This is a genomic window from Streptomyces sp. Tu6071 (genome assembly GCF_000213055.1).
GTDB lineage: Bacteria > Actinomycetota > Actinomycetes > Streptomycetales > Streptomycetaceae > Streptomyces > Streptomyces evansiae.
In genome coordinates this window covers 5,208,893-5,266,563 of record NZ_CM001165.1, presented here as the reverse complement: position 1 = coordinate 5,266,563, position 57,671 = coordinate 5,208,893, and the positions used below count along the sequence as shown (strand labels likewise).

Genomic DNA, 57,671 nt, shown 5'->3' with positions numbered 1-57,671 from the left:
TGGTCCGCGTGGCCGCCCGTACGATGCCGGGCCAGGCGGTCGCGGTGGAGCGCGAACTGCGCTGGCGCATCAAGCACGCCTTCGACAAGGAGGGCATCAGCATCGTCGGCGGCATGCCCGTCTCGTCCCCGGCGGCGGACGGCTCGGACGCGGCGGCGGGCGTGGCGGCCCCCTCGGCGTACGCCTCGACGACGTCCCCGCAGTCGCTCAACGCGAGCCCGCTGCCGCCGCAGACACCGTTGCAGAAGTGAGGGGGCGCGGGGCCCTCAGGACTGTGCGAGTCCGGTCGCCCCGGCCGCCCAACTCCCGTGTATCACACATGAATTGCCGCACCTCACTTGGCTTGTCATGCACCTGTACGCCCCTCCTCCCCCGAGGTACGTTCTCCGACCGACGCGGCGGTCCGCCGCGCTTTGGGAGCGCTCCCGTAGTACCGCTCCTTCCCCTGGGGACGACAGGAGGAACATGGTGAAACGCCTCATGGCCGTGCTCGCGGCCTGCGCGATGGCGCTCGGGCTCACCGCCCTGACCGGCTCGCCGGCGTCGGCCGCCGCCGGCTGCAAGGTTGAGTACAGCGTCAGCAATCAGTGGCAGGACGGCTACCAGGCCACGGTCAGGGTGACCAACCTCGGCGACCCGGTGACCGGCTGGAAGCTCAGCTTCTCGCTCCCCGGCACGGGCCAGAAGGTGGTGCAGGGCTGGAACGGTACGTGGTCGCAGTCCGGCGCGACGGCCGGCGTCACGAACACCGACTGGAACCGCACGCTCGCGACCGGCGCCTCCGCCGACCTCGGCTACGTCGGCGCCTTCAGCGGCGCGAACCCCGCTCCCACCTCGTTCGCCCTCAACGGCGTGGCCTGCACCGGCTCGACGGGCGGAGGAGGGGAACAGCCAGGCGGCACCGGAACGCCCGTCGCCACGAACGGACAGCTCCATGTCTGCGGCACGCACCTGTGCAACCAGTACGACCGTCCCATCCAGCTGCGCGGCATGAGCACGCACGGCATCCAGTGGTTCAGCAAGTGCTACAACCCCGCCTCGCTCGACGCGCTCGCGAAGGACTGGAAGGCGGATCTGCTCCGCATCGCGATGTACGTGCAGGAGGACGGCTACGAGACCGACCCGGCCGCCTTCACGGCCCGCGTCAACTCGCTCGTGGACGAGGCCGAGGCGCGCGGGATGTACGCCCTGATCGACTTCCACACGCTCACGCCGGGCGACCCCAACTACAACCTGGAGCGGGCGAAGACGTTCTTCGCCTCGGTGGCGGCACGCAACGCGAACAAGAAGAACGTGATCTACGAGATCGCCAACGAGCCGAACGGCGTGAGCTGGCAGGCCATCAAGAACTACGCGGAGCAGGTCATCCCGGTGATCCGCGCCGCCGACCCGGACGCGGTCGTCATCGTCGGCACGCGCGGCTGGTCCTCGCTCGGGGTCTCGGACGGCTCGGACGAGAACGAGATCGTCAACAACCCGGTCAACGCGAGCAACATCATGTACGCCTTCCACTTCTACGCCGCGAGCCACAAGGACAACTACCGCACGACGGTGAACCGGGCGGCGTCCCGGCTGCCGCTCTTCGTCACGGAGTTCGGCACGGTGAGCGCGACGGGCGGCGGCGATCTGGACCGTTCGAGCACGACGGCCTGGCTCGACCTGCTCGACCAGCAGCAGATCAGCTACGCGAACTGGACCTTCTCCGACGCCCCCGAATCAAGCGCGGCTCTGAAACCGGGCACGTGCGACGGCACGGACTACGCGAGCGCGGGAACCCTGACGGAATCGGGAACCTTGCTGAAGGCCCGCATCAGCACCCCGGACAACTTCCCGACGAGCTGAGTCGGCGAAGGGGGCCGCCCCGGACCGGGGACACCGGTTCGGGGCGGGGCCCGTACCACCTCGGACAGCTCCCGGGCCGCACACGCGGAACGGGAGGTGTACGGCGTCGGCCCGGCCCATGCGTTACGCGGCGGACCCTGGCCCCTGCGCCGCGCGCGCCCGCAGGGTCCCGTACCACCGCGCCACCGACCGCTTGTACCCTTCCGGCATCCGCAGCCCCACCACCTCCCCCTCCGCGAAGAGCCCCAACTCCCGGTGCTCGATGCTCAGTACGGGAGCCTGGTCGGGCGTCAGCAGGTGGCAGCCGTACGTCAGGATCAGGACCCGTTGGCCCGGCAGTGGCTCGTAGAGCCAGGAGTCCAGGAGGGCGACCGGCCGCACGCCCCAGCCCGCCTCCTCCCCCAGTTCCCGCACCACCGCCGCTTCGGGGCCCGCGTCGGCCGGGTCGAGGTGGCCGCCGGGGAGTTCCCACTCGTCGCGTTCGTTGCGCAGGAGGAGGACGCGGTCCCTCGCGTCCAGCGTCACGGCCTTTACCGAGACCGGCCAGCGCGCCATTCACACCCCCATGGGCGATTTGCCCGCATTCGCGGACTATTACGCCAATTCCCCACCCTCGCCCCCCTCCTCCCCTCCCTCACGCCTCCCGAAACCCGGCTATTGACTCCCGTCCCCCCGTCCTTTAAGTTCCTGCCACCGATAGGAAACCTTCCTAACAATGCTGTGGGGAAGGTCAGGAACCCCGAAGGGCGGGTCGCAGGCGATGGCTTCCAGCACCACCCCCGGCACCCCGGCCGCGACGCCCGGCACCCCCGCCGTCCTGCGCGCGATGAACGACCGCGCCGCTCTCGACCTGCTCGTCCTGCACGGGCCGCTCACCCGGACCCGGATAGGAGAGCTGACCGGGCTCTCGAAGCCGACGACCTCGCAGTTGCTCGCGCGGCTCGAAACCGCCGGGCTCGTGCGCAGCAGCGGGAGCGAGAGCGGCAGGCCGGGCCCCAAGGCACTGCTGTACGAGGTCGACCCGAGCGCGGCGCACGTCGCCGCGCTGAGCGTCGGGCACACCGGGATCAGCGCCGTCGTGGCCGATGTCACGGGCCGGGTCGTCGGGCGCGGGCGCGTCGAGGCCGACGCGGTCGCCGAGGACGTACGCAACCGGACCGCGCAGCTCGTGCACGAAGCCGTCGAGGCCGCGCTCGCCGAGGCCGGCCTGCGCGCCGACCGCCTCCACCACACCGTGATCGGCACGCCGGGGGCGCTCGACCCGGTCAGCGGCGAGCTGCGCTACGCGCCGCACCTGCCCGGCTGGCACTCCCGCACGCTCCTCGCCGAGCTGACCGAGGAGATCGGCACGCCCGTACGGATCGAGAACGACGTCAATCTCGCGGCGCTCGCCGAGCAGTACCAGGGCGCGGCGCAGGACCACGACGACTTCGTGCTCGCCTGGGTGGACCGCGGCGTCGGCGCCGCGATCGTGCTCGGCGGCACGCTCCTGCGCGGCGCGACGGGCGGCGCGGGCGAGATCGGCTACATGCCGCTGCCCGGTGCCCCGCTCGCGCGCGGCGGCGAGGGCGCGACCGCCGGGGACGACGGGGGCGGCGGCCTCCAGAGCCTCGTATCCGTTCCGGCGGTACGGGCCCTCGCGGGCGACGCGCCGCTCGCCGAGGCGCTCACCGTGCCCGCCGTGCTCGACGAGATCGCGCGGCGGCTCGCCACCGGGATAGCGGCGGTCGTCGCCGTGGTCGATCCCGAACTCGTCGTGCTCTCCGGGCAGGTCGCGGAGGCGGGCGGCGAGGAGCTGCGCACGCGCGTCGAGGCGGAGCTGACCGGGCTCGCGCTGCCCAGGCCGCTGCTGCGCATCAGTGAGCTGGAGGGCGACCCGATCCTCGTCGGGGCCCTGCACATCGCGCTCGAACAGGCCCGCGACGCCGTCTTCGACACCAGTTGACAACTGTTCACCGAGCGGGATGAGAGCGCCGATCTTGCGGTGGACACTTGTTCACCGAAAGCGCCTCCCCCGCCCGCTCACCGACCGCCGGGGCCCGCCCGAGGAGACTCCCCCGTCCAGCCCGGACGGGCCCCGGCCACCAGTCCGCACCCGCACGACCCGTACCCGCACAGCCCGCACGACCGGCAGCACCCCGCAGCACCCGCGAGACCCGCCCCACCCCCACTCCCACCGGGCCGGTCGGACGGACCCCCCGCCTCTCCCCCGTATCCCCGTCCCACGAAGGAAGCCAGCCATGCCGCGTTGGCGCATACCCGTCCCCCGGCCGAAGGCCGCACGGACGGCCTCCGCAGGCCCCCTCGCCCGTACGACCGCCGCGAGGACCCGGCGCCGTGCCGTGATCCCGCTCGCCGGGCTCGCGAGCGCCGCGCTCGTCCTGACCGGCTGCGCGAACCCGAGCACGGGCAGCGCGGACGACGACCCGACCAAGCCCGTCACGATCAAGTTCTGGCACGGCTGGTCGGCGCCCGGCGAGGTCAAGGCGATCAACGACTCGATCGCCCGTTTCGAGAAGCTGCACCCGAACATCCACGTGCAGGCGACCGGCAACGTCAGCGACGAGACGATCAACCAGGCGCTGCGCGCCGGTGGTTCGAAGGCCCCCGACGTCGTGACCTCGTTCACGACCAACAACGTGGGGCAGTACTGCTCCTCGGGCATGTGGGCCGATCTCGATCCGTTCATGAAGAAGAACGGCATCGACAAGAACAAGGTCTTCCCGAAGACGCTGCTCGACTACACGCAGTACGAGGGCACGCAGTGCGCCCTGCCGCTGCTCGCCGACGCGTACGGGATGTACTACAACAAGGACCTCTTCAAGGCCGCCGGGATCTCCCGGCCCCCGCACACGATCTCGGAGATGAAGGCGGACGCCGCCAAGCTCACCGAGAAGAACTCCAACGGGACGCTCAAGCGTGCCGGTTTCATGCCCAACTTCCGTCTGTACCAGAACAGCCCCGACCGGATGTTCGCGCAGTGGGGCCCGGAGTACTTCACCAAGAAGGGCAAGGCCCAGCTCGCCGAGGAGCCGAAGACCTACGCCTTCTTCAAGGCGATGGACGACATCTCCAAGGCGCAGGGCGGCTACGGGAAGCTGGAGCGCCTGCGCGGTTCCTTCGGCGACGAGATGTCCGCGCAGAACGGTTTCCTCACGCAGAAGCTCGCGATGCACCTCGACGGCGAGTGGCGCGGTCTCATGCTCGACGACGCGAAGGCGAAGTTCGACTGGGGTGTCGCCCCGCTCCCCGTACCGGACGACCAGGCCGAGACCTACGGGCGCGGCTACCTGACCGGGACCGTCGCGGGCGTGGCGCACAGCAGCAAGCACCAGAACGCGGCCTTCGAGCTGGTCAGGTACCTGACCACGGACACCGAGCAGGTCGTGGACTTCGCCAACGCGATCCACAACGTGCCCTCGACCTTCGCGGCGCTCAAGTCGCCGAAGCTCGACGCGGACCCGTCCTTCCAGCAGTTCATCAAGATCGCCCAGAACCCCGACAGCCAGGCGATCCCGCCCTCCAACAACGGCGGGCAGTACATCACCTCCCTCCAGGATTTCTCGTACTCGGTCGAGGAGGGCAAGGTCCACAACCTCAAGAAGGGGCTTGAGGACCTGGACCACCAGATCGACGCCGACAACCTCCAGTCCGAGAACTGAGGCAGCGAACCATGGCACTCTCCTTCCCGGCCGGACGCGCCGGCACCAAGGACGGCACGAGCGGCGGCGCGGGCGACGGCTCCGAGGGCGGCACGCTCCGGAAGAACGGCACGCCCCGCGACAGCGCGCCCCTGCGCCGCAAGAAGAACCGCGCGCGACTGCGCACGGTCGGATTCCTCTCCCCGTGGCTCATCGGCTTCTCGGTCTTCTTCGCTTATCCGCTGATAGCGACCGTCTACTTCTCGTTCATGCACTACAACCAGATCAAGTCCCCGACCTTCGTGGGGCTGAAGAACTGGAAGTACGTGTTCACGCAGATGCCGCTCTTCGGCCCCTCGCTGTGGAACACGCTGTGGCTCGTCGTGGTCATGGTGGCGCTGCGGGTGGTCTTCGGACTCGGCATCGGGCTGCTCGTCACGAAGATCAAGTCCGGGGTCGGCATCTTCCGGACCATCTTCTACCTGCCGTACCTCGCCCCGCCCGTCGCGGCCACGGTCGCCTTCGTCTTCCTGCTCAACCCGTCCACGGGTCCGGTCAACGAGCTGCTCGGCCACCTCGGCATCGACGCGCCGACGTGGTTCAACGACCCGCACTGGTCGAAGCCCTCGCTCGTGATGCTCTCGCTGTGGGGCATCGGCGACCTGATGGTCATCTTCATGGCGGCGCTGCTCGACGTGCCGAAGGAGCAGTACGAGGCGGCCGAGCTGGACGGCGCGAACGCGATCAGCAAGTTCCGCTACGTGACGTGGCCCTCGATCACGCCGATCGTGATGTTCGCCGTGGTCACGGGCGTCGTGCAGACGATGCAGTACTACACGCAGGCGCTCGTCGCGGGGAAGCTCGCCTCCGGCGTCAACATCGGCCCCGGTTCGGTCATCCAGCCCGGCTACCCGGACCACTCGACCATCACGGTCCCCCAGCTCGTCTACTCGATGGGCTTCCAGAACTTCAACACCGGCGCCGCGTGCGTGCTCTCGCTCGTGCTCTTCGCCATCGCCATGGCCGTCACCCTGCTGCTCATGCGCAAGAGCACCGGCCTGCTGACGGAGGACTGACCCATGACCTCGACCACTTTGAACCCGCCGCTCCAGGCGACCGCCGGGGACACGGGGACGGCTCGCGCGCCGCGTGCGGGCAAGCGCAAGAAGGCGCTCAACTTCATCGCCGTGCACACCGTCGCGATCGCCGTGGCGCTCCTGTTCATCCTGCCGTTCGTCTTCGTCTTCCTGACCTCGGTGATGAGCGACAGCCAGGCGATGAGCGGCGACCTGTGGCCCAGCTCCTGGCACTGGGACAACTACTCGAAGGTCTTCCACACCGACGGGTTCCTGACCTGGTGGAAGAACTCGATCATCTACGCGGTGGCCGGCACCTTCTTCACGGTGTGCTCCTCCGTGCCCGTCGCCTACGCCCTCGCGAAGTTCCGCTTCCGGGGCCGCAAGACGGCGATGATCATGGTGATCTCGACGATGATGCTGCCCCCGCAGGTCATCGTGATCCCGATGTACCTCGTGTGGGCGCAGCAGTTCCACCTCTCCGGCTCTCTGTGGCCGCTCATCATCCCGATGGCCTTCGGCGACGCGTACTCGATCTTCCTGCTCCGCCAGTTCCTGCTGACGATCCCGAAGGAGTACATGGAGTCGGCGCGGGTGGACGGCTGCGGCGAGTTCAAGACCCTCGTCAAGGTCATCGTCCCGATGGCCAAGCCCGGGATCGCCGCCGTGGCCCTCTTCCAGTTCTTCTACTGCTGGAACGACTACTTCGGCCCGCAGATCTACGCGGCGCAGAACCCCGGCGCCTGGACGCTCAGCTACGGACTCGAATCCTTCAAGAGCGCTCACGCCGTGAACTGGAACATGACGATGGCGGCCACGCTGCTGATCATGGCGCCCGTCGTCATCGTCTTCTTCTTCGCACAGAAAGCCTTCGTCGAAGGCGTCACTCTCACCGGGGTCAAGGGCTGACGCCCGCCCCGAGCAAAGGGCTGAGAACCAATGAAGCTCACCGTGGTCGGCGGCGGATCGACCTATACCCCCGAACTCATCGACGGCTTCGCCCGCCTGCGCGACACCCTGCCCATCGAGGAACTGGTCCTGGTCGACCCGGCGGCCGAGCGGCTGGAACTCGTCGGCGGCCTCGCCCGGCGCATCTTCGCCAAGCAGGGCCACCCCGGCAAGATCGTCACCACCTCCGACCTGGACGCGGGTGTCGAGGGCGCGGACGCCGTGCTCCTCCAGCTCCGCGTCGGCGGCCAGGCGGCCCGCGACCAGGACGAGACGTGGCCGCTGGAGTGCGGCTGCGTCGGCCAGGAGACGACGGGCGCGGGCGGCCTCGCCAAGGCGCTGCGCACCGTGCCGCTCGTCCTCGACATCGCCGAGCGCGTGCGCCGCACCAACCCGAACGCGTGGATCATCGACTTCACCAACCCGGTCGGTATCGTCACGCGCGCCCTGCTCACCGCCGGGCACAAGGCGGTCGGCCTGTGCAACGTGGCGATCGGTTTCCAGCGCAAGTTCGCCAAGTTCCTCGACGTGGCGCCCTCCGAGGTCCACCTCGACCACGTCGGCCTCAACCACCTCACGTGGGAGCTGGGCGCCCGGCTCGGCGGCCCCGAGGGCGAGAACGTGCTGCCGAGGCTGCTCATCGAGCACCTCGACGCGATCGCCGAGGACCTGCACATGCCGAGCGACGTCGTCACGCGGCTCGGCGTCGTCCCCTCGTACTACCTGCGGTACTACTACCAGCACGACGCCGTCGTGCGGGAGCAGCGCACCAAGCCGACCCGCGCCTCCGAGGTCGCGGCGATGGAGAAGCAGCTCCTGGAGCTGTACGGGGACCCGAAGCTCGACGTGAAGCCGGAGCTGCTCGCCAAGCGCGGCGGGGCCTTCTACTCCGAGGCCGCCGTCGACCTCGCCGCCGGCCTGCTGGGCCGCTCGGCGGACGGCATGGCGACGGGCGGCTCGCCGTACCAGGTCGTCAACACCTTCAACAAGGGCACGCTCCCGTTCCTCCCCGACGACGCCGTCATCGAGGTGCAGGCGAGCATCGACGCGACCGGGGCGACCCCGCTGCCCGTGCCCACGCTCGACCCGCTGTACGCCGGGCTCATCGCGCACACCACGGCGTACGAGAACCTGGCGCTCGAAGCGGCGCTGCACGGCAGCCGCGACGCCGTCTTCAAGGCGCTCCTCGCGCACCCACTGGTCGGCCAGATCGAGTACGCGGAAAAGCTCACGGACGAGCTGATCGCGCACAACAGGGAGCACCTGGCGTGGGCCTGAGCACACCCGGCGCGGGTCAGTCCGCCGTCCTGGCGATCGACGCGGGCAACAGCAAGACCGACGTCGCCGTGGTCGCCGAGGACGGGACCGTCCTCGGGGCCGCGCGCGGCGGCGGGTTCCAGCCGCCCGTGATCGGGGTGGAACCGGCGATCGACATCCTCCACGAGATCGTGGAGCGCGCCTTCGCGGACGCCGGGCTGCCCGTCGTCGGCGGGGCGCGGCACACCTCGGCGTGTCTGGCCAACGCCGATCTGCCGGTCGAGGAGGCCGAACTGGCCGCCGCGATAGAGGCGCGCGGCTGGAGCGCGAGCACGAGCGTCTACAACGACACCTTCGCGGTGCTGCGGGCGGGGCTCCTGGAGGACGCCGCCCCGCGCGGTGTCGCGGTCGTGTGCGGCGCGGGCGTCAACTGCGCCGGGATGCACCCCGACGGCCGGACCGCCCGCTTCCCGGCGATCGGCAAGATATCCGGGGACTGGGGCGGCGGCGGGGGCCTCGCCGAGGAGGCGCTGTGGTTCGCCGCGCGCGCCGAGGACGGGCGCGGCGAACCGACCGCGCTCGCGCGGGAGCTGCCCGCGTACTTCGGGCTCGACTCGATGTACGCGCTCATCGAGGCGTTCCACCGCGGGCGGCTCGCCTACGGGCGGCGCCACGAGCTGAACCCGGTGCTGTTCTCGACGGCCGCCGCGGGTGACGCGATCGCCTCGGCGATCGTGGAGCGCATGGCGGAGGAGGTCGTCGTCATGGCGACCGTCTCGCTCGGCAAGCTCGGGCTGCTCGACGAGGAGGTCCCCGTCCTGCTCGGCGGCGGCATCCTCGCCGCGCGCCACCCGCAGCTCAACGGGCGGATCGGGGAACTGCTCGCCGCACGCGCGCCGCGCGCGGTGGCGCGCGTGGTCAAGGAGCGGCCCGTGCTCGGCGCCGCTCTCCTCGGTCTCGACCACCTCGCGGCGCCGACCGCAGCGCACCGCACGGTGCGCGCGCACTACGCGCAGGGGCCGGGGGCGGCGTCAACTCCGGTCGCCTGCTCCTCGTCCGTCGGGGCCTGAACGGCGCCTCGGTTCCCCCTCCTGACACGGCCGTCCCGCTCGCGCGGGGCGGCCGTTCACTTGTTCGGGTGAACCCGGAACGGCGGGGAACCGGGCACGTCGTTCCGTTCGTATGTGAGAGCGAGTGGCGCGCACGGTTGTACGGAGCGGCGCCACGGTACGGGGTCGTGGCGACCCCGGAGCGCGGGGGCGCGTGCGCCGGTCGTTTTCCACGGGTTCGCCCGTGAACGCCGGGGCGGGCGGGACGCGATCCGGGGGAAGGCCGTGCTCCCCGGGGCCGCCGGGGGACATACTGGCGCCCGGCAACCGACAGGACCGACGGGGGAGGTCGACGTGGCACAACGGCGAAAGGGCGGCGCGGCGCCGCCCGGCCGCGCGGGCGCGGTGAGCGCCGTCGAGGCGGAGGGGTACGCCCCCGTACCGCCCCAGGGCGGCCCGCTCCCGCAGGCACCCGCGGCCCCCGGCGCGCCCGCCGCCCCGGCAGCGCCCCGCAGGACAGCGCTCGCCGAGGGTGTCGACCGGCTGCGCCGGGGTGCCCGGACGGAGCCGGGACGGTTGCGCCTCATCGGCGCGGGACTCGCGCTGCTGCTCCTCGCGTTCGGCGCCGCGAGCGCGTGGCAGACCTCCTCGCGGGCGGCGGCGGCCGACCACGTCCTGACGGGCAGCCAGCCGCTCACGACCGAGGCGGCGACGATCTACCGGAGCCTCGCCGACGCGGACACGACCGCGTCCACCGGCTTCCTCTCCGGGCACGGCCAGGTGCCCGAGGACGTCAGGAAGAGTTACGACGAGGACATCGCGCGCGCCTCGAAGATGCTCGCCGAGGCAGCGGGCCGGCGCGGCCTGAGCTCGTCCTCCTCGGAATCGCTCGCCCGGCTCAACTCGCAACTCCCGGTCTACACCGCGCAGATACAGAACGCGCAGACGTACAACCGGCAGCTCGTCCCGCTCGGCGGCGCCTGGTTGCGGCACGCGAGCGACCTCATGCAGAAGACGATGCTCCCGGAGGCCGAGCGGCTCTGGCAGGCGGAGAACGACCGGCTCGCCCACGACTACGACACCGCGACCCCGTACCCCTGGCTCGCGATCGCCCTCGGCGTGCTCGCCCTCGCCGCGCTCGGCGGGGCCCAGTACCGCGACTACCGGCGCACCAACCGGGTGCTCAACAGGGGCCTCGTGGCCGCGGGCGCGGCGGCGCTCGTGCTGCTCGCCTGGATGGTCACCGGGCACACCGTGGCCCTCCAGCACCTCACCACCTCGCGGGCGAGCGGCGTCGACTCGCTCACCGTCCTCAACGAGGCCCGCATCGCCGCCCTCAAGGCGCGCGCGGGCGAGAACCTGACGCTCGTCAACCGGGGCGCGAAGGTCAGGAAGATCCAGCAGGGCGACGAGCAGGTGGAGATCGACGCCTACGAGTACGCGTACCAGCAGGAAGCCGGGCTCCTCGACGGCGCGCGCGACGCGGGCGGCGAGAAGCCCCGGCAGAACCTGCTCGCCGAGGCCGCGCGGCGCGCGGACAGCCCGGCGGGGCGCTCGTCGGTCGACCGGGCCCGCGAGGCGGCGCGCGGCTGGCGCACCGCGCACACCTCGGCGAGGAAGGCCGACGACAGCGGCGACTACGCCAAGGCGCTCGGGATGGTGCTCGGCGGCGACCCGGAGGTGCCGAAGCCGACCTCACGGCTCTTCCAGAACGTGGACGACGCCCTCGCCGGGGCGATCGCGACCGAGCAGCAGGACTTCCGGCAGGCCGCGCGGACGGGGGTGGACGCCTTCACCGGGATCACGCTCGCCGCGGGCGTCCTCGCCGTGCTCGGGGCGCTCGGCGCCCTGCTCGGTGTCGGCAGGCGTCTTTCGGAGTACCGGTGAGGGCCGGCGGGGCCCGGCGCGGAACGCCGCGCGGCGGGAGGAGGAACGACATGCGGGACGACGAGCGACAGCCGCCTGCGACGGACGGGCACGAGGGCGCGGCGGAGCGGCGGGCCGCGCCCGCGCGGCCACGGGTCCGGCTGCGGGGCTGGGGCGGGATCGCGGCGATGGCCGCCCTGTGCGCCCTCGCGGCGATCGGGGCGCTCTGCCTGCCGGGGGCCCGCGCCGGGGCGCCCTCCTCGGGGCACGACGGGGTCACGGCCGCTCCCGCTCCCGGCGCCAGCGCGGCCGGGTACCGGAGCGCGGACGGCTCCTGCCCGTACGCGTACGACCGGAGCGCCTCGGACAAGGACGACGACGCGATCGTCGAGGAGATCAGGACCCGCCGGGAGCACCCCGGGCTCCCGCGGGGCAAGCTCGTCGTGGGCGTCGACCAGAACAGCTACCGGTGGGGCTTCCGCAACCCGCAGCGCGACGGCAACAACGACATCGAGGGCTTCGACATCGACCTCGCGCACGCCATCGCGAAGGACCTCCTCGGCGACCCCGACGCGCTGGTCCTGCGCGCCATCCCGACCAACCGGCGGGTCCAGGCCGTGGCGGACCACGACGTGGACATGGTCGTGCGCACCATGACGATCACGTGCCGGCGCCTCAAGGACGTCAGCTTCTCCACGCCCTACTTCCGCACCACCCAGCGGATCATCGTCCCGCGCGGCTCCTCCGTCGACGGCTTCAACGCCTCCCTCACGGGCAAGCGGCTGTGCAGCGCCGACAGTTCGACGGCCGAGAACGTCCTCACGGAGGGCTTCAAGGACAAGGTCGAGCTGGTCTCGGTGCCGAACCAGCTCGACTGCCTCGTCCGCCTGCAGCTCGGCGAGGTCGACGCGCTCGTCACCGACGGGGCGCTCGGCGAGGGGCAGTTGGCGCAGGACCCCAGCCTCGACATGCAGGGCGGCCCCGACGAGAACAACCCGGCGGACCGGGACAGCCCCGCCTGGGAGTACTACGGCATCGCGATGAACCAGGACTCGCCGCAGCTCGTCGCCCGCGTCAACAAGATCCTGGAGGACTTCCGCGCGGACCAGTGGCAGGCCACGTACACGAAGTGGTTCGGGGCCGGCGAGAAGGTCGAGCCGCCGAAGGCGGACGTGAAGATCAACCTCGGGACGCCGTGAGGGGGGACGCGCATGGCGAGGGGGGTGTGAGGGGCAGGGTGCAGGTGTGATCGCTGTGGCGGGCGTGCGGACCGGGCGGGGGCCGGGCGGCGCGTTCTGGGATGCGGCCCCGGCCGGGGCCGGGCGGAAGGGAGTGCGATGGGCGGCGCGCGAGCGATGTCCGCTGGGGCGGGTGAGCGGGAGCCGGGCCCGGTGATGGACCGCGAGGCGGTCGACCGCGCCCTCGCGCGGCGCGGCGCCGAGCACGAGGCGGTCGAGACCTCGCTGCTCGCGCTCCAGGACCACGCGGGGCGGCGGCTCCTCGAAGGCGCGGAGCTGACCGGCGTGACGCGGCAGCGCTGGGCGGCCACGGAGGCGGCGATCTCGCTCCTGTGGGCCTGCTTCGACACGTACACCCAGGCACTCGCCACCGCCCGCGCGCTGCGCGCCAGGCGCCGCAACCCCAGTCGCGAGGACCTCGCCGAGCTGACCGAGCTGTTGGAGGGCCGCTCGCTCGCCGTGCCGGGGGCCGCCGGGGCGGCGGGGAACGGGCCCGTCGCGAGCCTGACGGGCGAGGTGCCCAGGCTCAGCCACCGCTGCTCCCTGGAGGAGCTGGTGGAGCGGATGAACGAGCTGTACGCGGACTCGCTCGCCGTCGTGATAGCGGCCGACGCGGTGTGGTCGGCGCTGCCCGCGCGGATCGACCTGCTCTCCGCCGAGCTGAACCGCACCCGCACGCTCGCGCACTCGGTCGGCGTGCGCCCCGGCGAGCACCCGGCCGGGGACGACCTGGAACGCATCGCGCGCGTGCTCGGGGCGCTGCGCGAACAAGTCGTCAGCGATCCGCTGGAGTTCTGGCAGCCGCAGGCGGGCGCGGCGGCCCCCGGCGCGGGCCGTCCCGACACGCGGCGCTACGACCGCGAGGCGCGCGGACTCGACGAGGTGCGCCGCGAGATCGAGGCCGTGCTCGCGGTGCGGCAGGACGCGGAGGCGCGGCTGCGCGAGCTGAGCGACCTGCTCTCGCGCGCGGACCGCACGCTCGCCGAGGCGCGCGCGGCGCGCGGCGAGGTGCTCGCGAAGATAGCGGCCTCGGAGGTCCCGGCCGTGAGCGGGCCGCCCGTCGTGCTCCAGGAGGAGCTGTCGCGGGCCGCCGAGTACAGGAGGCGCGGGCACTGGTCGCGGCTCAGCCCGCTGCTCGACTCGCTCGAAGCGCGGGCCGAGGACGAACTTCTCCGCGCCCGCGAGCAGTTGTCCGCGGTCGCGGCGCCGCTCGCGATCCGCGCGGAGCTGCGCGGGCGGCTCGACGCGTACCGCGCGAAGGTCGCGAGGCACGGTCTCGCCGAGGACACTCTCCTCATGGAGCGCTACGACGCGGCCCGCCGCATGCTGTGGAGCGCGCCCTGCGACCTGCGGGCCGCCGAGCAGGCGGTGCTGCGGTACCAGCGGGCGGTGGCGGAGACGCTGGCCGGTGAGCAGGGGTGAGCCGGGCGAGCGGGCGAACGGACGGCGTCCCGACGGGGCGGAACGGGGGAAGCGGATGAACGAGCAGGCGTGTCAGCGGCCGGGCTGCGAGGGCCGGTACGAGGACGTGGGCGGCGGGGAGCTGTACTGCGACACGTGCGGGCTCGCCCCCGTGGTCGCCCCGGACGGCGCGCTCGGCTCGCCCCCGACCGGCATGACGGCGAGCGGCGGGCGCGGCGCCTCGGGCGGCACGGCGGCCACCCACGGCTCGAAGGCGCCGGGGGCACGCGCGGCGGGAGCGGGCTCGGGGGCCGTGTACGGCGCGGGCTCGGGGGCCGTGTACGGCGCGGGCTCGGGGGCCTCGTACGGCGCGGGCGCGGCGTACGGCTCCGGCTCCGGTGCCCCCCATGGCTCCGGCTCGGGTGCCACGTACGGCTCCGGCGCGGTCGCCTCGTACGGCTCGGGCGGGTCCGCCTCGTACGGTTCAGCGCCGTCCGCGCGGGCCTCCGGCTCCTCGCGCTCCTCGCGGCGCTCGGTCTCCGGGCGGCTCTCCGGGAGCAGCACGGCGCGGCAGGTGAGCGCGCGCAGCACGGGCTCCGCGTCCTCGGGCTCGGCGCGCGGGCGGCTCGGGGCCGGGCTCGTGAGCGTGCCGACCGTTCCCCGGCACGACCCGCGCGCGGCGGTCCTGGAGCGGGCCGAGGTGCCCGAGCGCAAGCGGTTCTGCTCGCGCGCCGACTGCGGCGCCCCGGTGGGGCGTGCGCGCGGGGAGCACCCCGGACGCACGGAGGGTTTCTGCACGAAGTGCGGGCACCCGTACTCGTTCGTGCCCAAGCTGGGGGCCGGGACGGTCGTGCACGGTCAGTACGAGGTCGTGGGCTGCCTCGCCCACGGCGGGCTCGGCTGGGTCTACCTCGCGATCGACCGCGCGGTCTCGGACCGCTGGGTCGTGCTCAAGGGCCTCCTCGACACGGGCGACCAGGACGCGATGGAGGCGGCGATCTCGGAGCGGCGCTTCCTCGCCGAGATCGAGCACGCCAACATCGTGCGCATCTACAACTTCGTCGAGCACCTCGACCAGCGCACGGGGTCGCTCGACGGCTACATCGTCATGGAGTACGTGGGCGGCAAGTCGCTCAAGGAGATCGCCAACGCGCGCCGCACCTCCGAGGGCCGCCGTGACCCGCTCCCCGTCGAGCAGGCGTGCGCCTTCGGCATCGAGGCGCTCGACGCGCTCGGCCACCTGCACAGCCGCTCGCTGCTGTACTGCGACTTCAAGGTGGACAACGCGATCCAGACCGAGGACCAGCTCAAGCTCATCGACATGGGCGCGGTGCGCCGCGCCGACGACGAGGAGTCGGCGATCTACGGGACGGTCGGCTACCAGGCGCCGGAGGTCGCCGAGGTGGGTCCCTCGGTCGCCTCCGACCTCTACACCGTGGCGCGCACGCTCGCCGTGCTCGCTTTCGACTTCCAGGGCTACACGACGGTCTACGTGGACAGCCTGCCCGATCCGGCGCAGGTGCCCGTCTTCCAGGAGTTCGAGTCCTTCTACCGGCTCCTCGTGCGCGCGACGGACCCGGACCCGGCGCGCCGCTTCGCCTCGGCGGAGGAGATGGCGGAGCAGCTCACGGGGGTGCTGCGGGAGATCGTGGCCCGCCGCACGGGCCGCCCGCACCCCGCGCTCTCGACCCACTTCGGGCCCGAGCTGCGCGTCCCCGACACGGAGTTGTTCCTCCCGGCGGGCGGGGCGGTCTCGGCGCTCGGGGTGCGGGACACGGGCGGCGGAAGCGGGACAGGCGGCGGAAGCGGTGCGGGCGGGACGGGCTGGGGGCGGCGCCGGGCGCGTACGGCCCTGGCGGGAGAGGCGGCGGGCACCCCGGCGCTCGCTCCGGGCACCGCCCCGAGCGCCGCCACACCCACCGGCTTCGGCGCCCCGCCGAGCCTGCCCGCACAAGCCGGACTGCCCGCGCCCTCCGGACCGCCCGCGCAGGCCGCCCCGCCCGCGCGGGCCGGTCTCCCGCCGCTGCCCGGAGGTGCCCCGCTCCCCGCGCCTCCCGCCGCGCCCCCCTCCTCCCCCGCTCTCGCGCTGCGCCCGATGCGGGTCCCCGAGGCGGCGCTCGCGCTGCCGGTGCCGCGGGTGGACGCGAGCGACCCGAGCGCGGGCTTCCTCGCCGGTCTGCACACGGCGGTGCACAGCGAGTTGATCAGCGCCCTGCGCGACGCCCCCGCCGATTCGCCCGAGGTGCGGCTGCGCGAGGTGCGGGCGCGCCTGGAGATGGGCCAGCCGGACGCGGCGGGCCGCTCGCTCGACGACCTGGAGCGCGGGTACCCCGAGGACTGGCGGGTCGTCTGGTACCGGGGCCTGGCCTCGCTCGTGACGGGCGAACTGGACCGGGCCGCGCTCTCCTTCGACGCGGTCTACGACGCCTTTCCCGGCGAGGCCGCGCCGAAGCTCGCGCTCGCCCTGTGCGCCGAGGCGCTCGGCCAGCTCGACAACGCCGTGGAGTACTACCGGCTCGTGTGGCAGACCGACCCGGGCTACGTGAGCGCCGCCTTCGGCCTGGCGCGGGTGCTCTTCGCGGCGGGCGAACGCGAGTCCTCCGTACGGGCCCTGGAGACGGTGCCCGAGTCCTCGGCGCACCACGCCGCCGCCGGGATCGCGGCCACCCGGGCGCGGTTGCGCGGCCGGACTCCCGGGCAGACGCCCCTCGCCGACCTGCGCGCGGCGGCGGCCCGGGTGGGTGAACTGGGCGACGCGGTCGACGCGGTGCGGGCGCAGACGCTCACGGCCGAGGTACTGGGCGCGGCGCTCGACTGGGTACTCTCGGGTCGCCACGGCGCAGGGCCGCAGGAGGGCGGTCTGCTGGGCTGCCCGCTCGACGAGCGCGGGCTCCGGTTCGGCCTGGAACGCGCCTTCCGGACCTTGGCCAGGCTCGCCGGTGACGGCGGGGAACGGATCGAACTGGTGGAGCGGGCCAACCGACTCCGCCCCCGGACGTGGGTGTGATTGATGGCGCGGACGCATCAGCTGGCGGCTTGTCCCCGGTGCGCGGAACCACTCGACGCGAGTGATCTGTACTGCGGGGGCTGCGGCTACGACCTCTCGGCGGTGCCCGGCCCCCCCGCGGGTCCGCCGCCGCCCGCCCCCGACTGGCCGCAGGCCCGCGAGACGGACGGCACGGGCCGTCCCGCGCCGGTCCTGCGCGCCTCGGACCTCCCCGCGACGGTCTCGGACACGTCCGCGCGCCCGGAACAGCCGACGCTGCCCGAGGGCGTGCGGCTCCCCGAGGAGGCCGGGGCTCCGGCGGAGCCGGGCGTACGGGCGGGCGGCGGTCCCCGGTACGTGAGCGACGACCGCCCCGCGGAGCACCCCGAGCCCCCGGACAGCGACTACGCCCTGGCGGCCCCGCCGCCGGTGCCGCCCACGCCGCCCACGCCCCCGGGCGCCGGGGCGCACGTACCGGCGCAGTCCGCCGCCGCCCCCGTACCACCGCGCCCGGAAGCGGCACCGGAGGGCGCGCAAGGCGCGCCCGGCCCGAACGCCCCCGCGCCGGACGCCCCCGCGCCGGACGCCCCCGCGCAGGGCGCCCCCGCGCAGGGCGCCCCCGTACCGGGAACGCCCCTGCCGAACGCCTCGCCGGGCGCCCCCGCCGCGGGCGCCCCGGCCTCCGCCCCCGAGACCGCGCCCGATCCGCGGCTGAGCCCGCCGCCGCCCGAGCCCGGCCCGGTGTGCGCGCGGTGCGGGGCGGGGCGGGTCGACGCGGACGGGTACTGCGAGCGCTGCGGGCACGCGCAGCCGCGTCCGCGCGACCACATGGAGCGGGAGTTGAGCACCCTCGCGGCCGTGAGCGACCGGGGGCTGCGCCACCACCGCAACGAGGACGCCTTCGCGGTCGCCGCGACGGCGCTGCCCGACGGGGCCACGGCCGCCGTCGCCGTCGTGTGCGACGGCGTGTCCTCGGCGACGCGCCCGGACGCCGCCTCGCTCGCCGCCGCGCAGACCGCCGAGGCCGCGCTGATGGCCTCGCTGCCGCGCGGCACCCGTCCCGAGCAGGCGATGCGCGAGGCGATCGAGCAGGCGGCCGAGGCCGTCAACGCGCTCGCCGACGAGCCGGTCCTGCCCCCCGAGGAACCCGGGCAGAACGCCCCGGCGTGCACGCTCGTCGCCGCGATCGTCACCGAGGAACTCCTCGTCGTCGGCTGGGTCGGCGACAGCCGCGTCTACTGGGTGCCCGCCGACCGCTCAGCGACCCCGTACCGCCTCACCGAGGACGACTCGTGGGCGGCCCAGATGGTCGCCGCGCGCCTGCTGAGCGAGGAGGAGGCGTACGCGGACGAACGCGCGCACGCCATCACGGGCTGGCTCGGCGCCGACGCCTACGAACTGGAGCCGCACACGGCCGCCTTCCGGCCCGAGGCGCCGGGCAGCGTCGTCGTGTGCACGGACGGCCTGTGGAACTACGCGGAGAGCGCGGAGGCGATGGCCGCGCTGCTGCCCGCCGACTCGGGCAGCCGCCCGCTCGACGCGGCGCGCACGCTCGTGCGGTACGCGCTCGACAGCGGCGGCCACGACAACATCACGGTCGCCGTCGTCCCGTACCCGGCCCCGGGGGAACCGGTGCGCCTGGAGGCGCGGTGACACCCCGGCGGCGCCGCCCGCACGCGAGGACGGCGGGGGCACCGCGGAGGCCGGGACACGTCAGAAGTCGTGTCGGTACGTGAGAAGTCGATGAGGGGGAACGACGTCATGGCGAATTTCTCGAAGCCCCAGGGGCCCCGGTTCGAGGTCGAGGTCTACCAGAACCCGTATCTGCCGGAGGGTTCCGGCGAGGTGCACGCCGTCGTCACGGTGACCGCGACGGGTGGCGGCACGGGCGCGCTCACCGCCGCGGGCCCTGGCCAGGACGCCGCCGTGGTGCTCATGGTCGACTGCTCGGGCTCGATGCAGTACCCGCCGAGCAAGCTCCACCACGCCAAGGAGGCCACCGGGGCCGCGCTCGACACGCTCCGCGACGGCACCCGCTTCGCCGTCGTCGAGGGCACGCACGTGGCCAGGGAGGTCTACCCGCGCGGCGGCGCGCTCGCGGTCGCCGACGACCGCACCCGGGCCGAGGCGAAGGAGGCGCTGCGCACGCTCCGGGCCTCCGGCGGCACCGCCGTCGGCAGGTGGCTGCGCCTCGCCGAACGCCTGCTCTCCCAGGCGCCCGTCGCGATCCGGCACGGCATCCTGCTCACCGACGGGCGGAACGAGCACGAGACCCCGGAGGAGCTGCGCGCCGCGCTCGACGACTGCGCGGGCCGCTTCACCTGCGACGCGCGCGGGGTCGGCACCGACTGGAAGGTGGCCGAGGTCACCGGGATCGCCTCCGCGCTCCTCGGCAGCGCCGACATCGTCGCCGAACCCGAGGCGCTCACCGAGGACTTCACGCGCATGATGGAGAACGTCATGGGCAAGGAGGTCGCGGATGTCGCACTGCGCCTGTGGACCCCGCAGGGCGCCGAGCCGGTCTTCGTCAAGCAGGTCGCCCCGAGCGTCGAGGACCTCACCGCGCGCCGCACCGAGCCGGCCCCGCGCACCGGGGACTACCCGACCGGCTCGTGGGGCGACGAATCGCGCGACTACCACTTCTGCGTCCGCGTGCCGCCCGCCGGGCTCGGCCAGGAGATGCTCGCGGGGCGGGTGTCGCTCGTCGTCCCCGAGGCGGACGGCTCCGTGACGCGCCTCGGGCAGGGGCTCGTACGGGCCGTGTGGACGGACGACATCGCGGCGTCCACGCAGCTCAACCCGCAGGTCGCGCACTACACGGGACAGGCCGAACTCGCGGGAGCGGTACGGGAGGGACTCCAGGCGCGCAAGTCCGGTGACCAGGAACGCGCCACGGCCCGGCTCGGTCGCGCGGTGCAGCTCGCGCACGCCTCGGGGAACGAGGCGACGGCCAAGCTGCTCGCCAAGGTGGTGGATGTCGTGGACGCGCCTGCGGGTACTGTGCGACTGAAGGCGAAAGTGACGGAGGCGGACGAGATGACCCTCGAAACACGGTCCACCAAGACCGTGCGGGTCAGGAAGTAGCCCTCGCGCGCCGCCCGCCGCACGACGCATGTGTGGCGGTGGGCCCGCCCTTCCGGACCCGCCGGGCCGGATGCTGTCAGTGACCGGCCGGGAGGCCGGAGAAGAGAAGGAGAGGAGGAAGCGCCGACATGCCGACCTGCCCGAACGGACATCAGTCGAGCTCCGACGACTGGTGCGAGATCTGCGGCCATCGCATGGCCGGGTCGGGCGGACCTGTGCCGCCGCCTTCCCCGCCCCCCGCGCCCAGCCCGTACGGATACCCGCACAGCGGGAACCAGGAGGCCGAGCGCTGCCCCCAGTGCGGTACGCCACGCGAATCCGGTGGCCCGTTCTGCGAGCACTGCCGATGGAACTTCCTGACCGGTACGGCGACGACCTACGTGCCGGCCGCGCCCGGCTCGCCCGCCGGAGGCGGATTCCCCGGCCCCCAGACGCACGAGTACCAGGAGTCGCGGCCCTCCAGGATCAACAGGCCCCCCGAGCCGATCGTCCCGGACATGATCCAGCGGCCCGCGCCCGGCTACCCGGGGCAGGGCGAGCAGGAGTCGTCCTCGTACCCGGGCGGCGGTTCCGGCAACCACGGTGGCAACGGCACGGGCGGTGACCACGGCGCCCGCCCGGCGCAGGGCGGCTTCCCCGACCCGTACCACCAGACGAGCGGCTACGCGCCCGGCCCCGCCACCACGCAGCCACCCCAGCAGCAGCAACAGCCGCAGCAGCACCAGCCACCGCAGCAACAGCAGCAGCAGCAGCCCGGTGTGGACGACTGGCCGATCGCCCCGCCCGCCCCGTACCCGCCGAACGGTCCGGGACCGAACGGCCCCGGCCAAAGCGGTGGGCTGCCGCACACCTCGGCGCCGAACGGCCCCGGTCCCCAGGGCCAGGGACTGAACGGCCCCGGTCCCCACGGTCCGGGCATCCCCGGTCCGGGCGGGCCGCGCCCGGGTGACCCCTTCGCGCAGGGCCCCGCCGGTCCCGTGCCGGGGACGTGGAGCGCCACGTACGGTCCCGATCGCGAGTACTTCCTCGCGATGATGCAGCGCAGCGGCCCCGAGGCTGCCGGGCTCAGCCTGCCCGCGTACTCCCCGGAGCAGCGCGTCGAGCTGACCGGGAGCCAGATCACGATCGGCCGCCGCCGGCACTCCACGGGCAACACCCCCGACATCGACCTGTCGGTGCCCCCGGAGGACCCCGGCGTCTCGCACCAGCACGCCATGCTGACGCGCCAGCAGGACGGCACGTGGGCGGTCGTGGACCAGAACTCCACGAACGGCACGACGGTCAACGGCTCGGAGGAGCCCATTCAGCCCTTCGTGGTCCAGCCGCTCTCGGACGGCGACCGCGTGCACGTCGGCGCGTGGACGACGATCACGATCCACCGCGGCTGAGCGACACCCCGCGAGCAACATCCCGGAGGGGCCGCACGCCACGCGCGTGCGGCCCCCGCTTGCTGTCCGGGGCGGGCCGTCACGGCAGCGCCCACGCGTACGGCCCGTCCGGGTCGTCGAGCCACGCCCACAGGTACTCGCCGCGCAGGGTGACTCCGAAGCGCTCCCTGGCGGGCAGTTGCTCGCGCCGCCACAGCGCCAGCGCCTCGTGCGGGTCGAGGGTGCCCGAGGTGAGCGCGAGCAGGAAGTGGAAGTCCTCGTCCCGCGCGGCCCAGGAGGGCAGCCCGCCGAGATAGGGGGCCGGTTCGGGGGTGCGCTCGGCACCCCGCATCGGGACGAAGTACGCGGGTGTGGCGAGAAATCGCCCCTCGGCGTGCTCGGCGTCCCGCACCCGCAGCGCGAGCAGCCCCGTCGCGAGCGGCGCCACGACGAGCGCGCCCGGGGCGCACTGCCGCAGCAGCGCCCGCGGCACCGTGTTGACCGCCGCCGTGACGAGGACGCGGTCGTACGGGGCTCGCGCGGGCCAGCCGCGCATCCCGTCCCCCGTGCCGACCTCGGGCCGGAACCCGGCCCGCGCGAGGTGCGCGCGCGCCGATTCGGTGATCTCCGTGTCGAGATCGACGGTCGTCACGAGGTCCTCGCCGAGGCGGTGGCACAGCAGCCCGGCGTTCCACCCGGTACCGGCGCCGACCTCCAGGACCCGGTCGCCGGGGCGCACGTCGAGCCCGGTGAGCATGCGGGCCATGAGCGAGGGCTGGCTGCTCGACGAGACGAGTTCGCCGTCCCGCAGCCGGGTCGCGAGCGGGACGTCGGCGTAGGCCCCCGTGAGCCAGCGGGCGCGGCGCTCACGGTCGGGGTCCTCGCCCCACAGCCGCTCGAAGCCGCCGGTGGGGGCGCGGACGTAGTAGTACGGCACGAAGTAGTGGCGCGGGACGGAGGCGAAGGCCGCGTACCAGGGCGAGTCCTCGTCGAGCAGGTCGCACTCGCGGGACAGGCGGCGCAGGAGGCCCTCGCGCGAGCGGGTGGCGAGGTCCTGCCACTCCTCCTCGGTCCGGGGAGCCCTCGCGGGCTGGGCGGGCTGCGGGGTCATGGGTCCACTGTGGGGGGCGTGGGGGCGGGAAGCGAGTACGCGTGCGGGGTGCTTTCGGACGGGTCGGCGGGAGCGGGGGGGGGCGGCGGGCGGATGCGGCGTCGGGCGGGCGCGGGCTCCGGCGGCGGGCGGGCGCGGGATCCGGCGGACGGGTTCGGCGTCCGGCGGCGGGCGGTGTCGGGCGGCGGTCCTACGACCCGGGTCCTCGGCCGGGGCGTCTGAGACGATGGACACGTGAACGAGATCCCGCACGGCACAGTCCAGGAGCAGACCTTCTACGAGCAGGTCGGCGGCGAGGAGACCTTCCGGCGCCTGGTGCACCGCTTCTACGAGGGCGTCGCCGGGGACCCGCTGCTGCGCCCGATGTACCCGGAGGAGGACCTCGGCCCGGCCGAGGAGCGGCTCGCGCTCTTCCTCATGCAGTACTGGGGCGGCCCCCGCACCTACAGCGAGAACCGCGGCCACCCCCGGCTGCGGATGCGCCACGCGCCCTTCGCCGTGGACCGTGCCGCGCACGACGCGTGGCTGACGCACATGCGCGCCGCCGTCGACGACCTCGACCTCACCGAGGAGCAGGACCGCACGCTGTGGACCTACCTCACGTACGCCGCCGCCTCCATGGTCAACCGCGCGGGCTGACCTCCACCTCGGTGTCCACCTCGACGGGTACGGCGAGGCTGTTCGCCACGTAGCAGGCGCGGTGGGCGCGCGCGGCGAGTTCCCGTACGGCCTCCGGGTCGGTGCCGGGCGCCACCCGTACGGTCACCGCGAGGCGGATCGCGTCGAGCCGTCCGCGCTCCGGGTCGAGGCGGGCGCTCGCCTCGTCCTCGTACGCCAGGACCTCCACACCCGCGCGCGCCGCCTCGCCGAGGAACGACAGCAACTGGCAGGAGGAGGCGGCCGTCAGGAGCAGTTGCTCCGGGTTGAGCAGTTCGGGATCGCCGCGGAACGCCGGGTCGGCGCTCAGGGCGAGGCGCTGCGCGGCGGGCGGGGCGAGGGCGGTGTGGGTGCGGGAGTAGCCGCGGATTCCGGTGGCGGTGGAGCCCTGCCACTGGAGGAGGGCGAGGTAGGCGTGGGGTGCGGGCCGCGTCGTCATGGGGCGACCGTAGGGCGGGGTCGTTTCGGTGCGTACCGAAGGATGCCCGGACTATCGTCGGACGTATGTCCAGCTCCGTGACCGTCTCCGCGACGGCCTCCGTGCCCGGCCGCGACCGCGACTTCAGCGTGGTCGCGCAGGCGCTCGCGGCCCCGGCGCGTTCCGTGTTCTGCAATCTGCTCATGGACGGCACCGCGCGCCCGGCCGGTGAGCTGGCGCGCGCCGCCGGGGTCGGCGCGTCGACCGCGAGCGAGCACCTGTCCGTGCTCGTCGCCGCCGGGCTCCTGGAGTGCACGGCGTCGGGGCGGCGCCGCTACTACCGGCTCGCGGGGCCCGAAGTGGCGCGCGCGCTCGAAGCGCTCGGGGCGCTCACAGGGCCGACGCCCGTACGGGGCTACCGCCCGAGCCGCCAGGCCGCACGGCTCGCCGCCGCCCGGTTCTGCTACGACCACCTCGCCGGGCGGCTCGGCGTCGCCCTGAGCGAGGCGTGGCACGCCTCGGGATGGCTGCGCGAGGGGCTGACCCCGGCGGGCGCGGAGGGCTTCGCGGCGCTCGGCGTGGACGTGGGAGCGGCGCGTGCGGCGCGCAGGCCCACGGTCCGTTCGTGCGCGGACTGGACCGAGCGCCGCCCGCACCTCGCGGGGGCGCTGGGCGCGGCGGTCGGCGCGCGCTTCCTCACCGCCGGGTGGGTCGAACGCCACCGCACGGACCGGGGCCTGACGGTGACCCCGGCGGGGCGGGCGCTGCTCGCGGACCGCTGGGGCATCGACACGGCGGAGCCGCGTACGGCCGAAGGAACCGTGGGGTTCAGGAGCGCGGGCTGATCCCGAGCATCCCGAGGCCCCCGCGCCGGACGGCGACGGAGCCGTAGGGGGTGCGCAGGCGCAGCCAGGCGCCGGAGCTGAAGAGCGCGAGCGAGTGCGCGGCGTCGGGGTCGTCGGCGTCCTGCGGCAGGCGCGGGCTCGTGGCGCCCGGGGCCTGCGGGGACACGAGCGGGCGCAGGAAGCCGAGCGCCTGCGCCGCGTGCGCCGCGCGTACGGGCAGCGAGGTGTCGCCGACCGTACGGGACCAGACCTCGCCGCCGATGCGGTCGAGTTCGGCACGCGTCCGCCCGGCCGGGGCGAGGCGTTCCATGCGGGTACGGAACTCCGCCACGGCCTGGGCGACCGCGCCCCGTACCGCTTGCGGCAGGAGCGCGACCGGCTCGCGGTGCCAGCCGCCGCGCGGGGGCAGGAGCCCCGCCCAGGGCGGGCCCGTGACGGGCGCGGGCACGGCGAACCGCGCCGTGGCCTCGTCCACGGACTCCAGGAGGTCGCCCGCCGAGACCGTCACGTCGAAGGTCGGCGCGTCCGGCCGCGGCGCGAGCCGCACCGTACGGATCGCGAGGACCTCGAAGGACGGCGGCCGGCCGAAGACGGCGAGCGCCCCCGCCGCGGCCTGGAGCCGTACCGCGGCGGCCTTGTCGTAGTGGAGCAGCCGCCCGAGGAAGGCCGCGAGGTCCGCGGCCTCCCCCGGGTCGGCGCACCGCACCGACGTGTCACTCATGCAACAGTCCCGTCATGCGCAGTGTCCGATCACGCCAGGTGTCCGATCACGCCCGGTGTCCGTCAAGCCCGGTGTCCGGTCATGCGCGGTGTCCGGTCATGTCCGGTGTCGTCATGCGACCAGCCCGCCGGGCCCGGCGTCGTCGCGGTACTTCTCCAGGTACTCGCGCTCGTACGCGGTGATGCGGCGTGGCCGCCCGGCCTTGAGGTCGTACGGGACGACGACCGTGGAGGCGCGCGCGTACACCACCTCGGGGCTGTCCGCGGTCTCCGGGTCCTTCACCTCGTAGGCGATGGTGAGGGCCGCGGCGCGCAGGTTCGTCACCCACGACTCGATGGTGACCGGCGCGTGCCGGTGCGCCAGCGGTCGCAGGTAGTCGATCTCGTGCCGGGCGACGACGGAGCCGCCCGAGAAGGACGGTCCGTCGCCCTCGGGCTTGAGCCGGAACATGAAGTCGATGCGGGCCTCCTCCAGGTAGCGGAGGAAGACCACGTTGTTGACGTGCCCGAAGGCGTCCATGTCGGCCCAGCGCAGCGGGCAGTGGTAGAGGTGACGCGCCACGATCGCTCAGCCCCGGGTCAGCTTCTTGTAGGTGGCGCGGTGCGGGCGGGCCGCGTCGGCGCCGAGTCGCTCGACCTTGTTCTTCTCGTACGACTCGTAGTTGCCCTCGAACCAGAACCACTTGGACTCGCCCTCGTAGGCGAGGATGTGCGTCGCCACGCGGTCGAGGAACCAGCGGTCGTGCGAGACGACCACGGCGCAGCCGGGGAACTCCAGCAGGGCGTTCTCCAGCGAGGAGAGCGTCTCGACGTCGAGGTCGTTGGTGGGCTCGTCGAGGAGCAGCAGGTTGCCGCCCTGCTTGAGGGTGAGCGCGAGGTTGAGGCGGTTGCGCTCACCACCGGAGAGGACCCCGGCGGGCTTCTGCTGGTCGGGGCCCTTGAAGCCGAACGCGGAGACGTAGGCGCGCGAGGGCATCTCGACCTGGCCGACGTTGATGTAGTCGAGACCGTCCGAGACGACCTCCCACAGCGTCTTCTTCGGGTCGATGTTGGAGCGTCCCTGGTCGACGTAGGAGACCTTGACGGTCTCGCCGACCTTGATGTTGCCCGCGTCGGGCTCCTCGAAGCCCTGGAGCATCTTGAAGAGCGTGGTCTTGCCCGCGCCGTTCGGGCCGATGACGCCGACGATGCCGTTGCGCGGGAGGGTGAAGGAGAGGTCGTCGATGAGGACCTTCTCGCCGAACGCCTTGTTGAGGTGGTCGACCTCGATCACGACGTTGCCCAGACGGGGCCCCGGCGGGATCTGGATCTCCTCGAAGTCCAGCTTCCTGGTCTTCTCGGCCTCGGCGGCCATCTCCTCGTAACGGGCCAGGCGCGCCTTCGACTTGGCCTGCCGCCCCTTGGCGTTGGAGCGGACCCACTCCAGCTCCTCCTTGAGGCGCTTGGCGCGCTTGGCGTCCTTCGCGCCCTCGACCTTGAGACGGGTCTGCTTCGTCTCCAGGTACGTGGAGTAGTTGCCCTCGTAGCCGATGGCCCGGCCGCGGTCCAGCTCCAGGATCCAGCCGGCGACGTTGTCGAGGAAGTACCGGTCGTGGGTGATGGCGACGACGGTGCCCTCGTACTTCGAGAGGTGCTGCTCCAGCCAGTTCACCGACTCGGCGTCGAGGTGGTTGGTGGGCTCGTCGAGGAGCAGCAGGTCGGGCGCTTCGAGCAGCAGCTTGCAGAGCGCGACGCGGCGCTTCTCGCCACCGGAGAGGTTGACCACGGGCCAGTCGCCGGGCGGGCAGCCGAGGGCGTCCATGGCCTGTTCGAGCTGGGCTTCGAGGTCCCAGGCGTTGGCGTGGTCGAGCTGCTCCTGGAGCTTGCCCATCTCTTCGAGGAGCGCGTCGGAGTAGTCGGTCGCCATGAGTTCGGCGATCTCGTTGAAGCGGTTGACCTTCTTCATGGTCTCCGCGACGCCGTCCTGGACGTTCTCCAGGACGGTCTTCGACTCGTCGAGCGGGGGCTCCTGGAGCAGGATGCCGACGCTGTAGCCGGGCGAGAGGAAGGCGTCCCCGTTGGAGGGCTGCTCAAGGCCCGCCATGATCTTCAGGACGGTCGACTTACCGGCGCCGTTGGGCCCGACAACACCGATCTTCGCGCCCGGCAGGAAGCTCAGCGTCACGTCGTCAAGGATCACCTTGTCGCCGTGAGCCTTGCGCGTCTTGCGCATGGTGTAGATGTACTCAGCCAAGAGAAACCGTCCGGCAGTCTGGATTCTGACAGTCGTCCTAAGGGGGACTCCGCCCTCCCCCGAGCCCCGGGGCCCCGCCGGAGGGCAGACACACCCATCTTGCCGCACGCTCCCCCCCGGGCGGAAACCCGTTCCCCCACGGGGTGCGTGAGCTGGGGGTTTCCGGGGGCAGGGGTGAGGGTGGGGTCACTGGGGGTGACGGGAGCGTGGCGGGGAGGACGTGGGCGCGGTTGTAGGTATCGCGCTGAGCTTGGGCGCAGAGCGCGTCGCGATGAGGCGAGGGGGATCCTGCCGGGGAGTGCGGGCTGCGGACAGGTAGCGGGGAGGGGGTCGAGGCGGCGGGGGCGAGGTGACGGACGGAGCGGCCCCGGGTGGTGCGAGAGAGGAGCGGCCCTGCCGGTACGGGGCGGAGGGGCGGCCCAAGCTGTACGGAGGCGGAGCGGCGGAGGGGGAGGCCCAGGCTGTAGGAGGCGGGGCGACGGTAAGGGGCCGGGACGGCCCGAGGGAACGGGCGGTACGCGATCCCAGGCGGCCGGGGCGTAGCCCAAAGCCGGGCGCCCCAGGCGATACGCGCGGTACCGGGCCCGGTGCGGCCCGCGCGGCGCTGGCCCGAGGCCGCCGTCCTACGTGAACCGGCGGCAACCGGTGGCTCGGCCGGTAGCCGGGGGCGGGCCGAAGTCCCAGGTGGCACGCGCCACGGCGACCACCATTCCGGACCCTGCCGCCCCCGACCGGGCTCCGGGGACAGCGGCCCCGGAGCCCTGTGACGGGCGGCTAGTCCGTCACGGACTGGTCACTCACTGACCGGCCGGCTTGCGGCGCTTGATGAAGAAGACGGTGCCCGCGCCGAGGACCACGAGGACCACGGCCACACCGGCGATCACCGGGGTCGCGCTGGAGCCACCGGTGGCGGCGAGGTCGCCACCCGAGCCCGAGTCCGAGCCGGAGCCCTGCGCGGCGGTCGTCGGCGAGGCGCTCGGCAGCGGGGACTGCCCGCCCGCCGGGCTCGCGCCGCCGCTCGACGCGACCTTGCAGTCGAGGACGCCCTTGAACTCCTTGGTGAAGCCGTTGGGGCCCTTCACCGTGAGGTCGTAGGACTGGTCCTCCTTCACCGGCACGGTGATCGTGGCGGACTTGCCCGCCTCCACCGTGTGCTGCTGACCGGCGAGTTCGAAGGTGAACGGCTTGTCACCCTGGTTGCTCGCGGTCACGTCCACGCCGCTCTTGGCGCAGTTCTTCTCCGCCGAGACGGCGGGTATCGGGCCGCTCTCGCCCCACGTGGCGCTCGCGGTCGCGGAGACCGTCGAGTCGCTGGAACCGGCGAGGATCTGCGTCTGGCTCCGCGTCTCGGAGGCGAAGGCACGCCCCACCGGCACGTTCGTCGTCGCCTGGAGGTTCACCGAGGCCGAGCCCGGCTGTGCCCCCGCGGGAACGTCGAACCACAGCTGCGCGCCGTCCGCGGCCGACTCGACGGCCTTGCCCGCCTTGTCGACGAGCTTGACCCCGGCCGTCGCCGCGTCCCCGCCGACCTCCACCTGCGCCGTGCCGGCGTTGGTGTGGACCGTGACGGGCCCGAGCTTCTCGCCCGCCTTGCCGGAAACCGCCGCGGGCTCAAGGCCCAGCGACGCCTTCGGCTCGGCAACGTTCTGCGCGGCCTTCTCCAAGTAGTCGGCGAGCTTCTCCGCCGCCGGGTCGACCGCGTCGACGTCCGCGCCGTCCGAGTACCGCCAGATCGCCACCTGCGTCCCGGCCGCGGCCGTCCCCTCGGTGAGCGCCCCGCTGCCCGCCTTCGCCGCGAGCCCCGCGAGGTCGTTGACCTGCGGGTAGGAGTTCTCCAGGATCCAGCGGATCTTGCCGGCGTCCGGGTTGGCGTTCAGCGAGGTACCGCTCCAGGGCGTCTCCTGGTACTTCGCGCCGTCCTGGGTCGGGTGGTGGATGTCGATGCAGTAGGTCTGCAGCGCGCCGCCCTGCTCCACGGCCATCGTGAAGAGCCCGGCCTGGACGCGCTGGTCCTTGCCGTTCTCGTGGATCACCGCCGCGTCACTGCTCTTGCTCAGCCCGCCGAGAGTGGCGGTCGCACCTCCCTGGTGTCCGGAAGCCTCGTCCGCCGCCGCCGCACTCGCGCCCGTGATCGCGCCGGTGGCGACGAGTCCCGAGACGAATACCGCTGCGGCGAGGCGGGCGGCACCCCGCCTGCGTACGAAAAACATGTAGTTCCCCTCCGGGCAGGACCCGTGCGGCCTCGCGCCGCGCGTGGGGTGGGGTCCTGCCGACAGAAATTTCGGTGCCAAGTGCCCCGTGGGCCCGGCGGGTCAGAATCCCGCGCGGTCTGCCGGGAATCCTAGGGAGGGGAGACACCCCGCTTCCCCGTCGCACCATCCGACAATCCCATTGCGTCTCAATCGTTATCCCCGCCGGTTCCGTTCCTCCTCAGCTGACCGAAGTGGTCGGTAATACGGATTACATGAGGGCCTGTCAGATCATGGCCGCACGTGCGGGCCTTCCGCTCTCACAGTCAAAGTCGCCCTCAGAACGGCGGTACCGCGTCGGGGTCCCCCAGCGACGCGCCCACGGACACCGCCTCGCGCACCCCCACCAGCGCATCCGTCCCCGTCCCCGTTTTCGCACCAACCCCCTTACTAGGCGCGGAATTTCCTTCCGTTGCCCGCACCCGCCGCTTGGTCGCCGGGCGGCGGGTGGCACGGGCGGGCGTACTGGTGGCGACGGGCTCGGCCTCCTCCGGTGCGGACGGCGCCACCCGCGCTTCCGTGGCCTTGCGCCGGGAGGAAGCCCTCGCACCCGGCTCATCGTCGGGAGCGGGAGGCGTGGTGACCCACGGGACGGGCCGCTTCGCCGCCGGGACCGAAGCCGCGGCTGAGGACGGGCCCGAAGCCGGAACCGTGACCGGAGCCTGGGGCTGGGCCGCGACCGGCGCCGGGACTGGAACCGCGCTCGAAACCGGGGCAACCGGAGCAAGGGCGGGAGCCGGACCGGCAAGGGCAGGAGCCTGGCCGGGGCTCGGGGCCGCCGGAGTCAAGCCCGTACCAGCCGGAGCCTGCCTCTCCTGCCCGCTTTCCCCACCGTCCGCCCCGCCCGAAGACGTGCCCCTCTCCTCCCCGCCGAGGTCAGCCCCCTGCCGCAGGAACATCTCGTCCACCACGTCCACCACCCGCGCCGGCCCCCGCCTCGCAGCCCCGCCGAGGTCCGTCGCCGGGCCCGCCGTCCCCGCCGCGTCCGCGGCCGGTCCCCACGACGCGGGCCCGTACTTCCGCTCCCGCGCGACCACCGTGGCAGCCGCGTCCGAACGCGCGTCGCCACGCGGGGGCCTGCGGAAGGCCGAGGTGCCCCGTGCCAGGTCGTGCCCCACCGAGACGGCGTCGATCTCGGCCGAGAGCCGCCGTTCCCCCTCGTACACCTCGTCCCGCAACCGCAGTCGCCCGTGCACGACGACCGGGTCACCGATCGCCACCGAGGAGGAGACGTTGTGCGCGAGGTAGCGCCAGGTCGCCACCGTGAAGAAGTTGGTGTGCCCGTCGACCCAGCGTTGCTCCTCCCTGTGCCAGCGGCGGCCCGTCACCGCGAGCCGGAAGCGGGCCATGGCCCCGCCCTGCGTCTCGCGGAACACCAGATCGGTCGCCACGTTCCCGACCACCGTCACCATCGTGTCGTTCATCTCGTCCCCCTCGGATCGTCTGCGCGCGGCGCGTTCGGGCACGCCGCACCTGTCGTATGCGCTCCGGTCGCATCGGCTCCGGGCATGCACACACAGTGACAGAGGGAACTGACAGTTCGCACCCGCCGAACGGCGTCCCGACGGCGAAACACAGATCCAAGGCCGCGTTTCCGCAGGTCAGTTCAGAAAACGCGGACACCTCTCACTCGAAAGGATGAGTGAATTTTTCACATTTCGACACTTCGAGGAATTCTCACGTACTGTCACGAGCAGGCCGCGCCGGAGGCAGGCATCCATTGCCGCGCCTCCGCGTCCGCGCCCTCGTCGACCGTGTCCGAGAGGACGCGCCCGAGCCCTCGCGGCGCGCCCACCCGGTTGGCCCGCCTCACAGCCACACGGTCGCCAGCCACACCGTGACACCCGCAGCCACAAGGAGCCCCGCGTTGAGTTCGATCCGTCTGTCCCCGCCGGTCAGGTGCACCGGTATCGCGCCTGCCTGGAGCGCCGTCAAGCCGACCGCCGCCACGAGCGCGAGCCACGGCGCGACACCGGTGAGCGGCGGCAGGACCAGCCCCGCCGCGCCCAGCACCTCGACCACGCCCAGCCCCCTGAGCGCCGGCAGCGGCACCCGGTCCACCCACGCCATCATCGGCCGCAACCCGTCGCGGGAGCGCACGGTCTTGAGGACTCCCCCGTAGGCGTAGAAGAGGGCCAGGAGGCCGGCGAGTATCCAGTACGCGATGTTCATGATCCCTGTCCGCAGAAGTCGGTCCGGGCGGAACGAACCCGCGTGCCCGGAGCTTCGCTCGCACGCGCCGGCCCTCCGCCATCCGCCTCCGATTGCACGACGCGGGGCCCTCCCCCGTCCAAGACCTCTTCCGCACCCCCCATACCCGATCGGTATCGTCCCAGGATGGAGCTACGCACCTTGCGGTATTTCGTGACCGTCGCCGAGGAGGCGCACTTCGGCAGGGCCGCCGCCCGGCTGCACATGAGTCAGCCGCCGCTGAGCCGTGCGATCAAGAAGCTGGAGGCCGGGGTGGGCGCCCCGCTGCTCCTGCGCTCGCCCGCCGGGGTCTCGCTCACCCCAGCCGGGAGCGTGCTTCTGGAGGAGGCGCGGGGACTGCTCGACCACGCCGACCGGGTACGGGAGCGGGTCGCCGCCGCGACGGGTGCGGCGCGGCTCGACGTGGGCATCCTGGGGGACAGCGCCGACCCGGGCGCGAGCCGTCTCGCGGAGGCGTTCCGCGCGCGTCACCCGGGTATCGGGCTCAGGGTGCGGGACACGGATCTCACCGATCCGACCTGCGGACTGCGGGCGGGCCGGGTGGATGTCGCCCTGACGCGGGGCCCGTTCGACGAAACGGGCCTGTCGGTACGCGAGTTGCGGCGCGACCCGGTGGGGGTCGTGCTCCGCGCGGACGACCCGCTGGCCGACGCCGCGTCCCTCACGCGAGCGGATCTGGCGGAGCGTCCCTGGTTCCGGTTTCCGCCGGGGACCGATCCGCTCTGGCAGGACTACTGGAGCGGAGGGACCGGGGAGGGGCCGGTCGTCAGGGTCGTGCGGGAGTGCCTGCACGCGGTGCTGTGGAGCGGGACGGTGGGACTCATGCCGCTGGCCGGCGAGCACTCCGGCGAGTCCACCCCCCGCCGGTCAGTCCCCAGCCGGTCCACCCTAATCCGTTCCGGCCTCGGCCAGTCCGCCCCCGGCCGGTCCGCTCCCGTCCCCCGCCTACGGGGCCCCTTCGGCCACGACCTGCCGCCGGGCCTGACGGTCGTACCGCTCACCGGGATGCCCCCGAGCCGGGTCCTGGTGGCGTGGAACGAGGGCAGCACCGATCCGCTCGTGCGCTCCTTCGTCGCCCTCGCGGCTGCCGCCTACCGTGGCACGGCCCTGACCGGTCCCCCGGGCGAGGCCGGATGAACACCCGGTACCGCCTCCTACACCGTCGCCCCGCCGTGCAACACGCTCTCCGGCACCGTGCGGGAGCCCGTGCCCACGGCGGGCCCCGGTCCCGCCATCCGTACGTACTGCTCGCGCACCTCCTCGTACCGCAGCAACTCCGCCGCCACCGGGTCGAGTACGCGCGCCCTGCCGCAGCCCGCAGCGGCCTCGCGCAGGGTCCGCTCCGCCTCGGCCCCGTAGCGGCGGGCCGGTCCCCTGGCGGCGATACGGCAGGACCACTCGACCGCCGGGCCGCCCACGACGCCCGTGCCCAGGAGCAGCGCCGCGATCGTCACCTCGGGGGCCAGTACCCCGGTCACCTGGGCGAACAGCCACAGTGCGCCGATGACCTGGAGCGCCGTCATGAGCACCTGGGTCGCGACGGCGACCGGCCACCAGCCGGGTCGCGGGGGCCTCGCGGCGGGGCGCGTGGCGCGTTCGGCGAGGGTGTCGAGCGCGCGCGGAAGGCCCTTCGTGCCACGTACCGCCGTCTCGCGGACCGCGACGCCCCACGGTTCGGGCAGGCCGCGCGCGGCCTCCTCGCCCACGGTGCGCACGGCCTGTTCGACCCGTTGGCGCGCGACCGGTTCCGGTTCGCGCGGCGGCTCGGGGGCGGGGCGGGGCTGCTCGGTGGCGCGGCGCTCCTCGTACCGGTGCCACAGCCGCAGCCACGGGGTGCCGCAGGCGCGGTTGGCGTTGCGGCGCCAGGCGCGTTCCGCCGCCTCGCCGGCGGCCGTGGCGCCGACGGCTTCGGCGAGCCGGTCGGCGAAGGCGACGCGGGCGTCCTCGCTGAGCCCGGGGGTGCGCCCGGCCGCGTAGAGGGGGCGCAGGCGTTCGGCGACGAGATCGATGTCGGCGGCGAGACGGCGTGCGGCGGCGCGGCGCTCGCCGACGAACTCGCCGAGCATCTCGCGCAGTTCACCGACCCCTTCGCCGCTGAGAGCGGAGAGGGCGAGGACCGTGGCGCCGGGTTCGCCGTGTTCGCCGAGGGGCATGCCGTCCTCGTCGAGCAGGCGGCGCAGGTCGTCGAGGACGAGGTCGGCGGCCTCGGCGGGGAGCCGGTCGACCTGATTCAGGACGACGAACGTGACCTCGGCGTGCCCCGCGAGGGGGCGCAGATAGCGCTCGTGGAGGACGGCGTCGGCGTATTTCTCCGGGTCGACGACCCAGATGACGGCGTCGACGAGGCCCAGCACACGGTCGACCTGGGCGCGGTGCTCGGCCGCCGCCGAGTCGTGGTCGGGCAGGTCGACGAGGACGAGCCCGCTGAGTTCCCCGTCGCCCTCGGGGGGCAGTACGGGCCGGCGTCGCAGCCGTCCGGGAACCCCGATCCGGTCGAGCAGCCCGGCGGCGCCGTCCGTCCAGCTGCACGCCAGGGGTGCGGAGGTGGTGGGCCGCCGGACGCCGGTGTCGGAGATGTTGGCGCCCGCGAGGGTGTTGAAGAGCGTCGACTTGCCGCTCCCCGTGGCCCCGGCGAGCGCGACGACGGTGTGGCGGCCGGAGAGTCGGCCGCGCGCGGCGGCCTCGTCGAGCACACGCCCCGCCTCGACGAGGGTGTCCTCGTCGAGGCGGGCGCGGGACAGGCCGACGAGTTCGCGCAACGCGTCGAGCCGTTCCCGCAGCGGACCCTCGCGGAAGGCCCGCACCTCCGCCCCGCCGCCGCGGCTGCCGGTGGCCTCGCGCGTCGTGAGGTCCGGGCACGTACCGCCCGGCCCCGCGCGGCGCGCGATGAGCCCGTCGTCGAAGGCCGGGCGCTGAGCGTTCGCCCTGACATCGGTACCGCCCGTGTGCTGGGCGGAGGTGGCGTCTTCGGCGGGGGTTCGGGGGTCCGTCTCGACGGGCTCTGCCCCGGCCCCGAAAGGCTGAGCCCCTTCCGCGACGGGGCTCGTGGCGGCCTGAGGAGTGTGCTCCGCACGTCCCGGAAGCGGGCCGGTCCGGGGCGTGGTCCCGTCGGCCGGGGCGGGCACCCGCGCGGCACCGGGTGTGGCGCCCTCTCCCGGGTGGGAGCCCGACGCGCCTCCGGCGGTGCCCGGCGCCCCGGACGCGCCATGGGCGGCGGCCTCGCCCACGGCGTCGGCCGCAGGGGTTTCGGGTGCCGGGTGCTCCGGGGCGGGGAGGTGGCCGCCGCGCCCCTCGGGGGTGTCGGAGGCGCTGCCGGGGTGGTCCTGGTGTTCGGTGGCGGCGGTGCTCACGCGCTCGCCCCTCCTTCTGTCTCGGCGGCTCGGGCGTGGTCTTCCGCGTGGCCCGCCCCGGCGGCGGCCGGCACCGGACCGCGTGCGGCGGTGTCGGCGGCGGCGAACGCCTCGGGGGCGGCAGCCGCGGCGACGGGGCTCGGCGCGATGGCGGGTACGGGTACGGCGACGGACTCGGGCCGGGGGATGACGGCGGGCCGTACCTCGCGCACCTTCTCCACGACGGAGAGCGCGGCGATGAGCGCGGACTGCGGTTCGTGGCCGATGCCGAGGGCGTCGAGCGGGGCGAGGCGGCGTTCGCGTTCGGCGCCGAGTACGCGGTCGAGGCATTCGCCGAGGAGTTCGCCGCCCCGGTCGCGAAGGCGTACCGCGGCCTCCGCGCCGATCCGTTCGGCGAGCGACTCGCCCGCGACCCCGCCGCGCCGGCCGCCGAGCAGCGCGGTGACGAGGAGCGCCGTGACGGACTCCGGGTCGGGGGCCGTGGAGTGGTCGAGCGCGCGCACCTCTTCCTCCGCGTACTCCTCGACGACTCGCCGCCAGCGCCGGACCGCGACACCGATGCGGTGGGCGAGCGATTCCGTGTCCGCCGTGGAGGAGGGGCGCAGTTCGGGGGCGCGGGCGGCGGGTTCGCGGCGCCAGCGGGCGTCGATGTGCTCGTCCGCGGCGGTGACGGCGCAGAGCAGGAGGGCGGCGAGGCTGTCGACGAGGGCGTCGAGGAGTTCGGCGGAGGTGCAGTCGACCGGGTGGGCCTGCCAGCGCTTGAGGGCGTCCCCGGCGAGGACGGCGCCGTCCTGGAGCCGTTCGTGGAGGCGCGCGTGTTCGAGGGCGTGGGCCTCGTCCACGGCGGTGCTGAGCCGGACGGCGGCGGCGTACTGGGCGGCGACGGCGGCGGCGAGTTCGGGCATGCGGCGGCGCAGGGAGCCGAGCGCGCCGCGTGCCGTGCGGCCGACGGCGCGGGCCCGTGCGTACGGGTCGGCGGCGCGGTGCGCGAGCCAGGCGCGCAGCGGGGCGACGGCGGTGGCGGGCAGGAGCCCTCCTCCGCCGGTGGACTCGGGGAGTTCCGGGACGGTGAAGCGGGGGACGTGGCCGAGCCCGGCCTTGGTGAGGAGTGCCCCGTACCGCTGCGAGACCTCGCCGAGCACCTGGTGGGGCACGCGGTCGAGCACGGTGAGGAGCGTGGCCCGCTGTTCCTTCGCGGTGCGCAGGAGGTGCCAGGGCACGGCGTCGGCGTACCGGCTCGCGGTCGTCACCATGATCCAGATGTCGGCGGCGCAGATGAGTTCGGCGGCGAGGAGGCGGTTGCGGACCACGAGGGAGTCGATGTCGGGGGCGTCGAGCAGGGCGAGTCCGGGCGGCAGGGCTTCGGCGGTCTCGATGCGGAGCACCCGGCCGCGGCTCTCCTCGGCGGTGTCGTAGCCCTCGTCGTCGTAGGCGCCGTACTCGTCCTCGTAGGGAGCGTCGGTTTCCTCGTAGCCGCTGTAACCGGAGTGGTCCGCCGGGCGGGCGGAGTCCTGGCGAGGGACCCAGACGCGGGTCAGTTCGGGGAGGACGCGCAGGTCGGCGAACCAGTGGTGGTCGTCGGGGTGGCAGACGAGCACCGGGTTGCGGGTCGTGGGGCGCAGGACCCCGGCCTCGCTGACCCGGCGGCCGACGAGCGAGTTGACGAGGGTCGACTTGCCCGCGCCGGTCGAGCCGCCGACGACGGCGAGGAGCGGGGCCTCGGGCGTGCGCAGGCGGGGAAGGAGGTAGTCGTCGAGCTGGGCGAGCAGTTCGTCCCTGTTGGCGCGGGCGCGTGGAGCGCCTGGCAGTGGCAGGGGGCAGCGCACGGCGGCGACGCGGTCGCGCAGGTCGGTAAGGGCGTCGAGAAGCTGAGGCCGTGCATCCAAGGTCACCACATGCGCAGAATGCCCGGTTTTGGCGACATATTGAAGCGTTTGGCCGCTTCCGCGTGGCAAGGGAACCCGGGCGGTGGAAGGGAGCGGGAAGGCCGAGGGATAACGAGTGCACAACACCCTGGCACCGGTGGGCCTCAAAACGATGCGTGATTCGCACCTGCCTGCGATTATCGGGACCGCTTCACTGAACCTACACAACGTGGCGCGCAGGCGAAGCAGCAGGGACACGGACCCCGGAGCCCTATCCTTGTCCCCGGCAAGGTCACCGCCCTGCCCGTACCAGGGCTCCCGGCCACCGGCCGCACACGACCGGCCCCCGTAGCTCAGTGGATAGAGCAGGCGCCTTCTAAGCGCTTGGCCGCAGGTTCGAGTCCTGCCGGGGGCGCCACGGGTACTGGCATGCCGCGCCCTCCCTCGGGAGGGCGCTTTCGTCGTGCGGGGGGTCCTGGGTCCCCGGGCGCGAGCCGGAAGTGTCCCTCGCCTCGCCCGCGTCCGGGCTCTCCCCCGCCTCGGACGCGAGGGTGCGGCTCGAATCCGGACAAAGGGATGTACCGCTTGTAGGGGTGTTGTATATCGCCGCATCCTTGGCCTCATGAGTCTCGTCGTGCCCTCCTTCGACATGTCCGCCATGGCCGACTACGCCCACGACTGGGCGCTGGTCGACGTGGAGACCTCAGGGCTGATGGCCCGGCGCGACCGTGTCCTGTCGGTCGCGGTCGTGACGATGGGACCCGACGGGGAGCAGACCGGGGAGTTCTCCACGCTGGTCGATCCCGGGTGCGATCCGGGGCCGGTGGACGTGCACGGACTGACCCGGGAGCGGCTGAGCGGCGCGCCGGCCTTCGACCAGATCGCCGGGCGGCTCGGGGCGATGCTCCAGGACCGTGTTCTCGTGGCCCACAACGCGCAGTTCGACTACGACTTCCTGGCCCATGAGTTCGCCCGCGCCCGGCTCTACCTGCCGGTCACGCGCCGGTTGTGCACCCTGGCGCTCAATCGCCAGGTCGATCCGCCCACCAGGGACATGAAGCTCGACTCCCTGGCGGCGCACTACGGCGTGCCGCGGACAAGGGCGCACGACGCCCTCGACGACACCCGGGTACTGGCCGGGATCTTCCGCGCCACTCTGCGGGAGGCCGCCCGGCTCGACCTTCCGCTGCCTTTCGTGACGTGTCCACCGCGGCAGGACCCGCAGTTCGCCCCGCAGCCGCCGAAAACCCCCTGCGCGTACCGGAATCCGGGGCGCATGGAGCCCGGGGGCCGGCTCGTCCAGGGGATGAAGATCGCCCTCACGGGGCAGACCGCGACGTCGCGGGCCGAGTTGGTCGCCCGCTCGGTGGCCGCCGGACTGAACGTGATGTCCTCGGTCAGCGGGCACACGAGTGTGCTCGTCACCAATGAGCCCGCGTCCGGTTCGGCCAAGGCACGGAGGGCCGCCGCCGAGGGGGTGCCCGTCATCGACGAGCACGCCTTCCTGCGACTGCTCGGGGCGGTGCGGTCCGGCACGCCCCATCAGGCCGCCCCGCCGAACAGCCGATCCGTCCCGGTCGTGCCGGCACCCCGGAACACGCCGTCCGCCCTGCCCGCCGTTCCCACGCCGGGCACACCGTTGGCGGGGCGGCGCGTGCTCGTTCTCGGTGGGTCGCACGAAGCGGCCTCGGCCGCGCGCGCCCGGATCGTGGAGCTGGGCGGGTCCGCCGCCGTCAATCTCTCCCGCAGCGTCACCGATGTCGTCCGCCTCGCCGACGGGCAAGCGGACCGCCGTCTGCCCAAGATCGCCGGACTCGGGCTGCCCGTCCACGACGAGGCGTGGCTCGCCGCTCCGGCATCGGCGGCGCCGCCGAGGAGCGAGGGGGCGGAGCGGGCCGACGCCCCGCGCCCCGTACCGCCGCTCGTCCTGCCTCGCGGTGGCGTCGTCGATCTGCCGGTGTCCTCCCCCGAGGCGGAGCTGTTCACCTGGCGCGCCACCGCGAGCTGGGCGTCCCGGGGGCGGTGCGCGGTCGATGTCGTCGCGTTCGTGCTCGACGAGGACGAACAGGTGACCTTCGACGAGGACTTCGTCTTCTACGGCGCCCCGGAGAATCCCGCCGGGACCGTCCGGCTGCTCACCGACGGCCCGGCGGAGCAGTCCTTCGACCTGTCTCTCGGCGCTCTGCCCCCCGCTTCGCGCCGGATCGTCGTCGCGGCGGCCGTCGACGGGGACGCCACCTTCGGGGAGGTCGGCGCCGTCCAGATCGCCGTCAGCCCCGGCCACGGCGCCGCCCCGCTGGCCCGCGCCACGCTGGACGCCGCCACCACCGAACGCACGCTGATCCTCGCCGAGTTCTACCGACGCGGTCCCGTATGGCGCTTCCGCGCCGTCGGGCAGGGCTACGACCACGGACTCGACGCCCTGGCCCGGGGGTACGGCGTGGACGTCGAGAGCTGAGCGGGAGAGCCACCGCCCGTCTCCACACGGCCCAAGCGACGGAACCGACCGGGCCCGCCGCCCCAGCCGGGTGCGAAGTCGACGCATGGCGTCGAAGACCACCGCGCCCGGCCCCGTGAGACGTACGGCCGACGTCAGGCCGCCCGCGCAGCCGCCGAATCCCACGGCCGCCGCGCGGAGGCCCGGCCCGCTGACCTCCGCGAAGCGCGCGGTCAGGGCGTCGAGAGCTTGGCCGTACGGGTGTCGGCGTGCGAGCGGCCGAGGGAGTGCTCCACGACGCCGGACTCGCCGGGCGGGCGGCCGAGTTCGGCGCCGAGCGGGGCACGGACACGGGCGTGATCACCCGCCCCAGGCAGTCCCCCGGCGGGCGCGCGTACGAGGCGGGCGCCGTACGGTGCGAGGGCTCGGTGAGGCCGCGGGTCCGGCCGGGCACCGGCCTCTCCCTCTGCCCGGAGGGCCTTGGCCGGTCAGCGTGGCGGCGGAGGTGCGGTTTTCTCGTCCGGTGGTGGGAGCAGTTGTCTGGCCCAGGTCGCTCGGCGGGTTCCCGCTGGGTAGGGGAGGGTGCGGGCCTGTGATTCCGCGCGGGCGAGCTCGCGGGCTCCCTCGGTCGTGCGGGTGAGCCGGGAGAGGCAGGTGGCGAGGGCGAGGCGTGCCTCGATCTCGGCCAGGCGCTCCCCCGTGCGCCGTGCCCGGGTGGCTTCGGCGCGGGCGAGGCGGAGGCCGTCCGCGGGCCTGCCGCACAGGAGTTCCGCCCAGGCGGCGAGGACAGGGGCGTCGGCGCGGTGGCCTTCGAGCGCGCGGAGCGCCTCCTCGGGGCGGCGGGCGTGCAGGGCGAGTTCGGCGCGGGCGGTGCGGCCCTCGTGCTCGGCCTGCCGGTCGCCGTGCGCGGCGGCGACCTTCTCCGCGCGGTCCAGCAGGGCGGTGGCCTCGGCCGTCCCGCCGAGGTGCGCGCGGACGCGCGCGAGCGTCGTGAGGGCGTACGGGAAGCACCAGGCGTCGTAGGGCTCGGCGCCCGTCACGGCCTGTTCGGCGAGCGCGCGGGCGGGTTCGGGTTCGCCGAGCAGGAGCCGCAGTTCGGCGAGGTTGGCGCGTTCGAAGGCGGCGGCGGTCGGGTCGCCGGAGTGCTCGGCGAGGGCGAGCGCGCGGGAACCGGTCTCCAGGGCCTCGTGGAGCCGTCCGGCCCGCCGCGCGTTCTCGCGCAGTGTGGAGAGCACGGAGCCGAGCAGGGTCGGGTCCCCGTACGCCTCGGCCGGGGGCAGCGCGCGGTCCCCCGCCTCGCGGGCCCGGTCGAAGCGCCCGGCCAGGCCGAGGTTGGCCGCGCGCAGGGCGTAGGCCCGCGCGATGAGGCCCTCCCCGGCCGTCCCCGGCACCCGCCGGGCGGCGGCGAGGGCCTGCCGCGTCGCCTCGGCCCCCGCCGCGTACCGCCCCCGCACGCACAGGACGAGGGAGCGGGCGAGGTGGTGGCTCGCCGCCGGGGCCGGGGCCGTGTCCGGCGTGACCGGGTGCTCGCGCAGGACGCGCCGGGCGGCGGCGGGCGCGCTGGTCTTGCCGAGGGTCTCGGCGAGCAGCGCGGCCGTGTGCACCGTGTCGTCGTGCTCGCCGCGCCGCTCGAACTCGGCGAGAGCGAGGCGCAGCACCTCGACCGCCCGCTCGTAGTCGCCCATCCTGCGCAGGACGTGGGCGTGCGCGAGGCGGGCACGGGCGGCGTCCACGTCGAGCCGGGCGACGAGGTCGCGGTAGTAGCGGTCGGCGGTGTCGTTCGCGTAGAGGCCCGCCGCCCGCTCGGCCGCGCGGCGCAGGTAGTCGGCGGCGCGCGGGTCGTCGGCGCGCGTGTAGTGCGAGGCGAGGGTGTCGACGGCGTCCGGGCGGCGGTGCGCGACGGCGCGCGCGAAGGCGGCGTGCAGTCCTCTGCGGCGTGCGGCGCTCAGCCGTTCGTAGCAGGTCAGGCGGACGAGCGGGTGGCGGAACGCGAGACCTTCCTCGGGGCGCCCGGCCACCACGACCTCGCGTTCCTCGACGATCGAGGCGGCGACGGCCCGCTCCAGGGCCTCGGCCGCCGAGTGGCCCGCCAGGGGAGGACGCAGGCCGTGCGCGGCGACGTCGAGCAGTTCGGACAGCGCGGCCTCGCCGCCCGCGACGGACAGCGCCTCGACCACGCGGCGCGCGTCGGGATCGAGGCGGGCCAGCCGCCCGGCGACGAGTTCGCGGACACCCTCGGGCGCGCGTCCGGTACCGGCGCCGCCCGGGTCCTCGGCGAGGCCGCGGGCGAGTTCCACGGCGAACAGCGGGTTCCCCAGCGACAGTTCCCACGCGCGCCGGGCCCAGTCGCCGTCCGGGGCCCCGGCCACGGCGTCCCCAGCCACGCCGTCCCCAGCCACGCCGTCCCCGGCCACACCGTCCCCGGCCACGGCGTCCCTGGCCACGGCGAGGCAGTCGCGCTCTCCGAGGCGGGCCACCTCCTCGCGCACGGCAAGTCGCTGGCGTAGCAGCGCGGTCACGGCGGCGCGGCGCGCGTCGCCCTCGGGCACCTCCTCCTCCCGGTACGTGACGAGGAAGCGCAGCGCGGTCCCGCGGTCCCTGGACCGGCGGGCCAGGTGGCTCAGGAGCTGGAAGGAGCCGGTGTCGGCGGCGTGCAGGTCGTCGAGGACGACGAGGACGGGGCACCGGGTGGCGAGGTCGGCGAGCAGCATCGTGCTCGCCCGGAAGAGGCGGTCGCGCTCCTCCTCCGGGCTGCGCCCGCGCGCTTCCCCGGCCCGGCCCAGGGAGGGCAGGAAGGAGGCGAGTTGGGGGTACTCGGCGCCCACCCCGGCCCGTTCCGCCGCCGTGTGCTCGGCGAGCCAGCCGTCGAGCGCTTCGGCGAAGGCCCCGTAGGGGGTGTGCCCCTCGGCGTCGTGGCCGCTCCCCCACAGCACCGCCGTGCCCGCCTCGCTCGCCCGGCGCGCGACCTCGCCCGCGAGCCGCGTCTTTCCCACGCCCGCCTCACCGGTGAGGAGCCGGACCGGTGGGCCCTGCGGGGCGAGCAGCCGCTCCAGCGCGGCGGCGCGCCCGCGCAGCGGAAGGGCGCCGCGCACCCCGCGGACGGGCGCGGGCAGCGGCGGGGCGGTGGGGCAGCGGGGCGGGGGCGGCGGCGAGGGCCGCGCGGTGCAGACGCTCCGTCTCGGGGGCGGGACGCACGCCGAGTTCCGTGTCGAGCGCCTCGCGGCACACGTGGTACTGGTGCACGGCGCGTCGGCGCAGGCCCTGGCGGAGCAGGGCGTCGATGAGGACGCGGTGGGCCAGTTCCTCGGCGGGGCTCGCCGCGAGGACCTGCTGGGCGAAGGCCGCCGCCCGTTCGGGGGCGGCGTCGAGATGTCCCTCCGCGAGGCGGAGCAGCAGCCGCTCGCGCAGGAGCGCGAGCTGTCCGCGCCGGGTCGCCGCCCAGTGCGCGTAGCGGTCCTCGGGCAGCAGTTCGCCGGTGAACAGGCCGAGCGCCGCCGAGAGTTCGGGCATGTGGCCGAGGCGGAGGGCCGCGCGTGCCACGCTCTCGGCCTCGTCGGCGTCGACCCGCACGAGGCCGGGCGCGAGGGAGAGGAGCGCTCCGTCGGCGACGAGGTAGGAGGAGGCGGCGCGTGGGGGGAGCTCGGGTTCGAGGGCGTGGCGGGCCGCGTGCAGGGCGACGCGCAGGCTCCCGGCGGCGGCGCGGGCGTCCGCCTCGGGCCAGCAGACGCTCATGACCTCCTCGCGGTGGAGCCGGTGGCCCGGCGCCACCGCGAGGAGTTTGACCAGGGTGCGGGCGCTCGGCCGCGCCCACCGCTGGGCGGAGGGCGCGCCTCCGTCGCGGGTGACGGAGAATCCGCCGAGGAGGCGCACGCGCAGCGGCGGAGCGGCGGGTATGCCGCTTCCGTCCGGGGAAAGCGCCTTCATGAGGGCGCACTGTAATCGAGACTCCCGGTCAGCGAGGCGCCGGGAGACCGCCGTTCACGGCCGGCCTCCCCCTTCCCGGGCGTCGGTACGGCAGCCTCCCGGGTTTCGGTACGGCCGGTCCAACGCACCTCGGTACGCCCGGTGCCCCGCGCCTGGGCGCGACCGGACCCCCGGCCCCCGGCACGGCACGTTTCCCGGTTCGGCCCGTCCCCCCGCACGGCCCGGCTCCCGGCCCCCCATCCCGTCGGGCTCCCGGCCTCCCGTACCGTCCGGCTCCCGGCCCCCCGTACCGCCCCGTCCGCCGCCCTCCGTACGTCCCGCTCCCCGGACCCGGCACGACCCCGCCCCCGGGCCCGGTAGGAGGCGGTGTCCCGCTCGCCGGTCGTGGTACGTGCCGGGTCGTGGGGCTCCGGGCCGGGGCCCGCCCCGTGCTCTCGCGGCGCACCACGGCCGCTCGGCGCCGCGACTCAGTCGCTCGTGAATTTTGGGTCCTTCGCCTGGTCGTAGACCTCCTTTCCCGAGGCGTCGTAGGCGTGGACGTAGACGTCGGGACCGGCGAAGTGCCGGTCGGGGGGCGTGTCGGGGGAAAGGGTCGCCGCGTAGACGAACGCGCCCCCCGCCATGCGGGCCGGGTACTCCGTCGGCTTGTCGCCGTAGCTGACGGTGACCCGGGCGACAGCGGACGTGTAGTGCCCGGCGCCCGAGATGAGGAACTGGCCGTCTCCGGTCGGTTCCTGGACGGTGTCGAAGTACGAGATCACCCGGCCGGTGCCCCACAGCCGGTCGTTGATGAAGGTGGGCGGCACGTCCGGGCTGCTGCCCTTCTCGCCCTTCGCGGCGCACTGCGCGTACTGACCGGCCGAGTCGACGGCCACGACGACGCCGTCCGTGGTGTCGCCGGCGGCGGGGGTGCGGAGCGCGACGACGGAGTGGAAGCGCGAGGCATCCGGTCCCAGGCAGGAGGCGAGGATCTTGGCGGTGGTCGCCGCCGCGATCGGGGTCGTCCCCGTCTTGGTGATCCTGAACGCGTTGGTGTCCGGGACGGTCGTCGAGCGCTTCGACGACGGCCCGGAGCCGGTCCCGGCCGACGCGGAACCGGACGGCGAACCCGACGGGGACGCGGACGGGGAGGCCGGTGCGGCCCCGGGCGCGGTGTCGCCGCCCCGGGAGGTGCCGCTCGGGCTCGTACCGCTCAGCGCGCGATCGGTGGGGCGCGGCTCGGTGTCGCCCGCGGCGCCGAAGACCGCCACGGCGGCGACGCTGACCGCCGACACCCCGGCGGCGACGCCGAGCGGCACCATCCATCTGCGGTGCGACGAGGCGGCGTTGTCCCCCGGTTCGGTGATCTTCATCAGTAGCTCCTCCCGCATCCGCCGGTGGTTCGGCAGATCGCGATCGGGAGGCGCCGGGGGAATGCCCTGCATGTCATTCATCGTGCGTCCTCCTTCGAGTGGTCGGCGTGCATGGAGCTGACCGACGCCGGGACCCGGGCCACGCTGATGAGATCGGCGCCGAGCCGTCGCCGCGCCCGGTGCAGCCGGGACTTCACCGTCCCGACCGCCACGCGCAGCACCGCCGCGGCTGCCCGCTGGTCCAGGCCGGACCACACGCACAGCTCGACGACCTCGCGCTCGTGGCGCGGCAGCCGGGCCAGGGCCCGGTGGATCTCCGACATGCGGCGCTCGTCGTCCACGAGGTGGGCGACGCGCTCGGCGTGGTCGCCGACCTGTTCGTCGTGCGAGACGAGCCGGCGCAGCAGGGCGTCGGCCCGTCTCAGGCGCCGTCTGGTGTTCGACAGCAGGCGGTCCGCGATGCCCAGCAGCCACGGAAGGGCCGAGTCGCGGTCGAGGACAGTCTCGGCCCGGCGGCGCCAGGCGTGCAGGAAGACGGTCGAGGTGAGGTCCTCGGCCTCGGACCAGTCGGCGGTGCGCCGGAACACGTAGTTGTAGACGGCCTTGCCGTGCCGGTCGAAGATCCGGCCGAACGCCTCGCGGTCGCCGTCGACGGCCCGCGTCCACAGCTCGCGGTCGGATATCCCCCCGACCGGGGCGGCGGGACCAGCGTCGTTCAGTTCCATGCTCAGTACGTGTCCGGCACCGGGCCGAAGGTTCCCGGCGGAGGTGATCTCTTCGCGGAGCCGTCGGAACGTGCGCGCGCGGGGGCGGTACGGACGACCGCGCGAGGAGCTGCGTGGCCGACCGCGGGAGGGGTCGTACGGGACGCCCCGCTCGCGAGGAACCGTACGGACGCCTCCACGAGGAATCGTGCGGACGCCCCCGCGAGGAACCGTGCGGACATCCTCGCGTGAAGCCGCGAAACGCCCGCGGCCCCCCGGTCGGGACCGGGGGGCCGCGGGCAGGACGTCAGCTCAGGAGAGAGTGTACGTGGTGACCTGGTGGATGCCGTTGTCCTGGACGAGGTACCGGCCGCCCAGGTCCTCGGCGATCCGGTCCATGCCGTAGTCGTCGCCGTTGAGCGAGAGCACTTCGACGCAGCCGTCGCCGTCGAGGTCGGCGGCGAGCTGGTTGCGGCCCCCGGTCAGTCCGGCGCTGCCGAGGCTCGGCACGTAGGAGTCCGGAGCGCCGAAGATGCCGGGGCTCCAGGCGTAGACGCCGCCCTCGACCCCGCCGATCAGGAGCTTGCGGCCTCCGGGGCCGGTGGCGAAGCCGGCGCCGTAGGACTGCGGGACGGCGAAGACGGTGGTGTCCTCGGTGCCCTCGCCGCGGAAGGCGCGGAAGGATGCCGTGCCCGCCTGGTAGAGGACGCCGTCGTCGGTGAAGAAGTCGTTGTGCGTCCACAGGCCGCCGAGGGTCGTGGCGTGCACGACCTCGCCGGTGCGGCCGTCGCGGATCTCCATGTACTGGTGCGGGCTGACGCCGTCGGTGGAGCCGACTCCGGCCTGGGACTGGATGTCCCAGAGGTAGACGACCGCGTGGCCGTTCGCGTACGGGATGTCCGGGGAGGCGAAGGTGCCGTGGTAGGAGAGCGCGGCGTGGATGAGCCCGTCGGAGGAGGCGGCCGGTGCCTCGGGCGCGAGGTCCCACTTCGCCTTGCCGGTGCGCGCGTTGAGCGCGACCGCGTGCGCCCCGGCGTCGGGCAGGTTGATCGAGCCGCGCGCGGAGTACGAGACGTACACCCGTCCCTCGCCCGTGGAGGGGTCGGAGAAGACGAGGTCGTCGGGCTTGCCGGGCGCGGCGTACGTCCAGAGCCGGTGCCCGGCGCCGTCGTAGGCGTCGAGCGTGCCGGTCGGGACGAGGAGGTCGAGCACGCCGTCGCCGTCGAGGTCGGTGAGCCGGACGGAGCGCACGAACCCGCCGCCGCCGTCGATCGTGGTAAGCGTCCTGCCCGTACGGGCGTTGAGGACGACGACGGCGCTGTCGGCGGCCACTACGATCTCGGGCCTGCCGTCGCCGTTGACGTCACCGGTCTCGACGTCGTGCACGGCGCCGGGGACGGTGGCCTGCCAGAGCTGTTCGGGCTTGCCGGTGGCGAGCGAGGGGCCCGAGTAGGCCCAGACGCCGTTCGAGGAGCCTGCCATGACGACGTCGTCGGCGCCGTCCTTGTTGACGTCGGTCGCCTTGGCGTAGGCGATGTCGGCGCGCAGGGGCGTCAGGGACTCCTTCTTGCCGTTGCCGAGGCGGTAGGTGCGGACGTTCTCGTTCTGATCGACGAGGCGGACGTGGCCGCCCCCGGCGTCGTCGAAGACGTCCTGGTACATCGGCGAGGCGCCGAGGCCCTTCTCCTGCCACTTGACGGCACCCTTGCCCGAGAACACGGTGAGGCGCGCGTACCGGGCGCCACCCATGTTCTCGGCGTCGCCGTTCTTCTCGTCGTCCTGGGCGGCTGTGACGAGCGTGCCGTCGACGACCTGGAGGCGCCAGAAGCTCGCGCCGTTGGTGTTGTTCCCGGCGTCGCGCTTGATGGTGGACGACCACAGCGCCTTGTGCGGGTCCGTGCCGTCGAGCGCGCGCACGGTGCTCGCGTTGACGTACAGGTTGTCGTCGAGCGAGGACTCGGCGACGGCGTACTCGGCGCCCTCGCGGGAAGTGAGGTCGCCGACAGTCAGGGCGGTGGGCAGCACGTTGACGCGGCTGTCGAGGGTTGCGCGCCGCCCCGTCTTGAGGTCGTAGGCGGCGATCTCGTAGCGCACCCCATCCGTCGGGTCGGCCTGCTCGACGGCGACGAGCCGCTTGCGCGCGCTGTCCAGACGCAGTTGACGGCTGTACAGGAGGCTGTCCGTGGACCAGGTGACGGAGCCGTCAGCGGCGGAGAGGAGAAGGGTGCGCCCGATGCCCCCGCTGGTCTCGGTCTTGGCACGGTCCCAGGACACGGCGACCCGGCCCTTGCCGAGGTCCTGGAGGTCGCCCCAGCTCACGGAGCCGGTCTCGCCCGTGTCGTACGTCCACGTGGCGGCCGGGGTCAGGGCGCCGGCCTTGTACGTGAAGCGGGTGCCGGTGAGCTTCGCCGTGTCGGTCGCGGGGGCGTTCATGTTCTGACGCGGGGAGTCGGCGACCAGCAGCGTGCGATCGACGATCTTCACGTGGGTGGCGTAGTCGTAGAGCTTCGACCACACCGTGGCGCCGGTCCTCCCGTCGACCACCGTGACGAAGGTGCCGTTCGGCAGGGCCGAACCGGGCGAGGTGAAGGGGCGGTACGGGACCACTCCGACGCTCGCGGTGAAGACCAGGTCGTCGGTGCCGTCACCGGTCAGGTCGCCCGTCGCGTAGCCGCTGTCGGAGCTGGGTGTGAAGGGCGAGACGGCGTTGTAGCCCATCAGGATGCGGGCCGGGTACGGCTCGGTCTGCCAGGGGCGCTGCGGGGTGACCTTCCAGTCCGTGTAGAGCGAGGAGTTGGTGCGCTCCCAGACGGAGGTGCCGTCCGCGGCGCGGCGCTGCACGGTGCCGAGGCTGGTGAGGAGGAAGTAGTCGCCGTTCTTGCCGACCGGCACGGTGGCGCCCATGCCGCGTACGCCTTCGAGCGTGGAGGCGGCGGTGAAGGTGACGGGCGCGTCGTCGGCGTCCGTTCTCGCGTCCTTGCCCGCGCTCTTCGGGGCCGTGGTGTCCTTCGGCTTCGTGGGCTCCTGTGCCTTGCCGCCGTCACCGTACGGGTCCAGTGCGGCGTGCGCGGCGAGCTTGTCGGCCTGGGCACTGCTGAGCTTCATGGCGCCGCTGCCCGCCGTGTCATCGGCCAGCGCCTGCGGGGCCAGGCTCACGCAGAGCCCGGTGACCGCCAGCGCGGAGGCGAGCCGCAGCGCCCGCCGGGTGTGATGGGGGGTCATCCCTTGGCTCCCTGGGAGAAGCGGACGGCGGAACCGTCCGTGAGCACGGGCTGGTCGTAGGAGTAGGCGAGGGCGTCGCTGCCCGTCTGGTTCTGGAGGCCGACCGTGGCGCTCGCGCCGTGGTCGGGGACGGTCCGGTACTGCGTCGTGACAGCGCCGCTCGCCTCGTCGAAGAGGACCTCGAAGGTCGCGCGCCCGGTGGTGCCGGTGGCGTAGGCGGCGTCGGTCCACACGACGGCGAAGGTGCGCGCGCCCTTCTTGCCGGTCGTGGCCGTCTTCACGGAGGACTTCTTGTCGAGGACGAGGTCGTCCCAGAGCGCGGCGACGAAGCCGTTGGGGTTGTGGGCGGTCGGCAGATCGGTGTTGGCGTAGTCACCGACGCGGGGGGCGAGGAAGTCGAGCATCCCGTTGGTGGTGACGGAGGTGGTGGAGTACGGGATGCCGTAGAGCTTCACGGGGAAGGGCAGCGTGATCGTCGTGGCGTCCTCGTCGCCGCTCAGGGCCACCTTCTTGGTGCCGTCGATCCAGGAGTACGCGGCCGGGGCGCACGCGTTGCCGAAGGCGTCCGCGCGCGCGGGCAGGCGGACGTCCCGCTTCAGGTCGGCGGCGACGGTGACGGCGTCGGCGGACTCGCCGTTGCAGAGCACGGGTGCGGCGGGCCGCACGCTCAGCGTGTACGTGCCCTCGGCGACGGCCGGGAGCTTGTACGCGCCCCTGGCGTTGGTGATGACGGCCGGGACGGGGGTGCCGGCGACGGAGACGCGCGCGCCGGAGAGGGGCTTGCCCGTGACGTCGCGGACGGTCCCCGTGACCTTGTGCGCGGCGACGGCGGTGAGCGCGAAGTCGCGGCCGAGGTCCTGGTTCTCGCCGAGCGTGAGGCCGGAGGCGGTGGTGTCCGCGTAGCCGTAGCCGGAGACGGTGAGGTCGTACGTGCCGGGGGCGAGCGAGAGGCGGTAGGTGCCCTCGGAGCCGGTCGTGACCGAACGGACCGCGTGGCCGTCCCGCGTGGCCTCGACGGTGACGCCGGCGAGCGGGGCCCCCGTGGCCTTGTCCGTCACGGTGCCGGTCACGGTGGCGGCGGTGTGCGGGGCCTTGTCGACGGAGGCGAGGATGTCGAGCTTGCCCTCGCCCCAGACGTTGTTGCGGGCGGCGGTGCCGCCGCAGTGGGTGTCGTCCACGTCCCTGGCGCCCTCGGCGAGCAGCGCGCGGGTCGCGTCGATGTCCCCGACGAGCGAGGGGGCCGCCGACCACAGGAGTGCCACGGCGCCCGCCACGTGGGGCGTCGCCATCGACGTACCGGACTCGGTGTTGTACGCGGAGCCGGGCCACGTGGAGCGGACGTCCACGCCGGGCGCGGCGAGGTCGGGCTTGGCGGAGCCGTCGACGAGGGAGGGGCCGAAGCCGGAGAAGGAGGCGATCTTGCCGCCGGAGTCGTAGGCGCCGATGCCGTAGGCGGGTGCCTGCGAGCCGGGGGCGTGGGCGGTGGAGCAGGTGGTGCCGTCGCCGTCGTTGCCCGCCGCGAACGCCTCGAAGATGCCGGCGGCGTTCCACGCCTCGACGATGTCCTGGTAGAACGTCGTGTCGTCGCCGCCCCAGGAGTTGTTGACGATGTCCGGCGCGAGGTCGGGGCGCGGGTTCTGCCCGTTGTGGTCGGTCGGGGCGAGAATCCACTGCCCGGCCTTCAGCAGCGAGGAGTCGGAGCACGAGGAGGTCTCGCAGCCCTTGGCGGCGATCCAGCGGGCGCCGGGGGCGACGCCGATGCCGTTCGCGCCGACCATGGTGCCCATGGTGTGGGTGCCGTGCCCGTTGTTGTCGCAGGGGACGCCGCTCGTGCCGCACTGACCGGTCGCGTCGTACCAGTTGTAGTCGTGCGTGAAGGAGCCGTCGCCGTTGTTGCCGCGGTAGGCGCCCACGAGGTCGGGGTGGTCGTACTGGACGCCGGAGTCGACGTTGGCGATGACGATGCCCTCGCCGCGGTCCTCGTACTGCTTCCAGACCTTGTCGGCCTCGATGTCCGCGACGCCCCACTCGGGGGTGTCCGCGTCGGCGTCGGTGCGGGAGGCGGTGACGCGCGCGTCGGAGGTCTCGATGTCGTCGAGCGCGTAGTGGTGGTCGGGGACGACCTGGGCGACATCGGAGCGGGCCGCCAGCGTCGCGGCGAGTTTTTTGTCGCCGGTGACCTGGACGGTGTTCGCGATCCAGTAGTCCTGGTGCCCGACCTTCCTCTTGTCGAGGTACGCGCGCAGCGGTGCCTGCGTCGCGTCGGCCTTGACGCGCAGCTTCTCGAAGGCGTTCTGGGCGCGGGCCGCGTGCGAGGACCTGCCGCGGGCGCCGGACAGGTCGGCCCGGTCCTTGAGGACGACGAAGAAGGACGTCTCGTCGCTCTTGGCGAAGGCGCGCGAGAGCGCGGGGTCCAGCGTCGTCGTGGGCGCGGCGGTGGGCCCGGCGGCGACGGCGGGAAGGGGGGCGCTGAGCAGGGCGGTCGCGGACAGGGCGGCTGCCGCCCACAGGGCGCGGGCGCGCAGCGGTGGTCGGGGCAGAGGCATCGGCGGTGCTCCTCCGGAGACGGTACGGGGGAGTCCGCACGCTAAGGAGGGGCCGTTACTCGGCCATTACAGCGAGCCCGCCGCCGCTGAGGGCGCGCCTCGTCCGGTTTCGGGCAGCCCTGCGGCCCGGAGTCTCCCCAGGCCCCGGGCCGCGCCCTGTTCCGCAGCACCGTGTACCCCGGGGCACGCCGCGTAGACGTGCGGTTTCCGCGAGGGTTTGTGGCCGGGGGTTTCGTCCGGGTGGGGGTGTGTGCGTACGGTGGGGAGGTCCGCCACGCCTCCCCCTGGGGCGCGGCGGCGGCAGGCCGGGAGGAGGTGAGGGGCCCGCAGAGCGAGCCCCGCCCGCATGACACGACCAGCCAAACGCACCGAAGTGACAGCCCACGCGCCCAGCGCGCACCCCACCGCACGGAAGTCGTCCCCCACGCAGACACCACCCACCGCCCGAGCCTCCGCCGAGACGCGGGCTCCCGTCCCCCACCGCGTCCCGACGACGCCGCGCACCCCGCTCGACCACGTTCCGCCCCCCGCGCTGCGCGCGGGCGCCGACGGGCTCGTCCGCGAGATCAACGACGCGGCGGCCCTGCTGCTGCCCCGGACGACCCCGGGCAGCCCGCTCACCGGCACGGCGCCCGACTGGTTCGCCGGCGCCCACGCGCGGGCCGTCCGCGAGGGTCTGCCCGGCATCGCGCGCGGGCCGCTCGACGGGCGCACGTACGAGGCGAGCCCCGTGCGGCACAAGGGCGGCGAGTTCACGTGGTGGCTGCGCGACGCGGGCGAGGAGGAGCGGCTGCGGGCCGCGCTCAGCACCGAGCGAGCCCGCAACGCCCTGCTCGACGAGGCGTCGACCCAGCTCCTCTCCTCGCTCAACGCCGACCGCGCCCTCGCCGTCACCGCGCGTCTCGCGGCGCGGCACCTCGCCGACGCCGCAGTCGTCGTCTCGCCGTGGCGCGGCCGTCGCGTCGAACTCGTCCTCGGTGTCGCGGGCGGCGCGCCACTGACGCGTTCCGTACGAGCCGATCCGGCCGAGGTCCCGGGGCTCGTCGAAGCCCTGCAGGGCTTCCCGCCCGTACCCTCGCGCTGGCTCGACCCCGCGCAGTACCCCGACTGGGCGCTGCCCGAGGGCTTCGGCACCCCGGCGTCCGTGCTCGTGACGCCGATGCCGGGGCACGGCGTCCCCGCGGGCGCCCTCGTGCTGCTGCGCAAGGAGGGCGGGCGGACCTTCGGCGACGACGAGGAGTCCCTCGCGCGCCTCTTCGCGCTGCGCGCCGGGACGGCCGTGTCCGCCGCGCTCCTGTACGCGGAGCAGGCCGCGCTCACCAAGACCCTGACCCGCGAGCTCCTCCCGCCCCCGCTGCACCGCGTCGACGGCATCGACCTCGCGGGCGGCTACCGGGCCTCCGCCGACCGCGAGCGCGTCGGCGGCGACTTCTACGACGTGCACCCGGCCGCCGGGGGCACGGACGGCGAGTGCTTCGTCGTCCTCGGCGACGTGTGCGGCAAGGGGCTCGAAGCGGCGATCCTCACCGGGAAGATCCGCAACACGCTGCACGCGCTGCTCCCGCTCGCCGCCGACCACCAGCGCGTCCTCTCGCTCCTCAACGCCGCGCTCCTGACGTCCCACCACACGCGTTTCGCGACGCTCGTGCTCGCCTCGGCGCGCGCGGAGGCGGACGGCGGCGTGCGCCTGCGCGTGACGAGCGCGGGACACCCGCAGCCGCTCCTCGTGCGCACGGACGGCACGGTCGAGCAGGCCGGGACGAACGGCACGCTCGTCGGCGTGCTCCCCGAGGTGCGGGCCACGACGGACACGGTGCGGCTCGCGCCGGGCGAGACGTGCCTGCTCTACACGGACGGCATCACGGAGGCCAGGGGCGGGCCGCTCGGCGAGACGATGTTCGGCGAGGACCGGCTGAGCAGGGCGGCGAGCGAGTGCGCGGGGATGCCCGCGGGCGCGATCGTGGAACGGGTGCGGATGCTCGCGGAGCAGTGGGTCGGCGCGGGCCGCCACGACGACATGGCGGTGGTGGCGATCACGGCGCCGAAGCGGGGGCAGAAGACAGCGGGCCCCGCGTAACCCGCCCCCGCCCCGGGAGCGCCCCGCTTGGCCCGCGTATCGCGCGTACGGGCGGGAATCCGCGTGTACGGGGCGGGAAGCCGTACACCGCGGGTGACGAGGACGTGCCCGCGGCGACGGATGGATGTACCGCGCACCGAGCGCGGCCGGTTCCGGGGAGAGGTTGATGACGAGCACGGTGACGGCGGCTCCGCCGCGGGCCGGGACGTGGGCCGAGCGGCTGTGGGTTCCCGTCTCCTCGGGCGACGAGGACGCGGCGGCGGCGGTGGTGCGCGAGGCGCACGCTTCCGGGCTCGACGCGGAGAGCGTGCTGCTCGACGTCATCGGCGCGGTGCAGCGGCGCGTCGGCGCGGAGTGGGCGGCGAACCGGCTGAGCGTCGCGCGGGAGCACGCGGCGACGGCCGTCAACGAGCAGTGCGTGGGGGTGCTGCGCCACTCGACGCCGCCCGTCGTGCCCGCGCCGGGCGCGGGGCGGATCGTCGTGGCGTGCGTGGACGGCGAGTGGCACGGGCTGCCCGCCCGGCTCGTCGCCGAGGTGCTGCGCCTGCGCGGCTGGCACGTCGACCACCTCGGCGCGCAGGTCCCCGCGCCGCACCTCATCGCCCACCTGCACCGCACGGGCGCCGACGCCGTCGCGCTCTCGGGCTCGCTCGCGCCCCGGCTGCCCGTCGCGCACGCGACGCTCACCGCGTGCCAGGCGGTCGGCGTCCCCGTACTCGTCGGCGGCGCGGCCTTCGGCTACGACGGCCGCTACGCGCGGCTCCTCGGCGCGGACGCCTGGGCGCCCGACGCACGCGCCGCCGCGGACCGCCTCGCGCGCGGCCCGCTGCCGCCCCCGCCGCGCGACCACGTCACGAGCGCCGACCTGCCGCACCTCGCGGACCAGGAGTACACCTTCGTGACGCGCTCGCGTCAGGAGCTGGTCCGGGCCGTCTTCGACGGGCTGCTCGACCGCTACCCGCCGATGCGCGAGTACACCGCGCTCCAGCGCGAGCACACCGCCGAGGACCTGGAGCACGTCGTGGTGCACCTCGCGACGGCGCTGTACGTGGACGACGCGGACCTCTTCACGGGCTTCCTGACCTGGACCGCCTCGATCCTCTCCGCCCGCGGCGTCCCGGCCGCCTCCCTGCTCCCCGCCCTCACGGTCCTCGGCGAGCGCCTGCGCGACTTCCCCCGCGCACTGCGCCTTCTGGCGGCGGGCACGGAGGCGGTGCGGGAGGTCGTACGGGGCGCGGACGCGGGACCGGGCGCGGACGCCGTACGGGGCGCGGACGCCGTAGGAAGTGCCGATGTGGCCCGCGCCGCCGAAGCGTCCCTTACCGCCGGCGAGGACCCCCGATGATCGCTCCCCCGCCCGGCGGCCTCCGTATCGAACAGCGTGCCGCCGACTCCGGCAGTCTCGTCCTCGAACTCGTCGGCGACCTCGACTACGACACGGCCGAGCAGCTCGGCGAGGACGTCCTCACCGCCCTGGACACGCCCGGTCTCACCGCGCTCGCGCTCGACTGCGCGGGTCTGGGGGGCTGCGACTCGATGGGCCTCGCCGTCCTCCTCCAGGTCCGCAGGCACACCGACCGGGCGGGGGTGCGGCTGACGCTGGAGAGGCCACCGGTCTCGTTGCGGCGCCTGCTCGGGCTCACCGGGACGAGCGCGCACTTCGGCGTCGAGCCGGTGTGACCTCGCGGGTCAGTCGAGGCGGAGGCGGTGGCGCAGGCGCAGCGCGGTCGCGATCTCGGTGACGCCGACCGCGAGCAGCCAGATCCCCGCCACGAGGATGAGGGCCCACGCGGACGCGAAGGGCGAGACGACGAGGACGACCCCGGCGAGCGCGGCGAGCACCCCGAGCACGAGCTGCCAGCCGCGCGCCGGACTCGCGGGCTCGGCGAGCGCGGCGACCACCTGGGTGAGCCCCCGGAAGAGCCACCCGATGCCGATCCACAGCGCGAGCAGCAGCACGGACTGGGTGGCCCCCCGGAAGCAGAAGAGCCCGAGCAGCACGGAGAGCGCCCCGCTCACGAAGCCGAGCACGCGCATCCCCGCCGCGGTGTGCGTCCCCGTCGCGGCCACGAGCTGCACGACCCCGCTGACCAGCAGGTACACCCCGAAGAGCACCCCCGCGACGCGCAACGAGGACCCGGGCCACACCAGTACGAGCACGCCCAGCAGGACGGAGGCGAGCCCCGCGAGCAGCACCACCCGCCAGGCGGCCCGCGCGAGCCTGCGCAGGGGATCGGGCAACTCGTCCCGTCCGGGCCCCGGGCGGGGCGGCGGCATGGCACCGGGGTACGAGGGCGGTTCGGCGTGGCTCATGCCACCACTGTGGGCACGGGGGGAAGGGGCGCGCCACCGGAGCGGACGGCGGGGCCCCGACCGCCGGGGCGGGTAGCGGGGGCCGGGGCGCTTCGGGGGGGGGCGGGTAGTGGGCCCGGGACCCGCCCCCCTCCCCGCTCAGCTCTCCTCCGCGCCCCCGTCCCCGGTCACGTCCGTCACCTCGGCCGGGCGCACGCCCGCCTTGTCCGCCACGCCCATCGCCAGGACCGCCGTGCTCGCGAGCAGCGTCCCTTTGCGGCCCACCGGCTTGTCCTGCGTCAGGTACGTGCGGGAGCCGAGGAAGCGCAGGTCCTCGTCGAAGACCCACTCGGAGCGCTCCGCGTACTTCTTGTCCTCGCGCGCGATGCCGATCCCCGTACGCCCCTTGCCGTCGTGCGCGTCAGGGGCCGTGACGACGCCGGGGATGCGTGCGGCGGCGCGGTAGAGCGCGGCGGCGGTCCTCGGCGGCAGGAGCCCCGAGGCGAGGCCGCCGATGCGCTCGAAGACGGCCTGGTCCCGCGACTGCCCCTCCTCCTCCGGCGTCTTCGCGTAGAGGTACTTCAGGAGAGCGTCGGGGTCGGTCGGGAGCGCCGCGAGCCACTTGTAGGTGGCCCGGTCGATGCCCACGGGGGTGCCGCCCTCGTCGCCGAGGAACGCGTTGGTCCAGTACGTCTCGCCGTCCTCGCGGACGAGGGCGATGTGCTGCACGCGCCCGGGGTCCTGCGTGGCCCAGGACTCGCGCACGACCGGCGGCCCCATGACGGCCTTGCCGCTCGTCTCGTCCGCGCCCCGGTCCTCGCTCTTTACGTACACGAACTGGTCGTCGCGCACGCTCAGCGTCCGGCCGTCCAGCGCCGCGTCCGAGATGCGGCCGAGCAGCACGCTCGCCTGCCGCGCGTGGGCGCCGCCGCCCGCCTGGAGCGTTCTCGTGGTGCCGCCGTGGTCCTGGCCGCCCAGCGTGAGCCCGGCGGTGAGGGCGCCCGCGAGGGCGAGGGCGGCGACGGGGGCCACGATGGCGGGGCGCAGGACGCGTCGGCGGCCGGGGGTCCCCGTTTCCGCCGTACGCACCGTGTCGTCGTCGATCTGTCGCATGAGTCGTTCCTTGTGGTGGAGCGTTCGCTCGGGCGCGAGGTCCCACTCGGGCGGGGGCGGCAGCAGCCGGGCCACGTCATCGGCCTCGCTCCGGTCCGCTCCGGTCCGGGACGGGTGGGTGTCGGTCATCGGTTCTCCTCCCGCACGGGCAGGGCCACGAACGCGGCCCTGCCCTGTACCTCTCCGGTTCCGCGTCCCGGTTCCGTTCTCTCTTTCCACACGGCCCTGTCGGCCTCGGTCCGTACGGTCCCGGCCCCCGGCACGCCCTCCCTCAGCTTTTCGCCCTCACTCAGCTGCAGGAGTCGTGCCCGCGCCCGCGAGAGCCGCGACCGTACGGTGCCGACCGGGACGCCGAGCGCCTCGGCGGCCTCCGCGTAGTCGAGCCCCGACCACACGCACAGCGTCAGCACCTCGCGCTCCTTGCGCCGCAGCCGGTGCAGCGCGGCGTGCACGGCGGCGAGGCGGCGGGCGTCGTCGATGCGGCCCGCCGCCTCGGGGGCGAAGTCGGGGACGTGCGGCGGGGGCGCGCTGCGCGCGAGGAAGGCGAGCTTGCGGCGCCGGGAGCGGTTGCTGTTCTCGGCCTTGTGCGT

43 protein-coding genes and 1 tRNA gene (2 of these 44 running past the window's edge) are annotated in these 57,671 nt (G+C 74.1%); 23 read left to right on the top strand and 21 right to left on the bottom strand.

Annotation, left to right across the window (positions count from 1 at the left end; all coding sequences use genetic code 11):
• Both STTU_RS22095 and STTU_RS22090 read left to right on the top strand, forming a co-directional pair.
• Window positions 1–251, top strand: partial view of a mechanosensitive ion channel family protein gene (locus STTU_RS22095; protein WP_007827012.1) — the 3' portion only. It extends 826 nt beyond the left edge of the window; 251 of the gene's 1,077 nt are visible here — the last part of the coding sequence; its start codon lies off the left edge, out of view; the stop codon is at window positions 249–251.
• 214 nt (window positions 252–465) lie between these two features.
• Window positions 466–1,842, top strand: a complete 1,377-nt coding sequence (locus STTU_RS22090; RefSeq protein WP_007827010.1) for a cellulase family glycosylhydrolase — start codon at window positions 466–468, stop codon at window positions 1,840–1,842.
• Window positions 1,843–1,965: 123 nt separating this feature from the next.
• Here STTU_RS22090 and STTU_RS22085 read toward each other — a convergent pair whose 3' ends face one another.
• Window positions 1,966–2,397, bottom strand: coding sequence for an NUDIX hydrolase (locus STTU_RS22085; RefSeq protein ID WP_007827008.1), 432 nt, complete (start codon window positions 2,395–2,397; stop codon window positions 1,966–1,968).
• 205 nt (window positions 2,398–2,602) lie between these two features.
• Between STTU_RS22085 and STTU_RS22080 the strand changes: the two genes are divergently transcribed.
• The 13 genes from STTU_RS22080 to STTU_RS22020 all read left to right on the top strand — a co-directional run bounded on the left by STTU_RS22080 (window position 2,603) and on the right by STTU_RS22020 (window position 21,776).
• Window positions 2,603–3,787, top strand: coding sequence for an ROK family transcriptional regulator (locus STTU_RS22080; RefSeq protein WP_043255994.1), 1,185 nt, complete (start codon window positions 2,603–2,605; stop codon window positions 3,785–3,787).
• A gap of 397 nt (window positions 3,788–4,184) precedes the next feature.
• The gene (locus STTU_RS22075) at window positions 4,185–5,504 is read left to right on the top strand and encodes an extracellular solute-binding protein (protein ID WP_007827004.1); all 1,320 of its coding nucleotides are present in this window, start codon (window positions 4,185–4,187) and stop codon (window positions 5,502–5,504) included.
• Window positions 5,505–5,515: 11 nt separating this feature from the next.
• Complete coding sequence (locus STTU_RS22070) at window positions 5,516–6,559, top strand: carbohydrate ABC transporter permease (RefSeq protein WP_007827003.1); 1,044 nt, start codon at window positions 5,516–5,518, stop codon at window positions 6,557–6,559.
• 3 nt (window positions 6,560–6,562) lie between these two features.
• Entirely contained in the window at window positions 6,563–7,468 is a 906-nt protein-coding gene (locus STTU_RS22065) for a carbohydrate ABC transporter permease (RefSeq protein ID WP_007827002.1), read from the top strand.
• A 30-nt stretch (window positions 7,469–7,498) separates the two neighbouring features.
• Window positions 7,499–8,785 carry a 6-phospho-beta-glucosidase gene (locus STTU_RS22060; RefSeq protein ID WP_007827001.1) on the top strand — a complete coding sequence of 429 codons (1,287 nt, stop codon included), beginning with the start codon at window positions 7,499–7,501 and terminating at the stop codon, window positions 8,783–8,785.
• Window positions 8,776–9,834 carry an N-acetylglucosamine kinase gene (locus STTU_RS22055; protein ID WP_043255991.1) on the top strand — a complete coding sequence of 353 codons (1,059 nt, stop codon included), beginning with the start codon at window positions 8,776–8,778 and terminating at the stop codon, window positions 9,832–9,834. Before STTU_RS22060 ends, STTU_RS22055 begins: the two co-directional genes overlap by 10 nt.
• A gap of 333 nt (window positions 9,835–10,167) precedes the next feature.
• Entirely contained in the window at window positions 10,168–11,700 is a 1,533-nt protein-coding gene (locus STTU_RS22050; RefSeq protein ID WP_007826999.1) for a hypothetical protein, read from the top strand.
• Between the two features lie 50 nt (window positions 11,701–11,750).
• A complete protein-coding gene (locus STTU_RS22045; protein WP_007826998.1) occupies window positions 11,751–12,878 on the top strand; it encodes a transporter substrate-binding domain-containing protein in 1,128 nt (375 codons plus the stop codon).
• Window positions 12,879–13,016: 138 nt separating this feature from the next.
• A complete protein-coding gene (locus STTU_RS22040) occupies window positions 13,017–14,339 on the top strand; it encodes a hypothetical protein (protein WP_007826997.1) in 1,323 nt (440 codons plus the stop codon).
• A gap of 55 nt (window positions 14,340–14,394) precedes the next feature.
• On the top strand, window positions 14,395–17,325 hold the full coding sequence (locus tag STTU_RS22035) for a serine/threonine-protein kinase (RefSeq protein WP_043255989.1): 2,931 nt from the start codon (window positions 14,395–14,397) through the stop codon (window positions 17,323–17,325).
• A 3-nt stretch (window positions 17,326–17,328) separates the two neighbouring features.
• A complete protein-coding gene (locus tag STTU_RS22030; protein ID WP_007826993.1) occupies window positions 17,329–18,957 on the top strand; it encodes a PP2C family serine/threonine-protein phosphatase in 1,629 nt (542 codons plus the stop codon).
• A gap of 108 nt (window positions 18,958–19,065) precedes the next feature.
• Window positions 19,066–20,388 carry a vWA domain-containing protein gene (locus STTU_RS22025; RefSeq protein ID WP_043255987.1) on the top strand — a complete coding sequence of 441 codons (1,323 nt, stop codon included), beginning with the start codon at window positions 19,066–19,068 and terminating at the stop codon, window positions 20,386–20,388.
• Window positions 20,389–20,516: 128 nt separating this feature from the next.
• Window positions 20,517–21,776 (top strand): FHA domain-containing protein, encoded by a 1,260-nt coding sequence (locus STTU_RS22020; protein WP_043255985.1) that lies wholly within the window; start codon window positions 20,517–20,519, stop codon window positions 21,774–21,776.
• Window positions 21,777–21,855: 79 nt separating this feature from the next.
• On the opposite strand, the gene STTU_RS22015 is transcribed toward STTU_RS22020, so the two are convergent.
• Window positions 21,856–22,866, bottom strand: coding sequence for a methyltransferase domain-containing protein (locus tag STTU_RS22015; RefSeq protein ID WP_007826990.1), 1,011 nt, complete (start codon window positions 22,864–22,866; stop codon window positions 21,856–21,858).
• 234 nt (window positions 22,867–23,100) lie between these two features.
• Here STTU_RS22015 and STTU_RS22010 point away from each other — a divergent pair, with 234 nt between their 5' ends.
• Window positions 23,101–23,505, top strand: coding sequence for a globin (locus STTU_RS22010; RefSeq protein WP_007826986.1), 405 nt, complete (start codon window positions 23,101–23,103; stop codon window positions 23,503–23,505).
• Here the strand turns inward: STTU_RS22010 and STTU_RS22005 are convergent.
• Window positions 23,489–23,962, bottom strand: a complete 474-nt coding sequence (locus STTU_RS22005; protein WP_043255982.1) for an OsmC family protein — start codon at window positions 23,960–23,962, stop codon at window positions 23,489–23,491. The genes STTU_RS22010 and STTU_RS22005 overlap by 17 nt on opposite strands.
• A 65-nt stretch (window positions 23,963–24,027) precedes the next feature.
• Here STTU_RS22005 and STTU_RS22000 point away from each other — a divergent pair, with 65 nt between their 5' ends.
• The gene (locus STTU_RS22000; protein ID WP_063894617.1) at window positions 24,028–24,786 is read left to right on the top strand and encodes an ArsR/SmtB family transcription factor; all 759 of its coding nucleotides are present in this window, start codon (window positions 24,028–24,030) and stop codon (window positions 24,784–24,786) included.
• Here the strand turns inward: STTU_RS22000 and STTU_RS21995 are convergent.
• The 7 genes from STTU_RS21995 to STTU_RS21970 form a co-directional block, all read right to left on the bottom strand.
• Entirely contained in the window at window positions 24,770–25,507 is a 738-nt protein-coding gene (locus tag STTU_RS21995) for a hypothetical protein (RefSeq protein ID WP_007826980.1), read from the bottom strand. The two genes, STTU_RS22000 and STTU_RS21995, sit on opposite strands and share 17 nt — an antisense overlap.
• Before the next feature lie 111 nt (window positions 25,508–25,618).
• Window positions 25,619–26,068, bottom strand: a complete 450-nt coding sequence (locus STTU_RS21990; RefSeq protein WP_007826977.1) for an acyl-CoA thioesterase — start codon at window positions 26,066–26,068, stop codon at window positions 25,619–25,621.
• Between the two features lie 6 nt (window positions 26,069–26,074).
• Window positions 26,075–27,739, bottom strand: coding sequence for an energy-dependent translational throttle protein EttA (gene ettA / locus STTU_RS21985; protein WP_007826970.1), 1,665 nt, complete (start codon window positions 27,737–27,739; stop codon window positions 26,075–26,077).
• 797 nt (window positions 27,740–28,536) lie between these two features.
• Window positions 28,537–29,949 (bottom strand): Cys-Gln thioester bond-forming surface protein, encoded by a 1,413-nt coding sequence (locus STTU_RS21980; protein WP_007826959.1) that lies wholly within the window; start codon window positions 29,947–29,949, stop codon window positions 28,537–28,539.
• 317 nt (window positions 29,950–30,266) lie between these two features.
• Window positions 30,267–31,412 (bottom strand): single-stranded DNA-binding protein, encoded by a 1,146-nt coding sequence (locus STTU_RS35945; protein WP_043257645.1) that lies wholly within the window; start codon window positions 31,410–31,412, stop codon window positions 30,267–30,269.
• Between the two features lie 263 nt (window positions 31,413–31,675).
• Entirely contained in the window at window positions 31,676–31,801 is a 126-nt protein-coding gene (locus STTU_RS35940) for a hypothetical protein (RefSeq protein WP_267881232.1), read from the bottom strand.
• The gene (locus tag STTU_RS21970; RefSeq protein WP_007826956.1) at window positions 31,798–32,160 is read right to left on the bottom strand and encodes a DoxX family protein; all 363 of its coding nucleotides are present in this window, start codon (window positions 32,158–32,160) and stop codon (window positions 31,798–31,800) included. The genes STTU_RS35940 and STTU_RS21970 overlap by 4 nt, the downstream gene beginning before the upstream one ends.
• Before the next feature lie 165 nt (window positions 32,161–32,325).
• On the opposite strand from STTU_RS21970, the gene STTU_RS21965 reads away from it, so the two are divergent.
• Window positions 32,326–33,336 (top strand): LysR family transcriptional regulator, encoded by a 1,011-nt coding sequence (locus tag STTU_RS21965; protein WP_052862400.1) that lies wholly within the window; start codon window positions 32,326–32,328, stop codon window positions 33,334–33,336.
• A gap of 17 nt (window positions 33,337–33,353) precedes the next feature.
• On the opposite strand, the gene STTU_RS21960 is transcribed toward STTU_RS21965, so the two are convergent.
• Entirely contained in the window at window positions 33,354–35,549 is a 2,196-nt protein-coding gene (locus STTU_RS21960) for a YfjP family GTPase (protein WP_106432169.1), read from the bottom strand.
• A complete protein-coding gene (locus STTU_RS21955; RefSeq protein ID WP_007826953.1) occupies window positions 35,546–37,444 on the bottom strand; it encodes a dynamin family protein in 1,899 nt (632 codons plus the stop codon). The genes STTU_RS21960 and STTU_RS21955 overlap by 4 nt, the downstream gene beginning before the upstream one ends.
• 312 nt (window positions 37,445–37,756) lie before the next feature.
• Here STTU_RS21955 and STTU_RS21950 point away from each other — a divergent pair.
• Both STTU_RS21950 and STTU_RS21945 read left to right on the top strand, forming a co-directional pair.
• Window positions 37,757–37,832 (top strand) — tRNA-Arg (locus tag STTU_RS21950).
• 204 nt (window positions 37,833–38,036) lie between these two features.
• Window positions 38,037–39,872, top strand: a complete 1,836-nt coding sequence (locus tag STTU_RS21945; RefSeq protein ID WP_007826951.1) for a TerD family protein — start codon at window positions 38,037–38,039, stop codon at window positions 39,870–39,872.
• 467 nt (window positions 39,873–40,339) lie between these two features.
• On the opposite strand, the gene STTU_RS21940 is transcribed toward STTU_RS21945, so the two are convergent.
• The 6 genes from STTU_RS21940 to STTU_RS21915 all read right to left on the bottom strand — a co-directional run bounded on the left by STTU_RS21940 (window position 40,340) and on the right by STTU_RS21915 (window position 51,599).
• Window positions 40,340–42,943: an ATP-binding protein gene (locus STTU_RS21940; protein WP_234019295.1), complete on the bottom strand. Its 2,604-nt coding sequence runs from the start codon at window positions 42,941–42,943 to the stop codon at window positions 40,340–40,342.
• Window positions 42,852–43,775 (bottom strand): AfsR/SARP family transcriptional regulator, encoded by a 924-nt coding sequence (locus tag STTU_RS35605; RefSeq protein WP_043255979.1) that lies wholly within the window; start codon window positions 43,773–43,775, stop codon window positions 42,852–42,854. Before STTU_RS35605 ends, STTU_RS21940 begins: the two co-directional genes overlap by 92 nt.
• 467 nt (window positions 43,776–44,242) lie before the next feature.
• A complete protein-coding gene (locus STTU_RS21930; protein ID WP_043255977.1) occupies window positions 44,243–45,127 on the bottom strand; it encodes a hypothetical protein in 885 nt (294 codons plus the stop codon).
• A 77-nt stretch (window positions 45,128–45,204) separates the two neighbouring features.
• Window positions 45,205–45,852, bottom strand: coding sequence for an RNA polymerase sigma factor (locus STTU_RS21925; RefSeq protein ID WP_007826929.1), 648 nt, complete (start codon window positions 45,850–45,852; stop codon window positions 45,205–45,207).
• A 291-nt stretch (window positions 45,853–46,143) separates the two neighbouring features.
• Window positions 46,144–49,053, bottom strand: a complete 2,910-nt coding sequence (locus STTU_RS21920) for an FG-GAP repeat domain-containing protein (protein ID WP_043255975.1) — start codon at window positions 49,051–49,053, stop codon at window positions 46,144–46,146.
• Entirely contained in the window at window positions 49,050–51,599 is a 2,550-nt protein-coding gene (locus STTU_RS21915; protein WP_007826925.1) for a S8 family serine peptidase, read from the bottom strand. The genes STTU_RS21920 and STTU_RS21915 overlap by 4 nt, the downstream gene beginning before the upstream one ends.
• Before the next feature lie 346 nt (window positions 51,600–51,945).
• On the opposite strand from STTU_RS21915, the gene STTU_RS21910 reads away from it, so the two are divergent.
• The 3 genes from STTU_RS21910 (at window position 51,946) to STTU_RS33365 (ending at window position 55,356) form a co-directional block, all read left to right on the top strand.
• Entirely contained in the window at window positions 51,946–53,676 is a 1,731-nt protein-coding gene (locus STTU_RS21910; protein WP_007826922.1) for a PP2C family protein-serine/threonine phosphatase, read from the top strand.
• 166 nt (window positions 53,677–53,842) lie between these two features.
• Window positions 53,843–55,021, top strand: a complete 1,179-nt coding sequence (locus STTU_RS21905) for a cobalamin B12-binding domain-containing protein (protein WP_043255973.1) — start codon at window positions 53,843–53,845, stop codon at window positions 55,019–55,021.
• Window positions 55,018–55,356 (top strand): STAS domain-containing protein, encoded by a 339-nt coding sequence (locus STTU_RS33365; protein ID WP_043255971.1) that lies wholly within the window; start codon window positions 55,018–55,020, stop codon window positions 55,354–55,356. The genes STTU_RS21905 and STTU_RS33365 overlap by 4 nt, the downstream gene beginning before the upstream one ends.
• A 9-nt stretch (window positions 55,357–55,365) precedes the next feature.
• On the opposite strand, the gene STTU_RS21895 is transcribed toward STTU_RS33365, so the two are convergent.
• From STTU_RS21895 to STTU_RS21885, 3 genes are all read right to left on the bottom strand, one after another.
• A complete protein-coding gene (locus STTU_RS21895) occupies window positions 55,366–55,989 on the bottom strand; it encodes an HdeD family acid-resistance protein (RefSeq protein WP_043255970.1) in 624 nt (207 codons plus the stop codon).
• Window positions 55,990–56,127: 138 nt separating this feature from the next.
• Window positions 56,128–57,210 carry a CU044_5270 family protein gene (locus STTU_RS21890; protein ID WP_043255967.1) on the bottom strand — a complete coding sequence of 361 codons (1,083 nt, stop codon included), beginning with the start codon at window positions 57,208–57,210 and terminating at the stop codon, window positions 56,128–56,130.
• Window positions 57,207–57,671 carry the 3' portion of an RNA polymerase sigma factor gene (locus STTU_RS21885; RefSeq protein WP_007826915.1) on the bottom strand. Its footprint extends 240 nt past the window's final position, so the window shows 465 of its 705 coding nt (coding positions 241–705); the start codon falls outside the window, past its right edge — the gene reads right to left on this strand; it ends in the stop codon at window positions 57,207–57,209. The genes STTU_RS21890 and STTU_RS21885 overlap by 4 nt, the downstream gene beginning before the upstream one ends.

What these genes read in the sequence shown, in the direction of transcription:
- STTU_RS22090 (WP_007827010.1), top strand. Translation starts at nt 466, where the DNA reads ATGGTGAAACGCCTCATGGCCGTGCTCGCGGCCTGCGCGATGGCGCTC.
- STTU_RS22085 (WP_007827008.1), bottom strand. Translation starts at nt 2,397, where the DNA reads ATGGCGCGCTGGCCGGTCTCGGTAAAGGCCGTGACGCTGGACGCGAGG.
- STTU_RS22080 (WP_043255994.1), top strand. Translation starts at nt 2,603, where the DNA reads ATGGCTTCCAGCACCACCCCCGGCACCCCGGCCGCGACGCCCGGCACC.
- STTU_RS22070 (WP_007827003.1), top strand. Translation starts at nt 5,516, where the DNA reads ATGGCACTCTCCTTCCCGGCCGGACGCGCCGGCACCAAGGACGGCACG.
- STTU_RS22065 (WP_007827002.1), top strand. Translation starts at nt 6,563, where the DNA reads ATGACCTCGACCACTTTGAACCCGCCGCTCCAGGCGACCGCCGGGGAC.
- STTU_RS22060 (WP_007827001.1), top strand. Translation starts at nt 7,499, where the DNA reads ATGAAGCTCACCGTGGTCGGCGGCGGATCGACCTATACCCCCGAACTC.
- STTU_RS22045 (WP_007826998.1), top strand. Translation starts at nt 11,751, where the DNA reads ATGCGGGACGACGAGCGACAGCCGCCTGCGACGGACGGGCACGAGGGC.
- STTU_RS22040 (WP_007826997.1), top strand. Translation starts at nt 13,017, where the DNA reads ATGGGCGGCGCGCGAGCGATGTCCGCTGGGGCGGGTGAGCGGGAGCCG.
- STTU_RS22035 (WP_043255989.1), top strand. Translation starts at nt 14,395, where the DNA reads ATGAACGAGCAGGCGTGTCAGCGGCCGGGCTGCGAGGGCCGGTACGAG.
- STTU_RS22030 (WP_007826993.1), top strand. Translation starts at nt 17,329, where the DNA reads ATGGCGCGGACGCATCAGCTGGCGGCTTGTCCCCGGTGCGCGGAACCA.
- STTU_RS22025 (WP_043255987.1), top strand. Translation starts at nt 19,066, where the DNA reads ATGGCGAATTTCTCGAAGCCCCAGGGGCCCCGGTTCGAGGTCGAGGTC.
- STTU_RS22020 (WP_043255985.1), top strand. Translation starts at nt 20,517, where the DNA reads ATGCCGACCTGCCCGAACGGACATCAGTCGAGCTCCGACGACTGGTGC.
- STTU_RS22015 (WP_007826990.1), bottom strand. Translation starts at nt 22,866, where the DNA reads ATGACCCCGCAGCCCGCCCAGCCCGCGAGGGCTCCCCGGACCGAGGAG.
- STTU_RS22005 (WP_043255982.1), bottom strand. Translation starts at nt 23,962, where the DNA reads ATGACGACGCGGCCCGCACCCCACGCCTACCTCGCCCTCCTCCAGTGG.
- STTU_RS22000 (WP_063894617.1), top strand. Translation starts at nt 24,028, where the DNA reads ATGTCCAGCTCCGTGACCGTCTCCGCGACGGCCTCCGTGCCCGGCCGC.
- STTU_RS21995 (WP_007826980.1), bottom strand. Translation starts at nt 25,507, where the DNA reads ATGAGTGACACGTCGGTGCGGTGCGCCGACCCGGGGGAGGCCGCGGAC.
- STTU_RS21980 (WP_007826959.1), bottom strand. Translation starts at nt 29,949, where the DNA reads ATGTTTTTCGTACGCAGGCGGGGTGCCGCCCGCCTCGCCGCAGCGGTA.
- STTU_RS35945 (WP_043257645.1), bottom strand. Translation starts at nt 31,412, where the DNA reads ATGAACGACACGATGGTGACGGTGGTCGGGAACGTGGCGACCGATCTG.
- STTU_RS21970 (WP_007826956.1), bottom strand. Translation starts at nt 32,160, where the DNA reads ATGAACATCGCGTACTGGATACTCGCCGGCCTCCTGGCCCTCTTCTAC.
- STTU_RS21965 (WP_052862400.1), top strand. Translation starts at nt 32,326, where the DNA reads ATGGAGCTACGCACCTTGCGGTATTTCGTGACCGTCGCCGAGGAGGCG.
- STTU_RS21945 (WP_007826951.1), top strand. Translation starts at nt 38,037, where the DNA reads ATGAGTCTCGTCGTGCCCTCCTTCGACATGTCCGCCATGGCCGACTAC.
- STTU_RS35605 (WP_043255979.1), bottom strand. Translation starts at nt 43,775, where the DNA reads ATGAAGGCGCTTTCCCCGGACGGAAGCGGCATACCCGCCGCTCCGCCG.
- STTU_RS21930 (WP_043255977.1), bottom strand. Translation starts at nt 45,127, where the DNA reads ATGAAGATCACCGAACCGGGGGACAACGCCGCCTCGTCGCACCGCAGA.
- STTU_RS21925 (WP_007826929.1), bottom strand. Translation starts at nt 45,852, where the DNA reads ATGGAACTGAACGACGCTGGTCCCGCCGCCCCGGTCGGGGGGATATCC.
- STTU_RS21920 (WP_043255975.1), bottom strand. Translation starts at nt 49,053, where the DNA reads ATGACCCCCCATCACACCCGGCGGGCGCTGCGGCTCGCCTCCGCGCTG.
- STTU_RS21915 (WP_007826925.1), bottom strand. Translation starts at nt 51,599, where the DNA reads ATGCCTCTGCCCCGACCACCGCTGCGCGCCCGCGCCCTGTGGGCGGCA.
- STTU_RS21910 (WP_007826922.1), top strand. Translation starts at nt 51,946, where the DNA reads ATGACACGACCAGCCAAACGCACCGAAGTGACAGCCCACGCGCCCAGC.
- STTU_RS21905 (WP_043255973.1), top strand. Translation starts at nt 53,843, where the DNA reads ATGACGAGCACGGTGACGGCGGCTCCGCCGCGGGCCGGGACGTGGGCC.
- STTU_RS33365 (WP_043255971.1), top strand. Translation starts at nt 55,018, where the DNA reads ATGATCGCTCCCCCGCCCGGCGGCCTCCGTATCGAACAGCGTGCCGCC.
- STTU_RS21895 (WP_043255970.1), bottom strand. Translation starts at nt 55,989, where the DNA reads ATGAGCCACGCCGAACCGCCCTCGTACCCCGGTGCCATGCCGCCGCCC.
- STTU_RS21890 (WP_043255967.1), bottom strand. Translation starts at nt 57,210, where the DNA reads ATGACCGACACCCACCCGTCCCGGACCGGAGCGGACCGGAGCGAGGCC.